Source organism: Bacillus cereus group sp. BceL062 (assembly GCF_051780025.1).
Lineage (GTDB): Bacteria > Bacillota > Bacilli > Bacillales > Bacillaceae_G > Bacillus_A > Bacillus_A toyonensis.
This window is the reverse complement of the sequence record NZ_JBPWGY010000007.1, coordinates 115343-173013: the sequence shown is the minus strand read 5'-3', so window position 1 is coordinate 173013 and position 57671 is coordinate 115343. Positions and strand designations below refer to the sequence as shown.

Here is a 57671-nt window from a genome sequence, read left to right as displayed (position 1 = left end):
AATAAACACTTCTACACGTCTATTTTTTGCTTTTCCTTCCGGTGTATCATTTGGTGCAATCGAACGGTATTCTCCGTAACCAATTGCACTAAATTTTCCTGGTTGCAAATCTTTATTTTGAAGTAATACCTGCATAAAATTAACGGCACGCTGTGTACTTAACTCCCAGTTTGATGCAAACTGAGCATTTGCGATAGGAACAGTATCTGTATGACCAGATACTGTAATCTCACGAGGTGATGCGGAAACAAGCAGGTTAGACATCTCTTTTGCAATCCCTAACGATTCTAATTTCACATCTGCTTTCCCCGAGTCGAATAGTACATTTTCTAATATTGTTACCATTAATCCTTTTTCAGTTAAATCGGTTTTAAAAGAAGACGATAATTGCTTTTCCTCAATATATTTATCAATACCTTTTTGTACCGCTTTTAATTCATTCATTTCTTGCTGCTTTACTTCAGCCTCAGCATTCTTTTTAATCTGCTCAGATTCTAAACTATTTGCTGACAACTCTTTCTCTTCATTCGGCTTCTGATCACTTAAAAACTCTTTATTTCCTGTTCCACCTGCTAGTTCACTCCGAAAAGCTACTGCCATCTGTTTAAACTTCGCAGCATCTATACTACTCATTGCGAATAATACGATGAATAATGCAAATAACAACGTTAACATATCAGAATACGGAATTAACCACGTTTCATCGATATGCTCATCATGTTTTTTCTTTTTACCTCTTCTATTTTTTTTACTCCGCATTTTTTTCTGCTCCTATTTCTAGCTTTTTACGCTCAGTTGCAGAAAGTGCACCTAAAATACGGTTCTTCATAATAAACGGATATGTACCTTCTTGTAACATTAATAAACAATCAATAATTAAACGTTTTTTCTCGATTTCAGCTGCAGATTTTTGCTTTAACTTATTTGCAAATGGATGCCATAGTACATAACCTGAAAAAATACCAAAAATCGTTGCAATAAACGCACCTGAAATAGCATGTCCTAACTTGTCAATATCAGTTAAATTACCAAGCGCAGCTACAAGACCAATAACAGCACCTAAAACCCCTAATGTCGGTGCATACGTACCAGCTTGTGAAAAAATCGCCGCTCCTTTTGCATGCCTTTCTTCAATTGCTTCTAATTCAGCTTCTAAAATCTGCTCTAAATCTTCTGCGGATACGCCATCAATCACAAATTTCATACCACGTAAAAGAAATTCATCTTGAATTTTGTCTAATTGTTGCTCTAAAGACAAAATACCGTATTTTCTACTTTCAGATGTCCAATGAACAAATAATTCTAGCAACTGTTCATAACTTAAATCCTTTTTATTTGAACCAAAAAGAACTTTAAATAATTTTGGAACCCTTTTTAGTTGATTCATCGGAAATGCAATACAAACTGCGGCAAATGTACCGATGAAAATAATTAATGCTGCGGCAGGATTCAATAAGGCTGTTACGTCAGCGCCCTTGACGACCATCCCTACTACTACCGCTACAAATCCTAAAATGAGTCCAATAATTGTTGCAAAATCCATTCCCATTCACTCCTAGTCTATACAAGAAGTTCTTTATTCTCGATAATCGCTACATCTTCTTATGTATATATATTACATAAAAAATTCAATTCATGAAAGATAAGAAATGAATTATATGAAAAAATACTACAATTTCACACATTTTCTGACATTTTCTTTGCATTTTCATTACGTTACGGCTCTTATATTTCTTTTTCAACAAACTAAACTTATAATAAAAACAATACATATTTTATTAAGAAAGGACTGTGATTACAAGGCATCATGAAAAAAATAATAATTATTTCTGCCGCTACTATTGTAATCGGTATCACATCTTTCGCTTATTTCAGTTCTGAATCACCATTACAAAATGGGGCGAAAGCTGTCGAAAGTCAAAAACATAGTAACCATCCAAAAGAAGAGATTCCTGCTTTTCCAAAAGCTGATCATAATGAAAAAAAACTAGATGATAATTTTTCCGTTGTAACAAATCCAGATTCTGCTCTTGTATTAGTCAATAAACATCGTAAATTACCAGATGGGTATATTCCAGAAGATTTAAAGAAACCGAACGTACCATTTACTAGTCCAAAAGATAAAGAGAAAACATTACTTCGTAAAGATGCTGCAGATGCGCTTGAGAAAATGTTCCAAGCAGCGAAAAACGAGGGGATAGAACTTACAGCAGTTTCAGGTTACCGTTCTTACAAACGTCAACAGTCATTACATAATACCTATATTAAGCGCCAAGGAAAAACTGAGGCTAATTCGGTAAGTGCAATTCCAGGAACAAGTGAGCATCAAACTGGTCTAGCAATGGATATTAGCTCAAAATCTGCTAAATTCCAATTAGAACCAATCTTTGGCGAGACAACAGAAGGGAAATGGGTTGCAAAACACGCCCATGAGTTTGGATTTGTCATTCGTTATTTAGAAGATAAAACAGAAACAACAGAGTACGCATACGAACCATGGCACATACGCTACGTTGGTAATCCATATGCCACATACATATATAAACACCATCTAACATTAGAAGAGGCAATGAAGGATAAAAAATAAGAGAGCGATTCGCTCTCTTATTTTTGTATTCTCTTCTATTATTTTAGTAATTTCATCTTCCATTCTTCAGGCCATGGCTCGCCTCTTCCTGTTTTTTTCGATGCTTGTACCATCATACCGCGTCCAACTAAACAAATTTCCCCTTCTGCATTTTTGACCATATAGTGCAAATCTAAAGAAGAATTCCCAACTGTTCCTGCCTTTACATATACTTTCAACTGCTCATCAAAATATATTTGTTTGATGAAATTACATTGTAAATCTGCAACAACGATCATCGTTTCTGATGATTCATTTGTCCATTCTTGCATAAATCCAAGTTCTTTAAACAATGCGATACGTGCTTCTTCAAAATATGTAAAAGCAATGACATTATTTACATGTCCAAACATATCTACTTCACCGAAACGAACTTTTACAGGATTGTAAAACGAAAAACCACTTTCCCATTGCTTAAAGTCTTCAATATAAGAAATTCTCTTCATCGTTTTCTCTCCTTTTCAATTACTAATATACAGAATAAACTGAAAAATAACCTTATAAATATTGCCCCTTCAAATGAAGAGGCATATTTATTAATAGTTATTATCGCTACCAAAGAAATCTTTGAACGATTGAATTGTTGTATCACGGTTTAATGCTGCGATTGAAGTTGTTAATGGAATACCTTTCGGACATGATTGCACACAGTTTTGAGAGTTACCACAGTTTGCAAGCCCTCCATCTCCCATAATTGCACGTAAGCGATCTGCTTTGTGCATTTCACCTGTTGGATGCGAGTTGAATAAACGAGCTTGTGATAACGGTGCTGGTCCAATAAAGTCAGATTTACTGTTTACGTTTGGACATGATTCTAAGCAAACACCACATGTCATACATTTTGAAAGCTCATAAGCCCATTGACGTTTCTTCTCCGGCATTCTTGGTCCTGGACCTAGGTCATACGTACCATCGATTGGAATCCAAGCCTTAACGCGTTTTAATGCGTTAAACATACGACTACGGTCAACTTGTAAATCACGTACAACCGGGAATGTCTTCATCGGTTTTAAGCGAATTGGCTGTTCTAATTGATCAATAAGCGCTGTACATGATTGACGTGGTTTTCCGTTAATAACCATCGAGCAAGCGCCACATACTTCCTCTAAACAGTTCATATCCCATGCAATCGGAGTTGTTTGGTTCCCTTTTGAATCAACAGGATTACGGCGAATTTCCATAAGTGCCGAAATAATATTCATATTTGGACGATATGGAATTTCAAACTCTTGGTCAAACTCTTGTGCATCTGGTCCATCTTGTCTCGTAATGATGAGGCGGATTGTTTTCTCAGACATGTTGCTTATCCCCCTTCTCTTCACCCTTAGCAGCTACATCATGTTTTGAAGAATAGTCACGTTTACGTGGTTTAATTAATGAAACATCCACTTCTTCGTAATGGAATGCTGGTGCATTTCCTTCTCCCTCAAATTTTGCCATTGTAGTTTTTAAGAAGTTTGCATCATCACGATTTGGGAATTCCGGTTTGTAATGCGCTCCGCGGCTTTCATTACGGTTATATGCCCCAATTGTAATAACACGAGCTAGCTCAAACATATTTGCAAGTTGACGTGTAAATGAAGCACCCTGGTTACTCCATCTTGCTGTATCATTAATGTTAATGCGTTTGTAACGCGCCATTAACTCTTCAATTTTTGCATCTGTTTCTAATAACTTTTTATTTTCACGAACTACTGTAACGTTATCTGTCATCCATTCTCCCAACTCTTTGTGAAGAACATATGCATTTTCGTTACCATCAAGCGTTAAAATATTGTTAAATTTCTCTGTTTCGATTAATTCATTTTGCTCATATACACTAGATGAAACAGCATCAGATGATTTAGAAAGACCTTTCATATACTCAATTGCGTTCGGTCCTGCTACCATACCACCGTAAATTGCTGATAATAGTGAATTCGCACCAAGGCGGTTACCACCGTGCATAGAATAATCGCACTCACCTGCTGCAAATAAACCTGGAATGCTTGTCATTTGCTTATAATCAACCCATAGCCCGCCCATTGAATAGTGAACCGCTGGGAAGATTTTCATTGGTAGTTTACGAGGATCATCTCCTGTAAACTTCTCATAGATTTCAATAATTCCACCAAGTTTAATATCTAGTTCTTTCGGATCTTTATGAGAAAGATCTAGGTACACCATGTTTTCACCGTTAATACCTAGTTTTTGCTCTACGCAAACATCAAAGATTTCACGCGTTGCAATATCACGAGGTACAAGGTTTCCGTAAGCAGGATATTTCTCTTCTAAGAAGTACCATGGCTTACCATCTTTATATGTCCAAACACGCCCACCTTCACCACGTGCAGATTCACTCATAAGACGTAACTTATCGTCTCCAGGAATTGCCGTTGGATGGATTTGAATAAACTCACCGTTCGCATAATATGCACCTTGTTGATATACAGCAGACGCTGCTGTACCTGTATTGATAATAGAGTTAGTTGATTTTCCAAAGATGATACCAGGGCCCCCTGTTGCCATAATCACGGCATCAGCTTGGAAACTTTTAATCTCCATAGTTTGTAAGTCTTGTGCAACGATTCCTCGGCACACACCTTCATCATCAACAACAGCTCGTAAGAAATCCCAACCTTCATATTTCGTTACAAGTCCTGCTACTTCGTGACGACGTACTTGCTCATCTAATGCGTATAGTAATTGCTGTCCAGTTGTTGCACCAGCAAATGCTGTACGGTGATGTTGTGTTCCACCAAAACGACGGAAATCAAGAAGTCCTTCTTCCGTACGGTTGAACATAACACCCATACGGTCCATTAAATGAATAATACCAGGTGCTGCTTCACACATTGCTTTAACTGGTGGTTGGTTCGCTAAGAAATCCCCACCATAAATTGTATCGTCAAAGTGGATCCATGGAGAATCCCCTTCACCTTTCGTATTTACGGCACCGTTAATTCCGCCCTGAGCACATACAGAATGTGAACGTTTTACTGGTACTAATGAAAACAGTTCAACATTTACTCCTGCTTCTGCCGCTTTAATCGTTGCCATTAAGCCAGCCAAGCCACCGCCGACTACTATAAGTTTCCCTTTCATGCTCTCCCACTCCTTACTGGTTTGCTAGCTGTGGATCGATGAACGCTAATAATGCACTCACACCTACATAAGATAGACCTAAGAAAATAGCTAATGTTACATAAGTAGAGATTCTTTGTGAACGTGGAGACACTGTAATTCCCCAGCTAATGCAGAATGTCCATAGTCCATTTGCAAAGTGGAAAATTGTTGAAACAACACCAACTAAATAGAATGCAAACATAGCTGGATTGTTTAAAATATCTGCCATCATATCGTAGTTTACCTCTTTACCTAACATTGCTTGAATACGAGTTTCCCAGACATGCCAAGAAATGAAGATCAGCGTAACGATACCTGAAATTCGTTGGAAGACGAACATCCAGTTACGGAAATAACCGTAAGATACCGCATTGTTCTTAGCTGTAAATGCAATATATAAGCCATATATAGCATGGTACAGTATAGGTAAAAAGATGATGAAAATTTCTAGCGCATACCGGAATGGAAGGAGCTCCATAAAGCCTGCAGCTTTGTTAAAAGCCTCTGCTCCTCTTGTTGCAAAGTTGTTTACAATTAGATGTTGCGTCAAAAAGACACCAACCGGGATGACCCCCATTAATGAGTGCCACTTACGAAACGTATACTCGCGGCCTTTCATGTCCCCATTACCCCCTTGAATGTTTGACTGCTGTTTTCAGATTAATTTACAACAATAATGTTTTTTCACTATTGGCATAAGAAAAACTGAAAAAATTATTCGAAATATTTCAGCATAATTTGATACCAAGTTCATTTTACTCCTATTTTTGTCGAAGCGTCAAGAAAACGTATACATAATTTGCATATAATTTGCCAATTCTTTTTTTCTTCTTATATATTCAAATTTTCCTAAAGAAAAATCTGTTTTTATAAATGAGAAATGTTATATAATAAGCCCTATAGAAAGAGGGGAATATTGTGAGCAAAAATACAATCGATATAACATCTTTAGAAGATGTTTCATTGAACGCCTTCGCTTATGAATTGCTACGTGAAGAATTACTACCTGATTTAATTGGTAACGATTTAGATGGTATTTTATACTGGTCCGGTAGAAACCTTGCAAGAAAATATCCGCTAGAAACAATTGAAGAAGTCATTCAGTTCTTTGAAAAAGCTGGTTGGGGCACTTTAAGTATTATTGAACATAAACGTCGTGAAATGCAGTTCCAACTTAAAGGCACTCTCATTGCTGAACGTCAAAAACAAAACAGACATTCTTCTTATCAATTAGAAGCTGGATTCATTGCTGAGCAAATTCAGAAGCAACGAAACGTCGTAGCAGAGTCATACGAAGAAAAGAAAAAACGTTCAGACTCTATTACATTTCTTGTGAAATGGGATATAAAAGATCTCATTGAAGTGTAGCCTTATCTACAGTCAACTAGACATATAAGTTTAGTTGACTTTTTTGTATTTTCATTCAGATGAGTTTATTTTAAATCTTCAGAAATTATACCAAAAAACAGAAGACGTTGTAAACTACAACGTCTTCTTATCTGTTAAGTACGTATAAATTGTTTCCGCGACATTTTTCGGCATACCCGCTTCGACAAATTCTGCTACAGAAGCTTCTTTCATCTTCTTTAATGAACCAAAATGTTTTAACAATACCTTTTTCCGTTTATCACCGATTCCTGGAATATCGTCCAGTGCTGATTGAATGACAGATTTCCCGTGTAATTGACGATGGAATGTAATCGCAAATCGATGCACTTCATCTTGAATGCGCTGCAATAAATAAAATTCTTGGCTATTCCTCTCAAGTATCACCGGTTCAGGTGGATCCCCAATAATTAAATGGGATGTTTTATGTTTGTCATCTTTTACAAGGCCTGCCATCGGAATATATAACCCAAGCTCATTTTCTAGAACATCACTTACAGCTGCCAGATGACCTTTTCCCCCGTCAATAATGATTAAATCTGGTAATGGTAAATTCTCTTTAAGTGCCCTTGTATAACGGCGCCTCACAACTTCTCTCATAGACTCATAATCATCTGGTCCTTGAACCGTTTTAATTTTATATTTCCTGTACTCTTTCTTCGCTGGTTTCCCATCGATAAAAGCAATCATTGCAGAAACGGGATTTGTTCCTTGAATATTTGAGTTATCAAACGCTTCAATACGATACGGTGTTTCAATCCCGAGCTGCTTTCCTAACTGATCTACAGCTTTAATCGTTCGCTCTTCATCACGTTCAATTAAGTAGAATTTCTCTTCAAGTGCAATTTTCGCATTTTTATTTGCTAATTCTACAAGATCTTTTTTCTTACCACGTTTCGGCTGCGTCGCTTCAACTTCTAAAAAGCGCTCTACTAATTCTGAGTCTATACTTCCTGGAACAACAATTTCTTTCGGTTTAAAATGACTGCTGTTTTCATAAAATTGACCGATAAACGTTAAAAATCCCTCTTCTGGTTCATCATAGATTGGAAACATAGAAACATCACGTTCAATTAGCTTTCCTTTTCGAACGAAGAAAACTTGAACGCACATCCATCCTTTATCAACTGCATATCCAAATACATCCCGGTCCACTAAGTCACTCATAATCATCTTTTGTTTTTCCATAATTGCATCTATATGAGCAATTTGATCTCGCAATTCTTTCGCACGTTCAAATTCTAGTTTCTCTGAAGCCTCATACATCTTTGTTTCTAATTCTGAACGAATTTCTTTATGTCCACCATTTAAAAACTTAATAATTTCATCCACAATTTCTTTATTTTGTTCTTCCGTCACTTCTTTCACACAAGGCGCTAAACATTGACCCATATGATAATATAAACACACTTTATCGGGCATGTTTGAGCATTTGCGAAGCGGATACATGCGATCTAATAGTTTTTTCGTTTCATGAGCTGATTGTGCATTCGGATAAGGGCCAAAATACTTTCCTTTATCCTTTTTTACGTTACGCGTAATGAGTAAGCGCGGCTGTTTTTCAGCGGTAATTTTAATAAAAGGATATGTTTTATCATCTTTTAATTGAATATTATATTTTGGATCATACTTTTTTATTAGATTTAACTCTAAAATAAGAGCCTCCAAATTTGAAGAGGTTACGATATATTCAAAATCTACAATTTCTCCTACAAGCCGAAGTGTTTTCCCATCATGCGAACCAGTAAAGTACGAGCGCACACGATTTTTTAACACTTTTGCCTTCCCGACATATATAACCGTTCCTTGCTTATCTTTCATTAAATAACAACCAGGTTGATCTGGTAAAATAGCCAATTTCTCTTTCAAATGTTCGTGCACTCGCCTACCTCCATTTCTACATGCTTATCATTGCAAATTCAAAATAAAAACATACAATGACAAAACACCCAACATACGTTCTTTTATTGTAACGGAAAGGTTTAAAAAAGGAAAATAAAAAAAGCTACCAAATGGTAGCTTCTTTCTTTTAGAAGTGTTTAGAAACTAATTCTACTAACGCTTCTTTCGGTTTGTAACCTAACGCTTGATCAACTACTTTACCGTCTTTTAATACGAAAAGAGCTGGAATGCTCATTACTTCAAATTGACGAGCAGTTTCTTGGTTTTCATCAACGTCTACTTTTACTACTTTTACTTTTTCACCTAGTTCTGAATCGATTTCCTCTAATACAGGAGCGATCATTTTACAAGGTCCACACCAAGGTGCCCAGAAATCTAATAATACAACACCTTCGCTAGTTTCAGCTGCGAAGCTTTGGTCATTTGCGTTTATAATTGCCATTTTATTTCCTCCTTCAAGTATATTCTACCAAGAGTATATCATTAACTTATATACGTGGCGAATAATATGTATCGTTATGTATTGTAACAAAAAAATGTTCCTTTATACTATATAAAAATATGGATGAAATACTAAAAAGATGAGGGACAGGGGATCCCTCACCTTTTTCTATATATTAGGGGTACTTCACTTGGAACTCAAGGGTACTCAAATCATGAATGTACTTTTAACTTTTTAAACTCTTCTGTTAAAAGAGGTAAAACTTCGAATAAGTCACCAACAATACCATAGTCAGCTACTTTGAAAATACTTGCTTCTGGATCTTTATTAATTGCAACGATTATTTTTGAGTTAGACATACCAGCTAAATGCTGAATCGCACCAGAAATACCGCATGCAATGTATAGATCTGGCGTAACGACTTTACCCGTTTGACCAATTTGTAATGAGTAATCGCAATACTCAGCGTCACAAGCACCACGAGATGCTCCAACAGCGCCGCCTAGTACATCAGCTAACTCTTTTAATGGCTTAAATCCATCTTCACTCTTCACACCACGTCCGCCAGCAATAATAACTTTCGCTTCTGAAAGATCAACGCCTTCTGCAGTTTTACGGACAACATCTTGAATAATTGTACGTAAATCTTTCACATCTACTGTAATAGAAGACACGTCACCTGTGCGAGACTCGTCTTTTTCAAGAGTTGCAATGTTATTTGGACGCACTGTCGCAAATAAGATACCATCTGTTACAATCTTCTTCTCAAACGCTTTACCAGAGTAAATCGGGCGAGTGAAGATAACATTTCCACCTTCAACTTCTAAAGCAGTTACGTCAGAAATTAGACCAGCTTCAAGCTTCGCTGCTAATTTTGGTGATAAATCTTTACCAAGTGCTGTATGTCCAAATACGATACCTTCTGGCTTTTCTTCAGCATATACAGCTAAAAACGCTTGTGCGTAACCATCAGATGTATATGATTTTAATTTATCATTTTCAACTGTCACAACGCGATCTGCACCGTAATGAATCAATTCATTTGCAAAAGAGGCAACGCTGTCTCCAACTAGAAGACCTACCACTTCACCGCCTTCTGCAATTGTTTTTGCTGCTGCTACCGCTTCAAACGAAACGTTACGTAGCGATCCGTCACGAACTTCACCCATTACTAATACTTTACGAGCCATAGATTTTCCCTCCTGCATATATAATTTCGTATTTTATTAGATTACTTTCGCTTCTGTATGGAGCAACGATACAAGTTCTTTTACTTGATCTTGCAGCTCGCCTTGTAACACTTTTCCTGCATCTTTCTTAGGAGGCAAATAGATTTCAATTGTTTTTGTCTTTGCTTCCACATCATCTTCTTCTAAATCTAAATCATCTAATTCTACTTCTTCCAGTGGCTTTTTCTTCGCTTTCATAATACCTGGAAGCGATGGATAACGCGGTTCGTTTAAACCTTGTTGTGCTGTTACTAAAACTGGTAATGACGTTTCAATAACTTCTGTATCACCTTCAACGTCACGCTCAATCTTCACGTTTGTACCATCAATCTCAAGTTTTGTAATTGTCGTTACGTACGGAATATTTAGCGCTTCAGCTACGCGTGGACCAACTTGTCCAGATGCACCGTCAATCGCAACGTTTCCGCCTAAAATTAAATCTGCATCTTTATCTTTTAAATATTCAGCAAGTACTTTTGCTGTTGTAAACTGATCGCCATTTTCAACATCATCTTCAATATTAATTAATACCGCTTTATCACAGCCCATCGCTAATGCTGTACGAAGTTCTTTCTCACTATCTTCGCCACCAACTGTTACGACAGTAACTTCTCCACCTTGTGCGTCTCTTACTTGAATTGCTTCTTCAATCGCATATTCATCGTAAGGGTTGATGATGAATTCCGCTTCGCCATCGTAAATTGCACCGTTTTTAATTACGATTTTTTCTTCTGTATCAAATGTTCGTTTCATGAGTACGTAGATGTTCATTCCATTTACCCCCTTATTTTTTCAGAAAGATTCTATCAATTTTAAAATTCTGTTAATTTATATTAAAAAAATAATTGAACTACCTACCACTAAACGAAGGCTTACGTTTTTCTAAAAACGCTGCTACACCTTCTCTTCCATCTTCACTCGTAAATACTTCACCGAAGATTTGAGCTTCGCGCTGTACACCTTCGTAATAATGAGACGATTTTGTCGTTTGCAATAACTCTAACACAGCACGAGTTGTTGCTAGACTTTTTCCAGCAATTTGTTTTGCAACTTTAAGTGTATCGTCTAAAAGTGTTTCTTCAGAGAACACTCCGTTAACAAGTCCCCATTTTAATGCTTCTGCACCAGTAATTGGTGTACTCGTTAACATCATTTCACAAGCTTTCGCTTTCCCAACATAACGTGGTAAGCGCTGTGTACCTGCAAAACCAGGAATTAATCCAAGTGTTAATTCAGGTAAACCAAGTTTTGCACTTTCAGTTACAAAGCGCATGTGGCAAGACATAGCAAACTCAAGGCCGCCGCCAAGTGCCGCTCCATGAATTGCCGCGATAACTGGTTTTGAACATTTTTCAACACGCTCAAATGTAACTTGTCCAAGCTGTGCTAATTCTGTCGCTTGCTTCGCTTCAGTAACAGATGTAAATTCTTTAATATCTGCTCCAGCTGAGAAGAAGCGCCCTTCACCGTGAATAACAACAACACGAATGTTATCATCCTTCTCCACTTGATCAATTAACTCAGTAACGTCATGCATAACTTGTGAAGACATCGCATTCGCTGGCCCGTGATTTAACGTCGCCACCGCAATATGGTCTTCAACTCTTACAGATAGGAATTTCAACATGATCCCTCCCATTATTGACGATAACCACAAGCCGCAATAAGTAGCCCATGTACCGTTTTTGAAAGTGCGACCAGATCATACTTATGATCGCTCATTACCCAATTGGTCACAACTTCATCTACTGTTCCAAAGATCATTTGTCTTGCCACACGAACATTTAAGTCCGCCTGAAACTCACCTTGCTTTATACCTGTCTCTAAAATTTCATCCATAACTTGTAAGTAGCCTTTTAATACTTCATTTATTTTAAGGCGCAAGTCTTGATTGGACTGTCTTAGCTCTAATTGCGTAACGATAGCAAGAGGATCATTTTGTGATAACAGCAAGAAGTGCGTTTCTACCAACATGAATAACTTCGCTACAGCGCTTTCAATTCCTGCTGTTTTTTGACGAATTGTTTCAACAAATTCTCCCATCTTCTCTTGGAATAAGGATATTAATATATCTTCTTTATTTTTAAAATATAAATAAATCGTGCCATCAGCTACCCCAGCTTGCTTTGCAATTTTAGAAACTTGCGCTTGATGGTATCCATTCTCTGCAATCACAATGACTGCCGCATCAATAATTTGATTGTATTTCGGTCTATTTTTCTTCACTTTACTGTCCCCTTCAAGAAGATGACTGAATGAATAGTCATTCATATTCTTATAATACTGACTATTTAGAAAAGTGTCAATCCTATTTTTTCAAAAAGAAAGGGCCTTAGCCCGTTTGCTCATCCTCATTCTTTCTCTTCTCTTCATCTATTAGGACGCGGCGCAAAATTTTCCCTACTGTCGTTTTCGGCAATTCATCTCTAAACTCGTATACTTTCGGTACTTTATAAGCCGCTAAATATTTACGTGCAAACTGATCTAATTCCTCTTCAGAACATTCAGCGCCTTCTTTCAAAACAACAAATGCTTTTACAGTTTCCCCTCTGTACGGATCAGGAACACCGATCGTCACTACTTCTTGCACCTTTTCGTGTTCATATAACACTTCTTCTACCTCACGAGGATATACGTTAAAACCGCTAGCAACAATCATATCTTTCTTACGATCTTTCACATAGAAAAAGCCATCCTCATCCATGTATCCTACATCACCTGTATGAAGCCAGCCATCTTGCAATACAGCCGCCGTTTCTTCTGGCTTATTCCAATACCCTTTCATAATTTGCGGGCCTTTAACAACTATTTCACCGATTTCACCTGGAGGTAATGCCTCTCCTGTTTCAAGTGACATGATGATTGACTCCGTATCTGGCCACGGTACCCCAATACTTCCTGGCACACGTTTTTCCCACAAGAAATTCCCATGTGTAACGGGTGATGACTCCGTTAATCCATAACCTTCTACCAGTTTACCACCTGTAACGCTCTCAAACTCCTCCTGTACTTCTACAGGAAGCGGTGCAGAGCCACTAATACAAGCCTGAATAGAAGAAATATCATATTCTTTTAAAAGAGGGCTATTTAATAGAGCAATATAAATGGTCGGCGCTCCTGGAAATAGTGTAACTTTATGTTTTTTAATTGCTTCAAAAACCATTTTCATATCAAACTTCGGAATAAGCACCATTTTATACCCTTGCATAATACTTAAATTCATTACAGCTGTCATTCCGTATACATGAAAAAACGGAAGGACACCAAGGATCACTTCTTCTCCCTCTTTACAATTATATAACCAATGTGCTCCCATTAAAGTGTTCGAAACGAGGTTTTTATGCGTCAGCATAACCCCTTTTGGAAATCCTGTCGTTCCCCCCGTATACTGCAAAAGAGCTAGATCATTTTCAGGATCACAGGGAACCTCAACATCAGCAGTACTTTCCCTTTCTACTGATTTCCATAGATGAATCGTTTCGCTTTCCGACACATTCACAACAAGATTCGCCTGCTTTTTTTGTACAAATGGATAAAGTAAATTTTTAGGGAATGGTAAGAAATCTGCAATACGAGTTACGATAATGTGCTCCAGCTTTGTGGCATTTTGAACATTAGTAACTCTCGGAAACACTAAATCAAGGCAAAGAATGACTTTTGCCCCAGAGTCATGAAGTTGGTACTCAAGCTCTCTTTCTGTATAAAGAGGATTCGTTTGTACGACAATCCCCCCGGCAAGCAAAGTACCATAATAACCGATTACAGATTGCGGACAATTCGGCAACATAATTGCAACTCTATCTCCCTTTTCAACACCAAGAATTTGCAGATAATTCGCAAACTTCTTTACCTTGTCATGGAAATCTGAAAATGTAACATCTTTACCTAAAAAATGAAGCGCTTTCTTTTCTGGATAACGAGAAGCTATTTTCTCTAAATATCCATGAAGTGGCTGAATATCATAAGAAATAGTACTAGGAATTTCCTCTGGATAACTTTTTAACCAAGGTTTTTCCACCTTCATTCCCCCTTCAAATATATAAAAAATAAATGAATGTTCATTCATGATAGTTGTTTTCATTATATTATAGTCATAACAACGTTACAATCATAATATTCTGACTTTTATATAACTATGCCTTACCTCATTAACTTCTTATTATATGTACAAACTCTCTTACTCTTAAAAGAGTAAGAGAGTTATTATTTAACTTAGTCTTATAATTGTTAATACCGCTCCTGGAGTAGTCGTTGATAACGTCGCAACAGCTAACAAGCCAAATAATTGCAAACTAATTGCACTCCCCGCCGCAAGAGTCGTAATAATTGTTGCACTAAACGATGTGGTTGCTACTGCAGGGGAATTGATCGTCCCAGCAAGCGGTGCACCATTAATTGTAATTCGCGAACTGACTAATAATGAAGCCGTTATATTAATCGAATATGAAATATAATAATTCCCTGCATTTGCAGCCGTAAATACTGTGTTCCCCCCAGACACTGTAATACCTGGACCGATATTCTGATTGTTTGGAAGCGGGACATTTGTTCCACCAAGTAGTACCGATATTGCTGTACCCGACGTATTATTTGCAAATGCGTATGTTGCCGTTATACTTGTGCCGGTTGCTCCTGTTGGGCCTGTATCACCGGTTGCCCCCGTTGGACCTGTTATTCCTGTCGCTCCTGTTGGACCTGTTGCTCCCGTTGCTCCTGTTGGACCTGTTGCTCCCGTTGCTCCTGTTGAACCTGTCGCTCCTGTTGGACCTGTTGCTCCTGTTGAACCTGTCGCTCCTGTTGGACCCGTTGCTCCTGTTATTCCTGTCGCTCCTGTTATTCCTGTCGCTCCTGTTGAACCGGTTGCCCCCGTTGGACCTGTTGCTCCTGTTATTCCTGTCGCTCCTGTTGCTCCCGTTGCTCCTGTTGAACCTGTTACTCCCGTCGGACCCGTTGCTCCTGTTGGGCCTGTATCACCGGTTGCTCCCGTCGGACCCGTTGCTCCTGTTGAACCTGTCGCTCCTGTTGGACCTGTTGCTCCTGTTATTCCTGTCGCTCCTGTTATTCCTGTCGCTCCTGTTGGACCTGTTGCTCCCGTCGAACCCGTTGCTCCTGTTGAACCTGTTGCTCCTGTTGAACCTGTTGGACCTGTTGGACCTGTTGGACCAAGCTTAGGTACTGTCCCATCGCAACTAAAACAACATGAATCAACATGTACACCATTTTGATTATTACACCCACAATATCCATTTGTATTATTGAGCCATGAAGACATGTTGATCCCTTCCTTCAAATTCAATCTTTTCAGTACAAACAACGAATTATAAAACAACTATCCAATAATAAAGAAATACTTTATTCCGTACATTCTAATAATTATTACATGCGACACCCTTCCCTTTTGCTTGTACATTCGCCTTCCTGCTTAAACGAAATTCCTTTTCTGCATTTTCATATACATATAGATTTCAACCTCACATATTGAAATCTGTATAATTCGTTATTTTTCGTCAAAATTTTAAAAATATATTGACACTTAAAATATCATCATAGTATGATTTGGATGTTGTAATTGATAACGATTTTCAATATCGTACATTGCAAATTAAATAATTTATTTGGGGGCAGAAGATGAAGAAAATTCTCAGTATTTTCATAGTAATTCTTCTATTCGCTGTTGGATGCGGACAGCAAAAAGAGGAGAAAAAGGAAACAAAAGCGGACAATAAAAATCAAGCTATAACAATTAAACACGCTGAAGGGGAAACGAAGTTAAATAAACCAGCGAAAAAAGTTGTTGTACTTGAGTGGGTATATTCAGAAGACTTATTAGCACTTGGTGTTCAGCCAGTAGGGATGGCAGACATTAAGAATTATAATAAATGGGTAAATACAAAAACAAAACCGAGTAAAGATGTTGTAGATGTAGGGACACGTCAACAACCAAACTTAGAAGAAATTAGCCGTCTAAAACCAGATTTAATTATCACAGCATCATTCCGTGGTAAAGCAATTAAAAACGAATTAGAGCAAATTGCTCCTACAGTTATGTTCGATCCATCAACTAGCAACAACGATCACTTTGCTGAAATGACAGAAACATTTAAACAAATTGCAAAAGCTGTTGGAAAAGAAGAAGAAGGTAAAAAAGTATTAGCTGATATGGATAAAACATTTGCTGATGCAAAAGCAAAAATTGACAAAGCAGGCTTAAAAGATAAAAACATCGCAATGGCACAAGCATTTACTGCTAAAAACGTGCCAACATTCCGCATCTTAACTGACAATTCTACAGCTTTACAAGTTACAAAAAAATTAGGTTTAACAAACACTTTTGAAGCGGGTAAATCAGAGGCAGATGGTTTCAAACAAACAACTGTAGAATCATTACAAAGTGTACAAGATTCAAACTTCATTTACATTGTAGCGGATGAAGATAACATTTTTGACACTCAACTAAAAGGCAATCCTGCTTGGGAAGAATTAAAGTTCAAAAAAGAAAACAAAATGTATAAATTAAAAGGCGACACTTGGATTTTCGGTGGTCCTGAGTCTGCAAAATCTTTAGCAACACAAGTAGCAGATGTAATGACAGCGAAGAAGTGATTACACGATGAATAGCTTACAACATACACTTCGAGCAAGTCTTGTATTCGGAGGAGGAGCAGCTCTCTTGCTCCTCCTTTTCTTTATTCATATCGGACAAGGTCAAGCAAATATTTCCTATAGTATGATTATCGATGCTCTTATCTCACCGAACCAATCACTAGAGCACCAAACTTTAATCATGCTTCGATTACCTAGAGCCGTAATTGCTATTTTAGCTGGAGGTGCTCTTGCTGCATCTGGGGTCATTTTGCAAACATTAACAAAAAACCCACTTGCTGAATCAAGTACAATGGGAATTCACTCTGGCGCATATTTCTTTCTAGTAGCGGCTACAATTTTCTTACCGAAAGGTCTGCAAATTAACTCACTTCTTTTCACATTTATCGGTGGTGCTATTACTGCTTTATTTGTATACCGTATTTCTGGTGGGAAAAAGGGAACCCCACTTAGAATGGCACTAGCTGGGATGGTCGTTACATTAATGCTTTCTGCTTTTACTGGAACGATGCAGCTTTTCTATGAAAATGAAACGGCTGGTTTATTTTTATGGGGAGCTGGCTCTCTTATCCAAAATAACTGGGATGGCGTTCAATTTGCTTTTCCATTTATCATTATTTCTTTCCTAGTTTTACTATTTATGTCTCGTAAACTCAACATCCTCTTACTTGGTGACGATGTTGCTGTTTCTCTTGGTGAAAAAACAGCAGTAACACGTCTTATCGCCTTCATTGCTGCAATCTTTTTAACAGCAGTAATTGTCACTGTCGTTGGACCGATTGGGTTTGTTGGCTTAGTTGCACCACACTTAATGCGCCTTATTGGTTACCGGCAACACTTTACTCTTCTTCTTTCCTCATTCTTATGGGGAGCAGTATTATTACTGGGGGCAGATGTCGTCGGTAGATTAATAGATCCAACTGGTGCAGAACTTCCTGTTGGAGCAGTCACAGCAATGATTGGGTCACCTTGGCTTATTTATTTAGTGTATCGTATGATGAAGTCGAAACAATATATGAATGATAACGGTGCGAATGCAGCTGGAGCTAGTTCCCGCTATTACTCTTATAAAAAGGTAATCATCATATCTATCACGCTTTGTATTGTGACGATTGCTCTTGGTGTTACAATCGGTAGTAATGCTTATATCGAAAGCATTACAAATGTTATAACAGGGCAATTAACGCAATTTGATAAAAATATGATGATGAACCTTCGTTTACCAAGAATGCTCGTTGCCGCTATTGCTGGCGCATGCCTTGCAATAAGTGGGCTTGTCTTCCAAGGAATATTACGAAACCCACTTGCCGACCCTTCGATTATTGGTATTTCGTCTGGAGCAGGTGTCGGTGCTTTAACTATTATGTATGTTTTCCCTGCACTTCCAGGTTTCTTCCTACCAATTGGTGCATTTATCGGCGGACTACTTGCAGTTGGAATTGTCCTCTTCTTCTCATGGAAAGCAGGATTTAGTCCAACAGCTCTTGCTTTAATAGGGATTGGTATTTCGGCTCTCGGCTCAGCAGTTATTCAAATCTTTATCGTTAGAGCGAATTTGAATGTTGCTGCTGCTTTAACATGGCTATCAGGCAGTACGTATGCAAGAGGATGGAATCACTTAGAAAATATCATTCTATATCCATCACTTATTCTTATACCAATTATCTTTTTCTTAATGAAACAACTTGATGTCCTTGTACTTGGAGACGATTTAGCAACTGGACTCGGACAGCCTGTAAATAAAACGCGTCTTGCTCTAATTGTACTAGCGACACTTCTTGCATCTATAAATATCGCGGCTGTCGGTACAATCGCCTTTTTAGGCCTTGTCGCTCCTCACTTAGCAAGAATTGTTGTTGGTATGAATCATCAAAGATTATTCGTTTGTTCCGCTCTGTTTGGAGCAATCCTTCTTTCTGTTGCTGACTTACTTGGACGTACAATCGCATATCCGAAAGAAATTCCCTCTGGCCTTGTCGTTGCTGTACTTGGGGCACCTTATTTCTTATGGTTGATGAGGAAGAGTGGGGAGAATGTTAATTAAAAGACGGCTTCATATATATGAAGCCGTCTTTTCCTATTATGGCATAAAATTAATATAAGCTTTGTACAGAATATATATAACAAGTGCATACAGGATTATATTGAATACACTTCGTTTTAAAGTTAACTTTCTCTTTAATTTCTTATCCTGTAATTTTAGTTCTATTCCATTTGCTACTTTCAGTCTACCTACTATTTGAAATAACTCTCTGTAATCATCAGCATTTCCCAATAATACGTACTCCTTATCATTTTTATACTTTATATGTAGAAATTCACTCCCACCTTTACGGTCTAATATTGTTCTCATAGAAGCTATTTCATTTAATACACATACTTTTATATCAACTTCATTATAATAACGATCCACAAAAAATACATACAACCGTTTATTTGTAACGATTAGCACATTATTAATACCGAAGTTCATCGCAAGAACGCCTACCCCTAATGTCATGGCTGTGCCTGTCTGCCAATTTTTCACACGAGAATTTTCGACAAGCATACTATATAAAATCTCTTCGCTTCCCTGTAACTCTTCTTGTACAACCTCATAACAACGTTTCATTAAAATTGTTTTTGTTACAACTTCTTTTGTACGATTTATTTTCTTTTTATCTATTTTCTCATCATTTCTATAATCATCTACAAAATTATCGCTATACTGCAAGTTATTTAATTCCTGAAGTAACTTTTCTTTATTCATTTCTTTCCCCCCCCAACAGCTTCTTCAATTTCTTTCTCCCTCTTGAAAGCCTGCTATATACCGTATCTCGTGTCATACCGAATTCAAGCGCTATTTCTTGTACGCTATATTCATCTAAATACCTTTTTATAAAAATTTCCTTATCTTCTTCATTCAATTCTTTAATTAAAACGTAAAAATTATAATCTCGCTCTTCTTTTGTTAAATTGACATTTTTTCTATCTTCATATATTTCTTGCTGAAGCTCTTGTAATTGATAAGCCTTATTACTTTTTCGTTTATAATCAATAGCTTTAAACTTAGCGACAGATATAAGCCAGTTTCTAAACTTCCCACGATTTTCATCATAACTACTAATGTTGTACCAAACGATTAATAAAATATCGTCAACACATTCGTCCACTAATACCTTGCTCTGTGCCGTATCTAAAACACTATGAACCACCTTATAAATTAAATCCCCATATCGATCAATTGCTGTATGTAATGCTAACATGTCTTGTTTTCGAAGACCTTCTACTATTTCTATATCCTTCACCCTTATCACCACTCTTTATCCCATTCTTTATTCATTATATATACGAATGAACACATTCGTTTCCTGACACTTTTACAAATATTTTCTAATTATTTTCATATTGTAGCAAATACTTAATTAATTATTTCTTGTGGAACAGGGATTATATTATCTCTCACGAATTTAATCTATGAACAAAAATAGGAGGGATAACAATGTACCAAACAATTGAAGGCTTCTTTCAATCATGGACATACGAAGCAGAGTCTACTCAGAAAATGCTTAATTCATTAACCGATGCATCTTTATCACAAGAAATTGCGCCTGGGCATTGGACATTAGGAAGAGTTGCTTGGCATATCGTAACGGCAATTCCTGTTATACTATCTGGCACAGGCCTAAAGTTTGAAGGAGAAACGAAAGATTATCCTGTTCCAACTTCTGCAAAAAAAATTGCAAATGAATACCATAAAGTGAATGCAGCTTTCGTTGAAGCACTTCAAAGCGAATGGAATGATAAAGATTTAGCAACTATTAATGATTTCTTTGGTCGTCCTATGCCGAATTCTATATTTTTAATGACACTTATTAATCATCAAAATCACCACCGCGGACAAATGACGGTTTTAATGAGGCAAGCTGGCTTAACAGTTCCTGGCGTATATGGTCCTGCAAAAGAAGAATGGGCTGCCGCTGGAATGGAAGTTCCTAAAATGTAAAAACAAAAAAAGACAAGGTGTTTACACATCTTGTCTTTTTCTGTAACTTGTTTCATGTGAAACTATTTTTTCTAAATGGTTGTTTTATGGAAAAGATAGATTAAAATGAATACATATTACGAAGAGGAGTAACCAAATTGAATACAAAAAATAAAAAAATAGCTATGGGAACTATTTTACTAACTTCTATTATTGGAGTGATTAGTGTATCTCTTTATTTCACCTATTATGGTACCCCTTGGGGAAAACAAGCAGCAATTACGGAATCAAAAGAATATATTACAAAATATTTTAATCTAGATGCAGAAGTCAAAAACACTTCTTACGATGCTAAAATGAATAGCTATGCAATCGCCTTTGAAACAAGTCGAGACGGAGAGTTTACTATCGAATATAAAAGTCCTAATAACTTTAACATTTCTCCAGGAGTTCAAGCGTATTTAAGCAAACACTCCAAATTTACAGAGTAGTAACGATGCATACATATACAAAAAAGAGTTGGTTTAACACCAACTCTTTTTTTATTTATTCTTGTCAGACTGTTATATCTTCCTTCTCTATATTTTTAATTCCGTAATATGCAATTGCAACTCCAATTGTTGCCAATGCTAGTTGAAGGGGAAGAAAAGTCGCTACAGAAAACGTAGTGCTATTCATTGCAATTGATACAACGATAAGGGATGAAACAATTGTAGTTGGCACTGAACGTTTACGCATTCCGAAATATAGTGGGATTAAACTTATTCCCGCAGTTGCAACGGCTAAAGGAACAAGGTTTATCCCTTCTTGCTTCAATTGATCTATTGTGAATGAATTAGGAAGAATTGAAAAATAGCTATCTATCCCAAAGAAAACTCCTACTACTAAAATGTTAGATACAATAACTGTTATAAATGTTAATATTGCTGTAATAACCAACTTACTAATCATCATTTTCTTCCGATTAATAGGATAAGAAAACATAAGTAGTATTGTTTTGTTTTTATATTCACCAATTATTAACCTTGCGATTAACACACTACCAAAAATAATAAATGTTGCTCTTACTAATGTACTAGCCATTAACAAAACCATCTGTGGATCTCTCATTTCTGGATCTCCTTCTATTTGAGAAACGATGCTCGTAAAAATCAGTAATGCCAGTATAGCGATATTTGCAATAATCGCTCTCCTTACATACCATCCAAGCTTAAACTTCTTCATTTCTAGCTTCATAAGACGTAGCATAATAGTCCTCCTTTCATTTATATTTTAATCGATATAAATTACCCCTGTCTTACTTAAAATCTCCACTTTGTTTTTTGCATCACCAATGGTTCCTACTTTTATTTTTTCTGTACTTTTATCTTTCTTAAATCCTTTTAAATCCACTATTACGTCAGCCGAATTACTTTTAGCCATAAGCTTCAATGATGCCGGGACACCTTTATACCGTACGCCAATATCCCCTGATTTTGTTTCTACAAATAATGATTTTCCTTCTGTCATATCTTTCAGTAATACTTCCCCAGATGTTGAAGTAATGTTCATATTTTCGTTTTTTACATTTTTTACATAATTATCACCAGTAGTGGAAGTTATATTTACTTCTTGTAATGAACTATCTTTTAACATTAAATCCCCGCTTTCGGATGTAAATTCACCCTTCTCTGCCGATAGTCCTGTAATCATTCCATCTCCAGATTTGCCTCTTGTCACGATGCTTTTTACTACTATATCGTTTATTTTCACATCACCCGATTTATTATTTAATACAATTTTATCTATTTCTTTCTTCGGAATAGCTATAGATATACTATTTTTCTTCCGAAACGTAAAACCATAAAAAAATCTGTTCACCTTTTGTTTTTGCTTAATCACAAGTTTATTTTCATCATTTTCTATTTTGACGGGATCTATCTCTTTATCTGCTTGTTCACCTTGAGCGGAAATTACTATTTTATTAGCGTCTGTACTTTTAAATTCAAGATTCCAGTTTTCAATGTCTACTTCTATTGCTTTTATATTATTTATCTCAAAAGACTTTTCTTTCTTAAAATCTTTCCCCTGAAATACCTTAATACCAAAAACTACACTAGCAATTGTAATGAATAATATTGCAATTACTATTATTTTTTTCACCATTCATACCCCAGTTCGTTTTTTGTTTTAAGCTTGCTTCACGCCACATCGATCTTGTCGATTTTACGAAACGATAGATAACTAATGAAAATCCCTAATAAACAGAGCACGATTGGGATAGCTATAAAATCAAACATACTTACTTGACCGTTTCCAGGACCAAAGTTACCACTAATCAGCATACCAATTATTACTGCCGAAGTAATCGTTGTCGGTGTCGATTTCTTTCTCATTCCAAAAAACAAAGGAATTAAACTTATACCAGATATCATAAATGCACTTATAATAGTACCTGGAACGATAGCTATTATTTCACCTATCGTAGCAGGTGTTTCAATCAGTCCCATCATTGGACTCACAAAATATACGAGCAAACTAATAATGAAAGTCGCGATAATGGTACTCACAAAACAAAAACAAAAAACAATTGTTAATTTCGCACTCATTAGCATTTTCCTTTGAAGCGGATACATAAATGATAGTTGTATCGTTTTATTCTTATACTCATCAATTACTAAACGTGATAAAATGACCGAACTAAAAATAATGAATGTTATCCTAATAAAAATATTTACTAAAGCCATATTCTGTGTGAAGTCAGAGAAGAGCATGTCTTCCTCGGCTTTCATTCCCAATGCCATAAGGCTTACTGCAGCGAAAATTGCTATAATACAAATTGCTACACTTTTAAAGTAACTAGATAATTTATGTTTCTTCCATTCGAGCTTCATTAATTTAAACATATAAATTACGCCTCCATTCTTTATATACCTGTCTCTACGCTGCTAACATTCTAATTCCAGCAGTAACGAAGCTTAACATTCCTATCACTAGTACAATGAACAACCATTTCCGCTCTGGTTTTCTATAATATAAAATTCCACTTATTAGCATTATGATAAATCCACTTACCAGGTTCAGCCACAGTCCATTAAGCATGAATACCCTCTCCATCCATTACATTTAAGAAATATTCTTCTAAGGAACTATGTTTCTTATTAATACTTTCAATTTCCACATCGTTCATAATAAGTGCTTTTGAAATGGCCTGCTGAGACGCTGACGTATCATACACACGAATCATGGTTCCACTCATTATTTTGTAGTTTTTTATACCAAGTTTATCTTCTAAAATATAAGCTGCACGTTTCACATCAGGAACAGTGATTTCAATGTACTCTGTTTGTTTTCCGTTAATACTCTTCATTGAAACTTCTTTTATTAGTTTTCCATTTTGAATCACACCAATTGTATCCGCCATTAGTTCCATCTCACCTAAAATATGACTAGAAACTAATAATGTAATACCGTATTCTTTGCAGAGCATTTTAAATAAGTCTCGTAACTCTTTAATACCAATTGGATCTAAACCGTTAATTGGTTCATCTAAAATGAGCAATTCTGGCTTTGTCACGATTGCCCTTGCAATACCGAGTCGTTGTTTCATCCCTAATGAAAAATCTTTTATTTTTTTATTGTCTATGCCGTGTAGTTTCACTAAATGTAAAGCATGATCAATGCCGTTTTTATCGTAATAGCCCATATATTCACAATGTAATTCTAGGTTTTCCTTCGCCGTTAATTTATCATAAAAGATTGGATATTCGATAATTGTTCCCATTCTTTTTAATACTTCATAAGATGTGTCTGTTAACTTCTCACCGAAAATTTCAATATCGCCGCTCGTCGGTTTTATTAAATTTGCAATCATTTTCATAATTGTTGTTTTACCAGCACCATTCGGTCCTAAGAAACCGTATATCTCTCCTTTTTTCACATGCATGTTAACGCTAGAAATAACTTCTTTTCCTTTAAACACTTTCGTTAACTGGTTCGTTTTTAATATATATGTCATGTCATTTTCCCCTTTCGCGCTGCTCTATATTTCTATAATAGACAACGGAAATCTCTTTTTTCTTACTCGTTCCTTACAAATTCCTTACGCTGAAAAAAAAGCTTGTAGAATTTACTTCTCTACAAGCTAAAACTTCATCTTTGTTAATACAACTGTAAAAATCGTTTTTTCATATGGCTTACTAGAAAGATGAATCTTTCCATCCATCGCTTCCACAAGCCTTTTCGTAATCGTTAATCCCAGGCCGCTTCCTTGGTACAATTTATTTCTTGAGTCTTCAAGTGTATACATACGCTCAAACACTTTATCAATATGAGATTCATCAATTCCTTTTCCTTTATCCCATACGTCTATATACACACTCGTTTCATCATCTCTTAACGTCATACCGAGTGTCTTTCCAGCCTCTCCATATGTAATTGCATTTGATATTAAATTATTTAACACTCTGCCTAATACTTCTGTATTTCCAAGTGCATATATATTTCTTTCAGGTATATCAATATGAACATGAAATCCTTTCGTCGTCACTAAATCATAAAAAGATAAAATCTTCTCGCGGCAAACTTCATTCATATTTACTTTTGTTATCTCTATTGCCTTGTCACCAGATTCTAATTTTGCTAAATCAAAGAACTTATGAATTAGTTCCATCACTTCCAGCGTTTTTATATGAACCTTTTCAAGTAATATTTTCTGTTCTTCTTCATTTATCGTTTTATCCTCATTTAACATTTCTGTATATCCAAGAATAACTGTTAGTGGTGTTTTCAAGTCATGCGAAATATTTGAAAGCATTTTTCTCATCGAAATTTCTACTTTTGCATGATCTGCATTCGTTTTCTGTTTTGCATCTAATAATTGATTAATTGCCACTAATAATTTTTGCAATTCTAGATCATCTGTCATAACGAGTAACGTCTCGCCTGTTTTTTCATTTACAATACTTTCTAATTTTTCATATGTGTATCGTAAGTTTTTGCTACTATTTTTTCTCATCTTATATTGTATGTAAATGATACATAACAATATAAAAATAATGCCCATTAACAGATTGGTCATATTACATCACTTCCAACTTATAGCCGATGCCCCATAACGTTTTAATATATTCTGGATTAGATGGATCACTTTCAATTTTCTCACGCAATCTTCTCATATGAACATTAATAACGTTATCATCACCGTAATACTCTTCATTCCAAACTAACGTATAGATTTGTGCTTTTGTAAATACACGATTTTGATTCTTTACGAACAGTTTTAAAATCTCAAATTCTTTTAAAGTAAGTTTGAGAGGGTTCCCGTTTTTTTCTACAGTAAAATTAATTGGATCGATTGTTAAATCACCAATCTGAATCATCTTTTCTGTTGTTTCCGTAGTCGAATATTTTGTAGACCTCCGAATACCCGCTTTTACACGTGCAGCTAATTCAATCATAGAAAATGGCTTACAAATGTAATCATCTGCCCCAAGTCCTAATCCAACAGCTTTATCAACATCTGTATCTTTTGCTGACATCATTAAAATTGGAACGGCACTTTTTTCTCGAATGATTCGTAAAACCTCTAAGCCATCTAGCTTTGGCATCATAATGTCGAGGATAATCAAATCAAATGAACCTTTTAAATATGTATTTACTCCCTCTTCTCCATCAGACGCGATTGTAACTTGAAAGCCCTCTTTTATTAAATACTTTTCCACCATCTCTTGAATTGAGATATCATCTTCAACTAATAAAATATGATGTGACATATGTCTATCCCCTTTTTACAAACGTTAACAATTCAATTGTATCGTAACTACTACAGACTGGAAACAATTATATGAATTTTCAAACCAACTTCCCTTCCTTCCTTAACAATGATATGATGAAATTCACTACGATTGTTCATAATTAACTTTATATAAAGGAGACTTATCATGTCAGAGAATAAAAAAGTAAGCTTAGCTGATTTAATGCGCGAACAACTTGCTAAGAAAAAGCAAGGAAATGGAAATGGCCAAAATGCAAAAAGTCAAAGCCAAGAAACGAAAAAATTACAAAACCAACAAACGAAAAAAACAAACAACCAACGTAGACGTACAGGTGTATAAATGAACGGACAAAAACGTTCTAATATCGCACCCGGTCTTGAAGTTGATATTGTATTAAAACAAGATCAACGAACAGGCAAATTAACACGTGGAATTGTAAAAGATATTTTAACAAACTCCCCTTCCCATCCGCATGGCATTAAAGTGCGATTGCAGGACGGGCAAGTCGGTAGAGTACAAAATATCGTTCAATAAGAAAAGGAGCTCAAGTAAACCCGAGCTCCTTTTTCTTTATTAGCCTTTAATTTTTTCGATGAAAACTACTTTTAAGTAGTCTCCCTCTTTAAATTGATCAATTGTACGAAAATCTTCTGGTAAAGAATGTTCTTCTAATATTTTGTATTTACCGTTCATTTCTTTAAATGCAGTATCGATAAAGCCTTTAAACTTTTTCATATCAAATGCGCTACAATTTGTAGAAGCAACGATAATACCGTTATTTTCTGTAATCGCGATCGTTTCTTTTAATAAGTTTTTATAATCTTTCGCTGCGCTAAATGTATACTTTTTAGAACGTGCAAAGCTTGGAGGATCTAATACAACCATATCGAACTTCATTTTTTTCTTCGCAGCATATTTAAAGTAAAGGAATACATCTTCTACAATAATATCTTGTGCTTCGTAATCAATTTCGTTGACACTAAATTGTTCAATCGTTTTACTTAAACTACGATTTGCAAGGTCCACACTCGTTGTTTTAGTCGCTCCACCAAGTGCTGCAAATACAGAGAAAGCACCTGTATAAGAGAACATATTTAACACAGTTCTTCCTTGTGCATATGTATCACGAATTTGTTTTCGAACGTTACGCTGATCTAAAAATACACCAACCATTGCTCCGTCATTTAAATAAACCGCAAAGTTCACACCATTCTCTTTTACGATAAGTGGGAACTCACCGCGCTCTCCTGCTACGAAATCATCGCCTTCAATGTATTTCCCTTTCGTATCAAAACGCTTTTTCTCATAAATACCTTTAAAGTTTGCTACTTTTTGAAGCGCCGCTATGATTTCATCTCTAAAAGTATAAATTCCTTCACTATACCAGCTCACTACGTAATAACCGTCATAATAATCGATGATTAAGCCGCCAAGACCATCACCTTCACCATTTAGGACACGGAATGCTGTCGTATCATTTGATTTGTAAAACTGTTTTCGTTTATGTAAGGCAGATTTGATTTTACTTTCAAAGAAAGATTGATTAATTTGTTCACTCTCTTTTCTCGTTAAAATCCAGCCGTATCCTTTATTTTGTTTTCCATAATAGCCTTTTCCGATAAATTGGTTCTTCTCATCTACTACTTTGATGATTGTCCCTTCTTCACGAATATCGTTTAAATTTTGAATTGCATCTTTTAAAATAAGCGGATATCCACTTTTAATTTCTTTTATAAATTTCGGTTTTATTTTTATAGTTACTTCAGATCGCATGTAATGTCTTCCTTTCCATTTGAATGCTTTCTATTAGTAGGAAGCATGTAAAAAACGAGGCCGAAAAACAGCCTCGTTTCACTATACCATATTATCGCTTTGCTAGTACAACCCGCTCAGCCTTACACCTAATCGCAATATATTTACTAACTTATGAAATAAACATCATACTTTCAAAAAAAATTTATATATTTCATTATTGCCATTGACAATGATAATGATTTTCATTATCATTTAATATACATGAGTTCTTGAAAATATAGCTACATTTATAGGAGGAATACACATGATTATTGTTACAAATACAGCTAAAATTACAAAGGGAAATGGACATAAATTAATTGAGCGTTTTAATAAAGTAGGTAAAGTTGAAACGATGCCAGGATTTTTAGGATTAGAAGTTCTTTTAACGCAAAATACAGTTGATTATGATGAAGTAACAATTAGCACTCGCTGGAATGCAAAAGAAGATTTCCAAGGTTGGACAAAGAGCTCAGCATTTAAAGATGCTCACTCACATCAAGGCGGAATGCCAGAATATATTCTTGATAATAAAATTGCTTACTATGATGTAAAAGTTGTACGTATGCCAATGGCTGCAGCACAGTAAAAACAGTTATTTTTTAAGTATAGAATATGAGGAGCGCTATCACTTCTCATATTCTATACTTTTTCTTTAATTTCTTTTCACTAATTTTGCATGTACAACTAGCCTTCCAGCCTCTGGATCAAGCGCATAGTCACATGTAGAAAGTGTTACAATTTCATCATTAGCCGTCAATTCCGTATCCGTTTTGTACAGTGATTTTTCTTGAATTTCCTTTAAGAACGATGTATATGCTGCATCATTTTCAAAATCCGTTTCAATGTAATAAAAGTCCGTTGTTGTCGTATATACTGAAAAAACTTCAACATCGTATCCTTCAAATAATGTATCGTAATATAATTTACGATGGGACATGAAGAATTCTTCATCCAACATTTTTTTTAAACTACCAAACATAGAACCGTCTTTCATACGATGGCCATATAAAATCGTATTTCGATTTTGAGATTTCACATCATTACGATGGTCCATAAAAATGCTTCCTGCTCTCATATCTTCACCTTTGTAATTACGAAATAAATAGTAATCATTATCCTTCGCTTGAACGATTGGATAATTAATTTGTGTATCATCCATCGTAATCCATCCAACTATCTCCGGATTAATTTTTTGGAGAGCTTGAAACTGCTTACGTACTTCCCCATCCTCTGATTTTTCTTCCATTGGACTTCTCTTATAAATATGTTGCGCTTCAGCCATTACTTTACGATTTTCATAATAATCCATGAAAATCCCACCCAATTCATACATTGAATAGAAAAAGATTCCTAAAAACACAATGGTAAGTATGCGTTGAAAAAATGAATTCTTTTTCCGTTCTTTCTTACTATTCAAATTATCACCTCAAAACGGATTATGCTCAGCCTTTAGATTCCCATTGGTACCATGTATAGTCCTGTATCTTCATCCTGCTTTACAACGACATCTACACCATATATTGCTTTAACCATTTCTTCTGTTATTACATCATTAGGATTACCTTTCGTAACAATCTCTCCATCTTTCATAACGATAATATGATCACTGTAACGAATGGCTTGATTAATATCATGTAGTACCATTACAATCGTTAGTCCATACACTTCATTTAACTCTTTCACTAACTCTAATATTTCTATCTGATAATAAATATCTAAATATGTTGTCGGCTCATCTAAGAAAAGCATTGGTGTATTTTGAGCTAATGTCATTGCAATCCAAACTCGCTGTCTCTCTCCGCCTGATAAAGCATAAATTGGCTTATCACGCTTACTTTGTAAATTCGTACATACTAGTGCACGCTCAATCGCTTCTCTATCTTCATCTGTTTGCGGAGAGAAAATATTTTTATATGGCATACGCCCAAAGCTTATTAGCTTTTCCACTGTAATATCTGCTGGAGCCTCATTTTGTTGATGGACAACCGCTAGCTTTCTAGCAAACTCTTTCGGTTTATATTCACTAATCGCTTTCCCATCAAGTATTACTTCTCCACTGCTAGGAGCGTGATTTCTAGACATGACACTAAGTAATGTTGATTTCCCACATCCATTTGGGCCAATAATTGTTGTAATTTTCCCAATTTCTATTTCACTACTAACAGACTTTAAACGATTTGTTACGTTATCGTATGAAAAGGTTACATTTTTAATTTCCATGAACTTTATCACTCTTTCTAAGCAAGAATATTAAGAATGGACCACCAATAACTGCCATAATTGTTGCTGCTGGAATTTCATTAGGTGGCACAATTAACCTTCCAATTGTATCTGCCGTCAAAATTAATAACGCCCCTGCAAGAGCAGAAAATGGAATTAATACTTTATGGTCTGAACCGACTAATTGTCTTGAAATATGAGGAACGAGTAATCCAACGAAAGCAATGACTCCTGCAATCGCTGTTGATACTGCCGCTAAAAGTACTGCAATGGCAGAAATAATAAGACGAACTCTCGTCACGTGCAAGCCTAAGTTTTTCGCAGTCTTATCTTGTAGCGATAATAAGTTACACCAAGCTCCTACGAACAGAGCAAGAATAAGACCAATCGTTCCATAAGTCACCATTATTTCTACATCGCCCCACGTCTTCATTGTTATGTTAGAAGTCGTCGTTTGCTTAATACTCTTAATAAAATATCCACAAATCGTAACGAATGATTCATTTAATCCAGTAAACATTGCATTAATAGCAATACCAATTAAAATAATGCGGAATGGACTTAATCCAGACTTCCATGAAAAAGAGTAAACGAGATAACACGCAAGCGCACCGCCTAAAAATGCGAATACTGGTGTCCAGAAAAAGAATTGCGGAAACAACGTAATAATAACGAGTGTCATAAAACTTGCTCCAGAAGATATCCCGATTACACCAGCATCAGCAAGTGGATTTTTCATAACAGCTTGAAAAAGCACACCTGAAACAGCCAGAGCTGCTCCAGTAAATAGTGCAATAATAATACGTGGGAAACGTAAATCTTTAATCACTTCAACATCTTCATTTCCCCCTGTAAATATCCCTTGTACAAGCTCAACAATACCTACTTCTAAACTCCCTTTCATCGCTGACAATGATGTCATAACAATAAGCAATGCAGTAACAATGAGGAAACTCCAAGTTTTTTTATTCATTCCACTCTTCCTTTATATTAAAATGCATCACGGATACATCATTTTTTTCAATTCATCTAACGCTTCAATTGCTGCTAAATTGCCTGTCGTTCCAAATAAACGCTCCTCTAAATCGTAAACACGGTTATTTTTAACTGCAGCGAAGTGCTTCCAAATGTCATTCGTTTTAAATTCTTTATCGAACATTTTTACAACTTCATCAGGCATACCATGAGCTGCTCGTAAAATAATATCTGGATCAGCTTTCTTTAAGTACTCTGTATTAGAAGCTAAATACTCTACTCGTTCATCTTGTACAATGTTTTTACCACCTAGTTGTTTCACTAAATCTCCAATATAAGAATGCTCTGTTGCTACTAAATAACTTCCTGGCACACCTAACAAAATAAGTACTGTCGGTTCTTTCTTTCCTTTTACTTTTTTTTGAATGCTAGCAACCTTTTTATCTAACTTAGTTACAACTTCTTCAGCCTGCTTTTCACGTCCATATTTCTTACCTAAATCGCTAATAGAATTTTGCATATTTTTCAAGCTTGTTAAATCTAAAAAGTTTGCTTTCATACCCACACCATCAAAAACTGGCTTTAATTCATATTCAAGTGTTGTCACAGATAATACTTCTGACGGCTTAAATGATTTTACCTTTTCCATATCTGGACTCATTGGATTCCCAACTTCAGGTAAACCTTTATATCGCTTTGGTAAAGTTTTAGAACTTGTTGGAACGCCGACTAAATCTACTTCTAACGCATCCATAATTTCAGTAACAGCCACTGTTGTTGCAACAATGCGCTCTTTACTCTCACTCTTTACCTGCTTTGCTGTTTCTTTTTTGGGTGATGAGCACCCGGCTATACTCATTAACAAAATGATAGCCATTAGTACACTTGCAATTTTCTTCACTCTCAATCACCACTCCTTTCCATACAATATGAAACAAGTCTTGATGCACGCGAACATGCATCAAGACTCCAAAAATTACAATCTACCCGCTCTATATTTACGAACTAGTAAAGCAAGTGAACCTAGCAGTAACACCATGTATAAACCAAGTTGTGCAGTATCTGCAGTTTTTGAGTTTTTCTCTTTTTTTGTATCATTATCTGTAGCATTGTTTTTCTTCTTATCATCTGCATTTCGATTAAAATCAGGATTACCTACTGTTTTTACATTATCTACTTTCGGTGTAGTCACTGGATTTTTTGGTTCATTTTTTGGATCCTCTTTAATAGTTCCTAACGCACCAATATTATTTGTATCAAATTGAATTTGTACATCGTAGAAATGATGGTAGTTCATCTCATCGATGTCTACCTTTACTTTTGCGTTTAATTTTTTAAATAGATCTTCTACTTCAAACTGTACTACTCGCGTATTTGCATTTTTATCTTCGCTTATTACTTTCGCATCAGCGAATAGCTCATTGTTTTCCGTTTGGAATTTCGTAATCCACACGCTATTTTTCAGCGTCATCTCAATGTATTTTTTACCATCTTTTACGATTAATTTCGCTGGATTTACAACATAGTCATGCATCTTTGAAATCTCATCTGTTTTATCTTTTAATACTTTAAATGTAATATCATATTGACCGTCTACTAAATTTTTCGGATCAACTATTACTTTCGGTTTATTATTTCCACCTTGGTTATCATTTCCGCCTTGCTTGTCGTTTCCACCTTGGTTGTTGTTTCCGCCTTGCTTGTCGCTTCCACCTTGATTCCCTAAAGCTTTAATACTATCTTGATCAAATACAAATTGAACATCGTAGACATGGTGATAATTCATTGAATCAATATCTACTTTTACTTTTGCATTTAATTTTTTAGACAAATCGTTTACTTCTACTTCTACTACTCTTGTATTTTGTTCTTTATTTTCACTTAACACTTTTGTATTAACGAAAGAACCATTCTTCTCAAATTCAAATTTCGTAATCCATGTACTATTTGTTAATGTAAACGATACATATTTCTTACCATCTTTTACTTTTAATACACCTGGACTTTTTGTGTATGTGTTCATCATTGAGATTTCATCTGTTTGATTTTTTAACACTTTAAAGCCAATGCTGTATTCACCATCTTTAAGAGCTTTTGGATCAATTGTTGTGTTATTATCTTGCTTGTCGTTTCCACCTTGGTTGTCGTTTCCGCCTTGGTTGTCGTTTCCACCTTGGTTGTCGTTTCCACCTTGGTTGTTGTTTCCGCCTTGGTTGTCGTTTCCGCCTTGGTTGTCGTTTCCGCCTTGGTTGTCGTTTCCACCTTGGTTGTCGTTTCCGCCTTGGTTGTCGTTTCCACCTTGGTTGTCGTTTCCGCCTTGGTTGTCGTTTCCGCCTTGGTTGTCGTTTCCGCCTTGGTTATTTAACGGCTTAATGCTACCTTTATCAAATGCAAATTGAATATCGTAAAAATGGTGATAATTCATTGAATCGATATCTACTTTTACTTTTGCATTTAACTTTTTCGATAAATCCGGTACTTCTACTTCCACTACGCGTGTATCAGCTTTTTTATCTTCACTTATTACATTTGCATCAACAAACGAACTATTTTTCTCAAATTCAAACTTTGTAATCCAAGCACTATTCGTTAACGTAAAGGATACATACTTCTTACCATCTTTTACTTTTAACACACCTGGACTTTTTGTATATGTGTTCATCATTGAAATTTCTTCTGTTTGATCTTTTAATGTTTTAAAATTGATGCTGTATTCACCATCTTTAATTGTTTCAGCATCTGGTTTTTTATTTTCATCTGGTTTTTCTGCTTCTGGTTTTTCTACTTCTGGTTTTTTCTCTTCATTTTTAATTTTTTCAAGTTTATCTTGTTCAAATAAAAGTTGTACATCATGCGTTTGCTTATAATTTCTTGATGCCATTTCGATAAATACTTTTGTATTTAGTTTTTTAGATAAATCGTTTACTTCAAACTCTACTACTCTTGTATCTTTTTCCTTATCCTCACTCACTACTTTTGCATCAACAAATGCACCATCTTTTTCCGTTTGGAAATTTTTAATTAATGAGCTACTTTTTAGTGTTATAACGGCTTTTTTCTTACCATTTTCTACTTTTAATACTCCTGGATTTACCATGTAACTATTCATCTTGGATTCTTCATCTGTTTGATCTTTGAACACTTTAAATGGAATGCTGTACTCACCATCTGTAATTGTGTTAGAATTTGGTTGTTGATCTGGGTCAGGCTTTTGGTCGGGCTTCTGACTCGGATCAGGTTTTTCATTTGGATCTGGCTTATTAGCTGGGTCCTCTTTTTCATTTGGCTTTTCTACATGAACGGGTTTAATACTATTTTGATCAAAGACAATGCGCACATCATAGTCATGATGATAATTTAAAAAATCAATATCTACTTTTACTTTTGCATTTAATACCTTCTCTACATCTTCCACATCAAATTCTACTACTCTTGTATCTTTTTCTTTATCTTCACTAATTACATTTGTCTCAACAAGTTGGCCTGCTTTTTCTGTTTCAAACTTCGTAATCCATGAACTATTCGTTAATGTAAAGGATACTTTCTTTTTCCCATCCTTCACTTTTAAAGTTCCCGGGCTTACTGAATATTGATTCATCATCGATTCTTCATCTGATGTATCTTTTAAAACTTTGAAGCCAATTGAATATTCACCGTCAGCTAACTTGGTAGCTGCTTGAACTGCAAGTGGTTGTAATGTTGATACAAATGTAAATATCATTAGACACATTGCAACAACAATCTTAAGATACTTGTTCAATGAAATAACGCTCCTTTATAAAAAATTAATTATTTAACACTGTTCCCATCAAATACAAAGCGAATATCATATGAAGCATTGTAATTAATAATTGGGATATTAATTTTCACCTTGCCGTTTAGTTTTTTTGACAAGTCAGCAACTTCAAATTCTACAACTCTAGTATTATCTGTTTTGTTTTCACTTAACACGGTTGTTTCTATAAATTGACCATCTTTTTCTACTTGGAAACTTTTAATAGAAGAACTATCTTTCACTTTAAATGAAACATATTGTTTTCCATTTTTAACTGTTAATGTTGCTGGGCTTTCAAAATAACTATTCATTCTAGATGATTCATCTTTATCGCCTTTCCATACAGTAAAAGCAATATTATATTTCCCATCAGCTAGTTTTGTAGCAGCCTTTGCATCTTGTGAACCTAGTGTTGCGATAAACGTAAATAAAACAGCAAATACGGCAATAATCATTTTAAATTGTTTAAACATATATTCATCACCCTTCGAAATATTTATTTGTTTAGCTTCGCTTTACGAATTAAGAAAACACCTGAAACAAGAAGTAACGCTGCAAAGAATCCGATACGTGCTTCGTCTCCCGTTTTTGGATTATCTGTTTTTTCAGCTTTTCCACTCTCATTTGTTTCTTTATTCGCTTCTTTATTCTCTACTTTCGTTTTTTCTTCTTTTACTTGTGTATCTGTTTTCGCTTGGTCATTATTTTTTGTTGCAGCAACTACACCGTTATCGCCACCTACAGCTTTTACATTTGCATCAAATGCAAAACGAATTGTATAGTGGTGGTCATAGTTTGCACTTGGTACAACAACATGAATTTTTACTCCCAACGGCTTTGATAGATCATCAACTTTAAATTCAACCGTTCTTTTATCAGCCGCTTCGTCCTTACTCACTACTTTTGCATCAACAAAATTTCCATTCTCCGGTGCTTTAAATTCTGTAATCCAAGCACTATGGTTCATTGGAACTTGAACTTTCATCTCACCATTTTTTACAACTAACTTAGCTGGCTTTTCAAAATAATCATTTGCCATTGAAGCTGACTCGTTTTCCGCTTTTTGTATTACGTAGTTAATATCATACGTACCGTCAGCTAATTTTGCTGAAGCTTGTCCGAACGGCACTACAAGAAAAGCTAGCATACATACAAATGTCATAATAAAAGCGGGTAATACAGAAAACTTTTTCATTTTTCTTGTTTCCTCCTTGTTTATCTTGCATTTCACTTTTTGAAAATGATAATTATTCTCAATTTATAAGAAAAAAATAACCTTTTCCACCTATATTTAATTAGCATTCTTTTATGTAACATAAGTATTATTGATTATCATTCTCATTGAATATTAAAAATAATATCTCACCCTATTCCTTATACGAAGGCATAGAAACTGAGAAAAAATTATAAAACTTATTCATTGATTATCATTCTCAATATAAATCAAAAAAAATAAACTATCCCTTTTCCTCTTCTTTCACCTCTTCCCATAACAACACTATAGTTATAGAAACCCCTTTCCTTCACTTCCCTTCCAATATTTCCACAACTAAGTCAATCTTAGCCTACTCATAAATTTTTTGTCAACTATATTACGTATAAAATTTTTAATATCTGAATTTCTCTATATGTGGCTTTTTCTACAAAAAAAAGAGACTTTCTATTATAGAAAGCCTCTTTTCTCTATTTTTCTACAGCAATTTCCTGCTTTTGAAACTTAGAAACTATATAACCAAATCCTATACCGATTATGCCTGGAACTAACCAACCAATTCCTACACTATATAATGGAATTTTATCTAAAATAGGTGCTAGCGCTGCAATTTGAAGGTTTGCATTGTGTAATCCATCAAAGAAACTAATTGCGAACGCTCCTACAATACCACCCACATACATCGCTAATGGAAGACGAACGTAGTTTTCAACAAGTGATAATACGATAAGAACGATTCCAATTGGATAAATGGCGATTAAGATTGGTAATGCTAATGCGTTTAACTGCGTTAAACCAAGATTGGCTACCATAAATGCTAGTACACAGAAAATGAAAACGACTTTTTGATATGAAAGCTTTGGTAATAAGGAAGAGAAATATTCTCCACAAGCTGCAACAATACCTACAGAAGTTGTTAAACATGCTGCTGTAATTGCGATACCTAGTAATAATGTTCCGTAACTACCAAATAAATGATTTACAACGTTTGTTAAAATAATGCCTCCGTTTGCGCCCATTCCAAGCGATACACTAGAAGCTCCAAGATACGCAAGCGCTAAATACACAAGTAGTAAACCAAGTGCTGCAATAAATCCTGCAAAGATTGTTACTTTCGCAATGCTATTCTTATTTGTAACACCTTTTGCTTTTAAAGCATTAATGACAACATTTCCGAAAACAAGTGCTGCCAGTCCATCTAAAGTTAAATATCCGTCAATAAAACCTTTGAAAAGAGGAGCACTATACGCTTCTGTCGGTGAACCAAATTCTCCAATTGGTGTAATAAGTGCTTTACCTACAATAATTGCAATAACAGCTAATAAAATTGGAGTTAACACTTTACCGATGCGTCCCACTAATTTTGAAGGATTTAAAGCTAAATAGAAAGTTACCGCAAAGAAAATAAATGTAAAGATAACAAGTGGATAGGATTGGCTAGCTATCTCACTTGGTAAAAATGGTGCAACACTCATTTCATAAGCAACTGTCCCTGTACGCGGAACGCTTACGAATACGCCTAAGCATAAATAAATTGCAGTGATAAAAACAAGTGCGAAGATAGGATGCACACGTCCTGCTAGCTCATTAATATCTCCCTTTAGAGCTATAACGATTACCCCTAATAAAGGCAATCCAACACCTGTTACGATAAAACCAAATAATGCGATCCATACATCTGTTCCAGCACCTTGTCCTAACGCTGGTGGAAAAATCATATTACCTGCACCGAAAAATAGTGCAAATAACATTAAACTTATTGCAAACATCTCAGAAAATTTTAAAGATGATTTCATTTCTACTAACCTCCTAAATAATTAATTGACAAAATATTCTGAATTAAAATCCGTCACATCTCCTCTTTCAAGCATACTTCCCCGTAAAAGAACGCAAAAAACACCCGTCCCTAACAAAGGGACGAGTGTTGAAATCGTGGTTCCACCCTTATTCTAATAAAATGAATTTATAACGAAATAAGCTCATTTTATAGCTCGTGTAAATTGATAACGGTTTTATCCGCCAAGAATTACAATGCATCATGCATGCAGTTCACTCTTGAAGTTTAGAGGTGGTAAGATTGTCTTTTCGTATTAGGAAGCTCACAGCCTAAGGCTTCCCTCTCTGAGAATCGTAGAAAACAACTCATGTCCTCATCATTACTTTTATAAAATATCTTGTCGAAACTTGTTGTTTTTTATTATATGGGCTATTTTTTAAAAAATCAATAGTTTTATTTTTTCTGACAAAAAAATATAGTGAGAAAATTTTTCCTCCCTATAACTGCCCTATTAAAATTTCTAACTCTTCAGCCGTAACGCTCCGCCACTTTCCCACTTCAAGCTCATGTAATTCTATATTCATAATGCGCACTCGCTTTAGCTTTGTTACAGTAAACCCGAAAGCACGGCTCATTCTACGAATTTGCCTGTTCATTCCTTGTGTTAAAACGATGCGAAATGTAGATTGGCCGACTCTCGTCACTTTGCATGGCTTCGTCATTCCATCTTTAATCTTTACACCGTTGGACATCTCATCAATAAACCAATCTGTAAAAGGTTTATCTACCGTCACAACGTATTCTTTCTCATGCTCGTGATCTCCGTGTAAAATTTGATTCGCAATCGCGCCATCATTCGTTAATAAAATAAGTCCTTCCGATGCTTTATCTAATCGTCCAACGGGAAAGATTCGCTCTGGGTAATTGATATAATCAATAATATTATCTTCAATATGATCGGCTGCTGTACAAGTAATTCCAACTGGTTTATGAAAAGCGATATACACCTTTTCTTTCTCTTCTTTTGCAATAACCTGCCCATCAATCGTTACAACATCATCATCGCTCACGAGAGCACCGTGCGTACAAATTTCGCCGTTAATAGCCACGCGTCCAGCTTTAATAAGACGATCTGTTTCGCGTCTTGAGCAGGATTTTGCTTCGCTTATGTATTGGTTGATTTTCATATTTTGTTCCTTTTCGTATATTAAAAGCGTCAATCTATGGCAATATCATTATGCCACGATTGACGCTCCTTCACTTCGCAAAAACAACTAAATAAATAACCCCAATCACCAAAAATATTCCACAACAAGCTAACAATGCTTTTGCAAGTTTGTCCATAAACATATAATGGTTTCCCCTTTGTTTCGTTGTTTGCTATTTTAATTCGACAACTGTTACGCCTAGGCCTCCCTCGCCCATGTCACCGTAACGGTAGTTTTTCACGCCGCGATGTTTTTTCAAGTAATCTTGTACACCTTGGCGAAGCGCTCCTGTTCCTTTACCGTGAATGATTGATACACGAGGATAGCTTGCAAGCTGTGCATCGTCTAAATATTTTTCAACGCGCATCATTGCATCTTCATAACGCTCACCGCGAAGGTCAAGCTCTAACGACACATGATAATCTCTACCCTTCACACTTGCGACTGCTTTTTTCTCTGTTTGCTTCGGTGTATTAATGTATTCCATATTGGATTCTTTCACTTTCATCTTCAGAATACCAATTTGTACGCTCCACTCTGTATCACTTACTTTTTCAAGTAATTGACCTTTTTGACCGAACGTTAATACTTTTACTTCATCGCCTGCACGTAATTGTTGTTTTGGCGCTGTGTTTTTCACATTCACTTTTTGTTTCTTCACAAGCTCTGGCGCTGCACCTTCTAGACGGCTCTTCGCTTCAATAAGCTCGTGATCTTTCACGTTTACAAGCTGTGCTTTGCGCAATTGACGAAGTTCGTGAATAATGCCCTCTGCTTCTTTCTTCGCAGCTTCGACTTTTTCTTCCCCTTCTTTTTGCGCTTTTAACAATTTTTCATCACGCTCTTCGTTAAATTCAATAATTTGACGCTGTAATTCGCGATGAAGTTTTTCAGATTGCTTACGAAGCGCTTCTGCTTCGTTCCAGTCACGCTCTGCGTTCTTTTGACTTTCTTCTAACTTCGCAATCATATTTTCAATTTTATTTGTATCCGTACTAATATGGTTACGCGCTTGATCAATAACGCGATCAGATAATCCGAGGCGCTTCGAAATTTCAAAGGCGTTACTACGTCCTGGTACACCGATTAATAATTTATACGTTGGGCTTAATGTGTTCACATCGAACTCAACACTCGCATTAATAACTTGCTCACGGTTATATCCGTATGCTTTTAATTCCGGGTAATGCGTCGTTGCAACAACGCGAGCACCACGATTACATACTTCATCTAAAATTGAAATTGCTAGTGCAGCCCCTTCTTGCGGGTCTGTTCCAGCACCTAATTCATCGAATAAAACTAAGCTTTCAAAATCAGCTTTTTCTAAAATATCTACAATGTTCACCATATGTGAGGAGAACGTACTTAAACTTTGTTCAATCGATTGCTCATCACCGATATCAGCGAAAATATTTTTAAATACACAAATCTCTGACTCATCCATTACTGGAATATGAAGACCAGATTGCGCCATTAATACACAAATACCAACCGTTTTCAGCGTAACTGTTTTACCACCTGTATTCGGTCCTGTAATTACAATTGTTGTGAAATCTTTACCGAGCATAATGTTATTTGGCACAATAATTTCCGGATCAATAAGCGGATGACGCGCTTGTCTTAAATCCATGTAGCGCTCGTTATTTACGATTGGCTTCGTTGCTTTAATTCGCTTCGCATAAAAAGCTTTTGCAAAAATGAAGTCAAGATTTGCAACTACTTCTACGTTAGACAAAACAATGTCAGCTTCTACTGCCACTTCTTCTGTTAACATTAATAAGATGCGTTCGATTTCTTGTTTTTCTTTCACACGTGCTTCTTGAAGTGCGTTATTTAATTCTACAATTACTTGTGGTTCAATAAATAACGTTTGTCCAGAAGCAGATTGATCGTGAACAATACCACCATATACACCGCGGTATTCTTGTTTTACCGGGATTACGTAACGTTCGTTACGGATCGTTACAATCGCATCAGATAACATCTTTTGTGCGTTTGAAGAACGCGTCATATTCTCTAACTTTTCACGAATACGGCTTTCCGCAGTACGAATTTGGTTACGAATACCACGTAGTTTATCACTTGCGCTATCGACTACTTCACCGCCATCACCAATACAATTTGTAATTTTCTTTTCTAAGTCATATAAAGATACAATTTGAGCGACGTGAGTTTCTAAAATCGGAAGCTCGACACCATTATCAACCATATCTTCGATAAAACGTTTCATATTGCGACTACCATACATCGTATTTGCAATATCAAGTAGTTCATTTGGGCTTAACATACTTCCGATTTTTGCACGCTTCACATTTGAGCGAACATCAGTAATACCACCTAATGGCGCACTCCCTTTTAAACGAATTACTTTCGCCGCTTCATCCGTCGTATCTTGTAGTTCTACAATTTCTTCAAAATCAGTGCTCGGTACTAAATTCTTCACTTTGTCACGACCAAGTGAAGAGGCTGTATGTTCAAGTAATTGTTCTTTTACTTTATTGTATTCTAATACACGCAACGTTCTTTCTAACATGTTGCAGGTCCCCCTTGTGTTACTTATTACGTTTAATATAGTCTAATAAACGTTCAATATCCCACGTGTTAATCACGTTATCTTTTTGAACCCAACCTTTACGTGCTGCTGCTACACCTGTTTCCATGTCTTCTAACATTTCAAGTGTATGAGCATCCGTATTAATCGCTACTTTTACACCAGCATCTTGTGCTTGTTTTAATAATTTCGCGCTTAAATCTAGACGGTTCGGATTTGCATTTAATTCTAAAACTGTATTTGTTTCTTTTGCGAGTTCAATTAATAAATCTGTGTCTACATCGTAACCCTCGCGACGTCCAAGAAGGCGTCCTGTCGGGTGAGCAATCATTGTAACATGTTTATTCTCAAGTGCAGCGCGAAGACGCTTCATAATCGTTTCACGGTCTTGTGAGAAGCTAGAGTGGATAGCTCCAATAACATAATCTAATTCTGCTAATACTTCATCATCAAAATCAAGTGATGCATCCGGTAAAATGTCCATTTCAATTCCGCGTAAAATTGTAATGTCTGGATACTTTTCATTCATGCGTTCAATTTCTTTCGCTTGTTCACGAAGACGCTCTTTCGTTAAACCGTTCGCTACTTTCAAGTATTGTGAGTGATCAGTAATCGCCATAAACTTATATCCACGGGCACGACATGCCTGTACCATTTCTTCAATAGAAAAAGCACCGTCACTCCACGTTGTATGCATATGTAAATCACCTTGTATATCAGAAAACTGAATTAAGTTTGGATACTCTTTAATTAATTCAATTTCTTTTCCATCTTCACGCACTTCTGGTGGGATAAATGGAAGACCGAAATGAGCAAAAAATTCTTCCTCAGTCTCGAATGTTTTTACTTCACCTGTTTCCAAGTTCTCTACACCGTACTCACTAATTTTTTCGCCTTTATCTTTTGCAATTTGGCGCATTTTTACGTTATGGTCTTTTGATCCTGTGAAATGGTGAAGCGTTGTAATAAACTCTTCTGGTTTTACTAAACGGAAATCGATTGAAATATCATATTCGTATTGAAGACGAACAGAAACTTTCGTATCTCCACTTGCAATTACTTCAATCATATTATCGAATTGCAATAAATGTTCACGTACTGCTGCTGGTTCTGTCGTTGCAATAATGAAATCTAAATCCTTCACTGTCTCACGAACACGGCGTAAGCTACCAGCGCGAGAAAAACGAATTACTTCGGTAATATTCGACAACTTCTCCTCTATTTCCCCGGCAATAGGTAATACCATCGCAATCGGTAAACGTTCTGGACGAGATCCTACTTGATCAATTGCTTCTAATATCTTCTCTTCTGTTTTCTTACCGAAACCTGCTAAAGCTTGTACTTTATTTTCCTCACAAACAGCTTTTAACGATTCCATATCCACAACACCAAGTTCTTTGTATAACTTAGCTACCTTTTTACCACCAAGGCCCGGAAGTTTTAATAAAGGTAACAAACTGCTTGGCACTTCTTTTTCAAGTTCTTGTAATACTTCAGATGTTCCCGATTCTATATATTCTTGAATAACTGCTGCCGTTCCTTTTCCGATACCTGGAATCTTTGTGAAATCTTCAATTTCAGAAAGACTACGATCATCACTTTCTAGTGCTGCTGCTGCTTTACGAAATGCAGATATTTTAAATGGATTCGCACCCTTTAATTCCATAAAAAGCCCGATTGTCTCTAGTAATTTAATAACTTGTTTTTTATTTACTTTCATCATTGCCCCGCCTTTCTTTCATAGAAAAAAACTTCTCTTTCCGAAAAAAGAGAAGTTATACTCTGCTACCTGTCTGCCATAGCTCCTTCACCTTTTCAGAGAGAATAGGTGTATCGTCTACAATTATTTTGCTAATTGATGATTTTTGTAATGGTGTTTGTATTTGTTCAATCGGAAGAATATTTCCAACAATAATTAAAACAAACAAAATAATATATACTTCTAAAAATCCGAGGATTGCCCCCGCAAACGCATTTACTTGCTTTAACACCGGTATTTCTGCAAACATATTTAACAAATTACCAAGTAATGAAAGTGCGATTTTTGTAATAATAAATAATACGATAAACGCAATTGCTTGATAAAATACTGTCTCAATATTATTTGCATCAATCCATTCTGGAACAGATACATTTTTATCAAATGGATACGGAATAAATTTCGCAAGTGCTGGCGCTAAATCTTTACAGTACCAGTATGCAACAAGGTATGCGATAATAAAGCTTGTTAACTTTACAAGTTGTAAGATAAAACCTCTGCGTAATCCGAGGAAAAATCCCATAACAAGCAGTAAAATGATAATAATATCAATCATGTTTATTCCATTCCTTTTTTTGTCATACTTTCTTTCAACTTCTCATGTTCTTCTTTTAATTTTATGTAATCGTGTATGACGTTTACCGCCGTCAATACCGCTAGTCTACTCGTATCAAGCGAAGGATTCTTGGCATTGAGTTCGCGCATTTTATCATCCACAATCGCTGCTACCATGCGGATATGACTTGTACTTTCATCGCCAACAACTGAATACTGTTGGCCATATATTTCTACATTAATTCGACTTTTATTTCCCTTTTGTTGTGACAACTCACCGGCCTCCAATCACGTACAGAATCCTAAAGTTTATCATACCATGAACCATCATAATATGGAAACAGAAAGAACAATCCGATATGATAAAAATAACAATATAAAAAAGGAGCGACCATTTTGTCAAATTCTATCGTAATACAAACAAGTTCTACAGTAATTGAAGACATGAAACAACAATATAAACAAGCACTTAGCTCAAAAATTCCGCAAGGCGGTATCTTTATGGCAAAGGTGCCATCTTGCACGATTACAGCATATAAATCTGGAAAAGTAATGTTCCAAGGTGGACGTGCTGAAGCAGAAGCTTCTCGTTGGCAAACTGTCTCTCAAACACCGAAAACAACTGTAAAAAAATCGGTCGATTCTCATCGTTTTGCACCGCCTGCTTCCATCGGTACAATGTCTATAGCAGGATCAGATGAAGTAGGTACTGGTGATTACTTCGGACCGATGACAGTAGTTGCTGTATATGTGGACGCAAAACAAATTCCACTTTTAAAAGAACTTGGTGTAAAAGACTCCAAAAACTTAAACGATGCTCAAATTACCGCTATTGCAAAACAACTACTTCACGTTGTTCCTTACAGCTCTCTCGTTCTTCATAATGAAAAATATAACGAGCTATTTGATAAAGGAAATAATCAAGGTAAGCTAAAAGCTTTACTACACAATAAAGCCATTACAAACTTATTAGCGAAAATTGCTCCTACAACACCAGAAGGTATCTTAATCGACCAATTTACGCAACCTGATACATACTATAAGTATTTAGCAAAACAAAAACAGGTACAGCGTGAAAATGTTTACTTCGCTACGAAAGGTGAAAGTGTTCATTTAGCTGTTGCCGCCGCTTCCATTTTAGCTCGTTACTCATTCGTAAAACAATTTGACGAACTAAGTAAAAAAGCTGGTATGCCACTTCCAAAAGGTGCTGGTAAACAAGTTGATATCGCCGCTGCTAAATTAATTCAAAAAGTAGGTAAAGAAAGATTACCTGAGTTTGTAAAACTGCATTTTGCTAATACAGAGAAAGCGTTTCGCTTATTGAAAAAATAACTATTTTTTAGTATCGACAGGATATAAATAAACTAAACAAGGCGAAAAGAATTAGATTCTTTTCGCCTTTTATGTTTACTTTTATTCACTTTACTATCTAGCAACACTTGAATCCCAAGCACCGTTACTTCCGAAATAGTACCATACGCCTCCTACCTGTTGCCAGCCTGTTTGCATTGCTCCACTTCCGTTAAAGTAGTACCATACACCTCCTACTTGTTGCCAGTCTTTTTGCATTGCTCCACTTCCGTTAAAGTAATACCATACACCGCCTACTTGTTGCCAGCCTGTTTGCATTGCTCCACTTCCGTTGAAGTAGTACCATACGCCTCCTACTTGTTGCCAGTCTTTTTGCATTGCTCCACTTCCGTTGAAGTAGTACCATACGCCTCCTACTTGTTGCCAGCCTGTTTGCATTGCTCCACTTCCGTTGAAGTAGTACCATACGCCTCCTACTTGTTGCCAACCTGTTTGCATTGCTCCACTTCCGTTGAAGTAGTACCATACGCCTCCTATTTGTTGCCAGCCTGTTTGCTTCACGCCATTTGCATTGTAGTAATTCCATACAGCTCCATTTTGTTTCCATCCTGTTTGCACTGTGTTACCTTGTTGCATCGCACCGTTTGCACCAAGTCTGTAACCTTCAACCGTTGTATTTGCTGCCATTTGGCCATTATTATAAAAATAGTACCATGTACCATTAATTTGCTTCCAACCCTTCGCTTTCGTTCCACTTTGATCATAGAAATACCACTTTCCGTTATCTTGTTTCCAATTGTTATGATAATGGTATTCTCCTGTTTCTAGTCCAAATTTCCCACAGTTTGTCCAACAATGATGCCCACCATTTTTGTCCAATCCACCCGGGCTCGCATAAGCCGCTGTCGTTGAACCCATGATTGTTAGACCAATCGTCATCGCTACAATCTTCATATTCTTTTTCATAAAATTACATTCCCCTTCTTTATATCTATTTATCTATCAAACATTATTATATAATAAACGCATAACTTTAATAAACCATTGTATTTTTCACATATAAAATAAATTTAAATATATGAAAAATAGTAGTAATTGCATACTCTAACTGGATAATATGAGAATAACTAAAACAAAAAGTAGTTAGAAAAATACCTTATTAAAATCGCTTCTTTTTTCATAATTCATTGATTAACAGCATTCTTTCTAATCAAAAAAAGCGAGAGCAGTTGCTCTCGCTTTTTTATATCTTAAAACTCAGAAGAACCTGGAGTTCTTGGGAATGGAATTACGTCACGGATGTTAGCCATACCAGTAATGTACATTAGGAAGCGCTCGAAACCTAGACCGAATCCAGCGTGTTTTGTACCGCCGTATTTTCTAAGTTCTAAGTACCACCAGTAGTCCTCTTCGTTCATACCTAGTTCTTTAATTCTGTCTACTAAAACGTCCATTCTTTCTTCACGTTGGCTTCCGCCGATTAATTCGCCGATGCCAGGAACTAGAAGGTCAGTAGCAGCTACTGTTTTACCGTCTTCATTCATACGCATATAGAACGCTTTAATGTCTTTTGGATAGTCTGTTACGAATACAGGGCGTTTGAAGATTTCTTCTGATAAGTATCTTTCATGCTCTGTTTGTAAGTCAATACCCCATTCTACTGGGTATTTAAAGTCAGCACCTGATTCTTGAAGTACTTTAATTGCTTCTGTATAAGTGATACGACCGAAGTCAGAGTTAATCACATTGTTCATGCGCTCTAGAACTGTTTTATCAACGAAGCTGTTGAAGAAGTCCATTTCTTCTGGTGCATGTTCTAATACATATTTCATTGCATATTTCAGCATATCTTCTGTAAGATCCATTACATCGCCTAATTCAGCAAATGCAATCTCAGGCTCAACCATCCAGAACTCAGCTGCATGGCGAGTTGTGTTTGAGTTCTCCGCACGGAATGTAGGTCCGAATGTGTATACATCACGGAATGCTAATGCATAAGCTTCAGCGTTCAGCTGTCCACTTACTGTTAAGTTTGTTTCTTTACCGAAGAAGTCTTTTGATTCATCAACTTGTCCGTCTTCACCTTTTGATACGTTGTTTAAATCTTGCGTTGTTACGCGGAACATTTCGCCAGCACCTTCTGTATCACTACCAGTGATGATTGGTGTGTGAACATGTACGAATCCACGCTCTTGGAAGAATTGGTGAATCGCAAATGCTGCGATAGAACGTACGCGGAACGTTGCAGAGAATGCATTTGTTCTTGGGCGTAAGTGAGCGATTGTACGTAAGTATTCAAACGTATGACGCTTCTTTTGAAGTGGGTAATCAGAATCTGATAAGCCCTCGATATCAATTTTTTCTGCTTTAATTTCAAATGGTTGCTTTGCTCCAGGCGTTGCAATTACTTTACCTTCTACTTTAACTGAAGAGCTAAGTGGAAGTTTTGCAATTTCTTTGAAGTTCTCTAATTCAGTATCGAATACGATTTGAACGCTTTTGAAGAAGCTACCGTCGTTTAATTCGATGAAACCAAATGCTTTTGAATCACGTAAGTTACGAATCCACCCTGATACTTGTACTGTTTGATCTGCATACTTTTCTGTATCTCTATACAGACTTTTTACTAATGTGTTTTCCATAGTGAAATTCTCCTTTGCTGATATATTTAAATACAAAAAAACCTTTCATCCATAAAGGGACGAAAGGTTAAACTTCGCGGTACCACCCAATTTGTCATAAAGACCAACTTTAACTCGTATGTAATACATACTTCCCGGTTTGTAACAGGCCGGATTCCCGTCTAAGTCTACTCTTGAATACAAGTTTCAATTTCGGTTAGCAACTCCAAGGTGTTCTTCACATATACCGCCTCATCAGGCTCTCACCGTCCCTGACTCGCTATGGATTATAGTATATACTACTTTTCCTTATCATCGTCTTTCATTTTGTTAAACTAAAATTAATGTACTACATTCGAGGGAAAGATGCAAGACACCAGAAAATATATCAGCGATTTTCGCAATATATCGACCGTAACTTCAAATATATCGGCGATTTTTATAATATATCGACAATCGCATCATAAAAAAAATTGCCGGAATAGATCCGGCAATTTCTTATTACTTACGTAACTCCGCACCAAATTTCTCTTCTACGGTTGTTAATACACGGTTATGTGCTTCTGTTACCTCTTCGTCTGTTAACGTACGTTCTGCATCGAAGTAAATCATAGAGAATGCAAGTGATTTCTTGCCTTCTTCCATTTTTTCACCTTCGTATAAATCAAATAGCGTTACGTCTTTCAGAAGTTCTCCGCCAGCTTCAGCAATGACTTGCTTCATTTCACCAGCTTTTGTTTCTGTTGTTACAACAACAGCCATATCACGTGTCATCGATGGGAAACGTGGGATTGGTGAGTAGTAAGTTTCTTCCACGTCTGCACCGAATACTTTTACAAGAGATAGTTCGAATACGAATGTATCTTTCACATCTAATTGTTTTTGCGATTCTGGATGCAATTGACCGATGAATCCAATTACTTCGCCATCTAATACGATGTCAGCTGTACGGCCTGGGTGCATACCTTCACGTTTTGCTGGTGCATATGCGATTTGGTTTGCAACGCCAAGTACGTCGAATAATCCTTCTAGCACACCTTTCATAACGAAGAAGTCTACTACTTTTTTCTCACCTTGCCATGCATGGTGAAGAGCAAGACCTGTCATAACACCTGCAAGATGTTGTTCTTCTTTCGGAAGTTCTCCTGCTTCTGTCGGTAAGAAGATAGAACCTACTTCGTATAGAGCAACACTGTCGTTTTTACGTGCAACATTGTATGAAACTGCTTCTAACAATTGTGGCACTAAGCTTAAACGAAGTTGACTACGCTCTTCACTCATTGGAAGCGCAAGATTTACAGGAGCTTTTTCGTTCGGCTCAACCATATATTGTTTCGCTTTGTCAGCGCTTGTTAATGAATATGTGATTGCTTCATATAAACCAGCACCTTCTAAGAAGCGACGTACTTTACGACGTTTCGTTTGTGCTGATGTTAATTTACCACGTGTCATCGTTCCAGAAGGTAATGTAACTGGAATGTGATCATACCCATACAGACGACCCACTTCTTCTACTAGGTCTTCTGAAATTGTAATATCAGGACGACGTGCTGGTACATTTACATGGAATGTTCCTTCTACTTCTGTGAATGGGAATTTCAAGTTTGTGAACATTGTACCCATTTCACTTGCAGAAATATCTGTACCTAATACACGGTTTACTTTTTCAGCCGTAACAGATACTGTACGCTCTTGTACTTGTAAGTTATCAGCTTCTACTACACCTTCAAGTGCTTCTCCGCCAGCATATTTCGCCATTAAAGCAGCTGCGTGTTGAATTGCTTCAAACGTACGTGTTGGATCGATTCCTTTTTCAAAACGTGCACTTGATTCACTGCGAAGACCTAAGTCTTTTGATGTACGGCGCACTGTTTGACCTGCAAAGTATGCAGACTCGATTAAAACGTTTACCGTCTCATTTGTAACTTCAGAATCAGCTCCGCCCATTACACCAGCAACAGCTAAAGCTTTTGTGCCATTTGTAATTACAAGATGATGTTCTTGTAACGTACGCTCTTGATCATCTAACGTTTCAATTTTTTCGCCTTCTTTTGCAAGACGAACAACGATTTCTTTTGAACCTAATTTATCGTAATCGAATGCATGTAACGGTTGACCGTATTCCATTAAAATGTAGTTTGTAATATCAACTACATTGCTAATTGGACGAATGCCAGCTGCCATAAGGCGCGTTTGCATCCACATTGGTGATGGACCAATCTTTACGTTCTTCACCATTTTTGCAATGTATAATGGATTTTCTTCTTTCGCTTCTACACTTACAGAAATGTAATCAGCAGTTTTTTCTGCTGTTTCTTGTAAGTCGATAGCTGGAAGTTTTACTTCACGGCCGTAAATAGCAGCTACTTCATATGCAACACCTAACATGTTTAAGCAATCTGCACGGTTTGGTGTTAAACCAAGCTCAAGTACTTCATCATGTAAGTTTAAAATTTCAAGTGCATCTGCACCAACTTCAGCGTCACTTGGGAAGATGAAGATACCATCTGCGTATTCTTTTGAAACTAACTTTCCATCAATGCCAAGCTCTTGAAGAGCACAAACCATACCGTGAGAAGCTTCACCGCGTAGTTTTGCTTTTTTAATTTTGAAGTTACCAGGAAGTACAGCGCCAACTTTTGCAACTGGTACTTTTAAACCTTTTGCAATGTTAGCAGCACCACAAATAATTTGAACTGGTTCTTCTTCACCGATATCGATTAAGCATTTGCTTAACTTATCAGCTTCTGGGTGTTTTTCACACTCTAATACGTGACCAACTACAACACCTTTTACACCTTTATTTAATACTTCAACACCTTCTACTTCAATACCACTTTTCGTGATTTTGTCTGCTAGTTCCTGTGCTGTTACATCTTTAATATCTACATACTCTTGTAACCAACGATATGATACGAACATACTTATCCTCTCCTTCCCTTACGCTCGTTTGAATTGTTGTAAGAAACGTACATCATTTGTATAGAAATGACGAATGTCATCTACGCCGTATTTCAACATTGCGATACGCTCTGCGCCCATACCGAATGCGAAACCTTGATATTCTTTTGAATCATAACCAGCCATTTCAAGTACGTTCGGGTGAACCATACCTGCGCCTAGAATTTCAATCCAGCCAGTTCCTTTACAAGTGCCACAACCTTTACCGTGACACATCATACACGAAATATCCATCTCTACAGATGGCTCTGTGAATGGGAAGAAACTTGGACGAAGACGGATTTCACGGTCTTCACCGAACATCTTTTTCACGAATACTTGCAGTGTACCTTTTAAGTCACTCATGCGAATGTTTTTATCAATTACAAGACCTTCAATTTGCATGAATTGGTGTGAATGCGTCGCATCATCGTCATCGCGGCGATACACTTTACCAGGACAAATAATTTTGATTGGGCCTTTTTCTTTGTTATTTTCCATCGTGCGTGCTTGCACAGAAGATGTATGCGTACGTAGTAACGTTTCTTCTGTAATGTAGAATGTATCTTGCATATCACGTGCTGGATGATCTTTCGGTAAGTTTAATGCTTCGAAGTTGTAGTAGTCTTTTTCTACTTCTGTTCCTTCAGCTACTTCATAACCCATACCGATGAATACATCTTCAATTTGTTCAACAACAGCTGTTAACGGATGGTGACAACCTGTTTCAACAGGACGACCTGGCAAGGTAACATCAATTGTTTCAGTAGCTAATTTCGCTTCAATTACTGCTTTTTCTAAGTTACCAATTTTGTCATCTAGACGCGTTTGAATCGCTTCACGTACTTCGTTTACTAATGCTCCCATACGTGGACGCTCTTCCGCTGATAATTTTCCCATGCCGCGTAATACTTCTGTAATTGGGCCTTTTTTCCCTAAATACGCTACGCGTACGTCATTTAAGCCCTTTAGCTCTTTCGCTTCTTCAATAAGCTCTAACGCTTTTTGCTTTAGCTCTTTTAAACGTGCTTCCATTTGGAACCCTCCTAATTTTAAAAATAAAAAAACCTCGCTCCCAAAAAGGGACGAGGTAAATTCGCGGTACCACCCTAAATTGACAGAACAAGTCTGCCCACTCATTAGTTATAACGATCAATTCTGACCGGAACGCCTTTACATATACATGGTCCTGGCGTCAACTCCAGAGGTGAATTCACTTCCGTCTACCATAAGAATGCTTTCAGTCTACGGCATTCTCTCCCTATATGGCGATTTTGTCAGCTACTCTTCTCTATCAACGTTTTTCGTTATTTAACTTTTATTATATGTTCATTACGAACATGTACTTCAACTTATTATAAGAAGTTTTTTATTTGTTCGCAACCGGGCTTTGTAAATAATACGTTAAAATCCCTGCTGCAACCGCAACATTTAATGATTCTGCCCCGCCATAAATCGGAATATACAAGTTTTGATCCGTTTTCGCAAGAATTTCTTGGCGTACGCCGCTTCCTTCATTCCCTACAATTAATGCAAAACTTCCGGCTGGTGTTACTTCACCGTAAGGAGCTCCATTTTCAAGAGCTGTTCCATATACAGGAACACTATTTTCTTTTAACTTGTCTACCCATTCTTCTAAATTCCCTTTTACAATCGGTAAGTGGAAAATAGAACCTTGTGTAGAGCGCAGTACTTTACTATTGTAAACATCAACACAACCTTCTCCAAGCACAACGGCATGAATACCAGCTGCATCAGCTGTACGAATAATCGTTCCTAAATTACCTGGGTCTTGAAGGCCGTCTAATAAAAGAAATTTCCCATCAGTAAGAGCTACTTCTTTCTCATGCTTTTCACAGACAGCAAATACACCTTGTGTCGTTTCTGTTTCACGAAGTATTTTTACAATCGCTTCAGGCACGATATACATTTCAACATCATTCACTGTCCAATCTTTCGGAAGGTCTGTTTGATCTGAAACGATAAGTTCTGTTACAACTCCTGCCTTTAAAGCTTCCTCCACTAAGTGGAATCCTTCAACAAAGAACAACCCTTTTTTATCGCGTTCTTTTTTCGTTTGCAGCTTTTTCCACTGCTTCACACGCGGATTTTGTACTGAATCAATGTTTTTCATAATATGTATTTCCCTCTCTTCTTGTCTTATCATTATAGCCTATTTTTCATACATATTTACATAAAAAAGAACAAAAACTAACGTCAGTTTCAATTCTGAAGAAGAGGTGAAAGCAATGAGTTTTAATTTACGTGGTGCTGTATTAGCGAATGTATCTGGAAATTCACAAGATCAATTACAAGAAACGATTGTCGATGCAATTCAAAGCGGTGAAGAAAAAATGCTTCCAGGTCTTGGTGTTTTATTCGAAGTCATTTGGAAAAACGCTGATGAAAATGAAAAGCACGAAATGTTAGAAACGCTAGAGCAAGGATTAAAAAAATAAGCAATTTGAAAATCACCTTCGCATAAGCCAAGGTGATTTTTTTGCGAAAATTTTTTTCTTCTCCTAAACATTTCTACTTTACTAACGCTACCCGGATGGAGTACAATGTTCAAAATACATTTAAACCGATCGATTTTCTTCACAGACACCATTAGATAAAAGGAGTGAATGTTTTATGCATCGTATTACGCTTGAACAAATTTTTAAACACCACATTACCCAAAAATACATAAATCGTTCTGGAATGGTCCACGCGATTGCTGTCGCTTACCATGCGTTTCACTTAGCCAAAAAGCATCACGCCTCAGTCGATGCTGCGACAAAAGCCGGTTTCCTTCACGATATCGGACATCATACATGGTACACAGGCGGCGAATGGGACTATGACCTATATAAAAAGAATGATATACATGCAATTAAAGGAGCGGAAAGAGCTCATAAGTTATTAATCCGATTAGGCGAACATCCGAAGCAAGCCAAAGAAATTTCTGTTGCAATTCTATTGCATACTGATTCTTTCCTAGTAGAACAATCACTTGAAAGAACACCTCTACAAAACATTATTAAGTGGGCAGATGAAGCAGACGAAGAACCAGGCGGCGCACACCACTATCGAACTATCTCTTATGAAAAAGCACTAAAAGCAATTCAGCAGTTAGATCGATTGGTAGAGCGTGAATTGCAAATAGAGCAATCAAAATCAAATAACAAGGCAGAACATAGTTATCAATGAGAAAGAGGCATCACTATAGGGTGATACCTCTTTTATTATTTTATGGAAAATACACCTTTACCCCGCATTAACGGGCAGTAAGACCCCCACCTCAAAATTCAGCGGAAATAAAGAAATTAGGTAGGGGAATCAACTGCCCGTAAAAGCCCGATTGGTTCAACTAATAATCAGTGTGGGATAAACCTCCCCACTGATTAAAGTTTCACTTTATATGTAATATTTAAATGTTACATATAAAAATAAAACACTTTATAATTAAATATATAAATATAAAGAGGTGGTTTCACAAATGCAACCTGCTATACAACTTTCTAATGAACAGAAATACTCTATGTCATGGGGACAATTTATTAGCTCCATTTTATTCGCTTTTTTCGGAACTGGACTCATTACTGTGTTCCTCGCAATGCCCTTAACAATTTATACAGCTGGTCTTACAGATAAAAAACAAATCGCCCTGTATGAATCTATCGCAAATACTGCAAGTATCGTATTACAACTAGCCGTGTTGTTATTCTTCATTTTTAAATTCGAACCCGCAAAAAAATTACTACTACAATCATTTAACTTTAAAGCACTTAAAGAATGGCGTACATACGTATACTTACTTCTTTTCTTCGCTATAAACATTTTAATCAATTACATCTTGTTAAATTATATGTTCCAAGACGCAACAAAGCAGCAATCTTCCGCATTAAACTTAGACGTTTTTAAGCAATATCAAATATTATTACTTCTCGGTTTCGCTATACTTACACCAATTTTTGAAGAGCTTATTTTCCGTGGCTTTATACTTCGCTTCTTCTCAGAGCGCTTTCCATTTTGGATTGCAGCCATCATAACAAGCTTCTTCTTCGGTATCGCTCATACATACTCACTTGGGGTAATGGTAATTACTTTCTTCATGGGATTATTAATGGCTATTTTATGCAAAAAAACAAAATCCATTATTCCAGCTATGTTATTTCATATTATGAATAATATGTTAGCATTCTTAAGTTAAAAAGAGGTATCATCACGATACCTCTTTCACTCTTTTATAACAACTTCAAACTCCTCTTCTGTTAGCACTTTTCGATAATTCGTTTTCTTTTCCCCCTCTTCACCAGAAGTTAGGACAGGCGTCAGTATAATTTTCGTTATACTATCCTCTAGCTTTTCAAATCGCCAATAACTATTTTTCGATTTTATTAATAAAATCCAAAATAAACCTCATGTAGTAAAATATAACTTAATTCACATAAAAGAGTTTACATATGTTCAGTATTATTTGGATGCTTTTTACGCCACTTCTCTTACTATGCGGGATTGCTGGTGGTATTTTTTAATGGTAACAGAAATTAAACATCGGAAATTACTTGTTACCTTAATGGGAATTATTTGCTTTTCATTCGTTATAATGCCTTTTACTTTTTTTTAACAAAGGTATCAATGGAGAGAACGTTCTTCACATTCCACCTGTACTATATTGGATGCTTTTCTCTCTAGCTGGTTTATTAGCAGGATTGAATGGGGTACATTCAAAAATTAAGAGTATACGCAACATGGGACTCATTATTTTCTCAATAGGACTGTTTGCAGCTATTGTCCATGCCTGATTCATATTTTATTCATTAAGGAGTTATTACATATGGAATCTACCGGTTTATTTATTTGGCTTATCTTAGCCCCTATTTTGTTATTATGTGAATGCATCGTTGGCATTTATTTAATTGCTGCCGGAATTAAATATTGAAAATCACTTATCGTTGTTCCTATCATTTGTATAGGTTATGGAATAGATTTAGAGGGAATGGTTCCAATTTCGGGAACTTTATATTGGTGCTTCTTCTCATTAGCTGGACTAGTAGCTATTATAAGTGGCAGACAAATATCAAGTATTCCTTCTATGGGGACGATTTTGGTTATAACAGGATTATGCTCTGTAACTAGTTATCATCTTTTATATCTAACTACATAAAAAACACAAAAAAGCAGGGAAATTAATTCCCTGCTTTTCTATTTGGTTTATTGCCTGATGGCAAGAAGAACGATAACACCCAAGCAATACCTGCGAGTATTGTTGCAATTAAGAAGGCGTCGTTAATACCGTTAATTGCAGATAGCTTTGAGATTTGTCCGAATAATAGTTGCGTGCTCATCGCATCTCCCGCTTGAGCTGATCCAGCTAAAGCCGCTAAGCTTTGACCCATACCATGTACTTTATCAACTAAAATTGGATTTGACGTTGTTAACATGTTGCCATAATCCGCTACGTGAGCAGTCGTTTGTTGCGTCATAAGTGTGATTAAGATCGCTGTTCCAATTGAACCAGCTACTTGTCTTGACGTATTTTGCGTTGCTGTACCGTGAGAAATTAATTTCATCGGCAGCGCGTTCATACCAGCTGTCATAATTGGCATCATAATGAATGACATACCAATTGAACGTATAATATAATCCGTCATAATAACGCTATACGGTGTATCCATCGATAATTTTGTAAATTCATATGTCGCATAAGTTGTAATTGCCAATCCAATTATCGCTAATGGACGAATGCCATATTTATCGAATAATTTACCTGCTACTGGTCCCATGATCCCCATAATTAATGATCCTGGAAGAAGTAGTAAACCAGATTCAATTGGCGTAAAGCCACGAATATTTTGTAGATATACTGGAAGTAATAGCATACCTCCGAATAATGCCATCGTTACGATTGCGTTAATTACTAAAGTAAAAGTAAATACTGGATATTTAAACACTTGTAAATCAAGCA

Annotated in this window: 56 protein-coding genes, 3 pseudogenes and 3 other annotated features (2 of these 62 running past the window's edge); of the genes and pseudogenes, 15 read left to right on the top strand and 44 right to left on the bottom strand. The window is 36.2% G+C overall.

Translation table 11 applies throughout. From position 1 onward, the window contains the following. Window positions 1–759, bottom strand: the 5' portion of a protein-coding gene (motB, locus tag ACS2MN_RS17770) for a flagellar motor protein MotB (protein ID WP_001256738.1). It extends 27 nt beyond the left edge of the window; the window shows 759 of its 786 coding nt (coding positions 1–759); it begins with the start codon at window positions 757–759; the stop codon falls past the left edge of the window. Then, on the bottom strand, window positions 749–1543 hold the full coding sequence (gene motA / locus ACS2MN_RS17765; RefSeq protein WP_000344856.1) for a flagellar motor stator protein MotA: 795 nt from the start codon (window positions 1541–1543) through the stop codon (window positions 749–751). The genes motB and motA overlap by 11 nt, the downstream gene beginning before the upstream one ends. A 264-nt stretch (window positions 1544–1807) precedes the next feature. Between motA and ACS2MN_RS17760 the strand changes: the two genes are divergently transcribed. Then, window positions 1808–2587, top strand: coding sequence for a M15 family metallopeptidase (locus ACS2MN_RS17760; RefSeq protein ID WP_000720188.1), 780 nt, complete (start codon window positions 1808–1810; stop codon window positions 2585–2587). 38 nt (window positions 2588–2625) lie between these two features. Here ACS2MN_RS17760 and ACS2MN_RS17755 read toward each other — a convergent pair whose 3' ends face one another. The 4 genes from ACS2MN_RS17755 to sdhC all read right to left on the bottom strand — a co-directional run bounded on the left by ACS2MN_RS17755 (window position 2626) and on the right by sdhC (window position 6350). Continuing rightward, window positions 2626–3072 carry an acyl-CoA thioesterase gene (locus ACS2MN_RS17755; RefSeq protein WP_088055307.1) on the bottom strand — a complete coding sequence of 149 codons (447 nt, stop codon included), beginning with the start codon at window positions 3070–3072 and terminating at the stop codon, window positions 2626–2628. 90 nt (window positions 3073–3162) lie between these two features. After that, window positions 3163–3924, bottom strand: coding sequence for a succinate dehydrogenase iron-sulfur subunit (sdhB, locus tag ACS2MN_RS17750; protein ID WP_001291830.1), 762 nt, complete (start codon window positions 3922–3924; stop codon window positions 3163–3165). After that, window positions 3917–5710: a succinate dehydrogenase flavoprotein subunit gene (sdhA, locus tag ACS2MN_RS17745; RefSeq protein ID WP_000676745.1), complete on the bottom strand. Its 1794-nt coding sequence runs from the start codon at window positions 5708–5710 to the stop codon at window positions 3917–3919. The genes sdhB and sdhA overlap by 8 nt, the downstream gene beginning before the upstream one ends. A 13-nt stretch (window positions 5711–5723) precedes the next feature. Beyond that, complete coding sequence (sdhC, locus tag ACS2MN_RS17740; protein WP_000678354.1) at window positions 5724–6350, bottom strand: succinate dehydrogenase cytochrome B558; 627 nt, start codon at window positions 6348–6350, stop codon at window positions 5724–5726. Between the two features lie 299 nt (window positions 6351–6649). Between sdhC and ACS2MN_RS17735 the strand changes: the two genes are divergently transcribed. Next, window positions 6650–7099: a YslB family protein gene (locus ACS2MN_RS17735; RefSeq protein WP_000042215.1), complete on the top strand. Its 450-nt coding sequence runs from the start codon at window positions 6650–6652 to the stop codon at window positions 7097–7099. Window positions 7100–7213: 114 nt separating this feature from the next. Here ACS2MN_RS17735 and uvrC read toward each other — a convergent pair whose 3' ends face one another. The 8 genes from uvrC to ACS2MN_RS17695 form a co-directional block, all read right to left on the bottom strand. Next, window positions 7214–8998 (bottom strand): excinuclease ABC subunit C, encoded by a 1785-nt coding sequence (uvrC, locus tag ACS2MN_RS17730; RefSeq protein ID WP_000544286.1) that lies wholly within the window; start codon window positions 8996–8998, stop codon window positions 7214–7216. A 148-nt stretch (window positions 8999–9146) separates the two neighbouring features. Then, window positions 9147–9461 carry a thioredoxin gene (gene trxA / locus ACS2MN_RS17725; protein WP_000974757.1) on the bottom strand — a complete coding sequence of 105 codons (315 nt, stop codon included), beginning with the start codon at window positions 9459–9461 and terminating at the stop codon, window positions 9147–9149. A gap of 212 nt (window positions 9462–9673) precedes the next feature. Next, the gene (gene etfA, locus ACS2MN_RS17720; protein WP_000101960.1) at window positions 9674–10651 is read right to left on the bottom strand and encodes an electron transfer flavoprotein subunit alpha; all 978 of its coding nucleotides are present in this window, start codon (window positions 10649–10651) and stop codon (window positions 9674–9676) included. 36 nt (window positions 10652–10687) lie between these two features. Then, a complete protein-coding gene (gene etfB, locus ACS2MN_RS17715) occupies window positions 10688–11461 on the bottom strand; it encodes an electron transfer flavoprotein subunit beta (protein WP_001029031.1) in 774 nt (257 codons plus the stop codon). Window positions 11462–11540: 79 nt separating this feature from the next. Next, window positions 11541–12317, bottom strand: a complete 777-nt coding sequence (locus ACS2MN_RS17710) for an enoyl-CoA hydratase (protein WP_000911298.1) — start codon at window positions 12315–12317, stop codon at window positions 11541–11543. 11 nt (window positions 12318–12328) lie between these two features. Beyond that, complete coding sequence (locus ACS2MN_RS17705; protein WP_000742218.1) at window positions 12329–12916, bottom strand: TetR/AcrR family transcriptional regulator; 588 nt, start codon at window positions 12914–12916, stop codon at window positions 12329–12331. Between the two features lie 106 nt (window positions 12917–13022). Beyond that, window positions 13023–14708: a long-chain-fatty-acid--CoA ligase gene (locus tag ACS2MN_RS17700; RefSeq protein ID WP_142285937.1), complete on the bottom strand. Its 1686-nt coding sequence runs from the start codon at window positions 14706–14708 to the stop codon at window positions 13023–13025. A 189-nt stretch (window positions 14709–14897) separates the two neighbouring features. Further along, a complete protein-coding gene (locus ACS2MN_RS17695; protein WP_438894733.1) occupies window positions 14898–15962 on the bottom strand; it encodes a BclA C-terminal domain-containing protein in 1065 nt (354 codons plus the stop codon). A gap of 356 nt (window positions 15963–16318) precedes the next feature. Between ACS2MN_RS17695 and ACS2MN_RS17690 the strand changes: the two genes are divergently transcribed. Continuing rightward, complete coding sequence (locus tag ACS2MN_RS17690; protein ID WP_000722816.1) at window positions 16319–17293, top strand: ABC transporter substrate-binding protein; 975 nt, start codon at window positions 16319–16321, stop codon at window positions 17291–17293. Window positions 17294–17300: 7 nt separating this feature from the next. Further along, window positions 17301–19337: a Fe(3+)-hydroxamate ABC transporter permease FhuB gene (fhuB, locus tag ACS2MN_RS17685; protein ID WP_001087101.1), complete on the top strand. Its 2037-nt coding sequence runs from the start codon at window positions 17301–17303 to the stop codon at window positions 19335–19337. Between the two features lie 36 nt (window positions 19338–19373). On the opposite strand, the gene ACS2MN_RS17680 is transcribed toward fhuB, so the two are convergent. Together ACS2MN_RS17680 and ACS2MN_RS17675 are read right to left on the bottom strand one after the other, a co-directional pair. Then, window positions 19374–20042, bottom strand: coding sequence for a septation ring formation regulator EzrA (locus ACS2MN_RS17680; protein ID WP_087951200.1), 669 nt, complete (start codon window positions 20040–20042; stop codon window positions 19374–19376). Continuing rightward, complete coding sequence (locus ACS2MN_RS17675; protein WP_033658427.1) at window positions 20035–20589, bottom strand: sigma-70 family RNA polymerase sigma factor; 555 nt, start codon at window positions 20587–20589, stop codon at window positions 20035–20037. Before ACS2MN_RS17675 ends, ACS2MN_RS17680 begins: the two co-directional genes overlap by 8 nt. A gap of 185 nt (window positions 20590–20774) precedes the next feature. Here ACS2MN_RS17675 and ACS2MN_RS17670 point away from each other — a divergent pair, with 185 nt between their 5' ends. Together ACS2MN_RS17670 and ACS2MN_RS17665 are read left to right on the top strand one after the other, a co-directional pair. After that, the gene (locus tag ACS2MN_RS17670; RefSeq protein ID WP_000284958.1) at window positions 20775–21278 is read left to right on the top strand and encodes a DinB family protein; all 504 of its coding nucleotides are present in this window, start codon (window positions 20775–20777) and stop codon (window positions 21276–21278) included. 137 nt (window positions 21279–21415) lie between these two features. After that, on the top strand, window positions 21416–21748 hold the full coding sequence (locus ACS2MN_RS17665) for a YfjL-like protein (RefSeq protein WP_001093294.1): 333 nt from the start codon (window positions 21416–21418) through the stop codon (window positions 21746–21748). Between the two features lie 64 nt (window positions 21749–21812). On the opposite strand, the gene ACS2MN_RS17660 is transcribed toward ACS2MN_RS17665, so the two are convergent. The 7 genes from ACS2MN_RS17660 to ACS2MN_RS17630 form a co-directional block, all read right to left on the bottom strand. Continuing rightward, window positions 21813–22505, bottom strand: a complete 693-nt coding sequence (locus tag ACS2MN_RS17660) for an ABC transporter permease (protein WP_000945205.1) — start codon at window positions 22503–22505, stop codon at window positions 21813–21815. A 24-nt stretch (window positions 22506–22529) separates the two neighbouring features. Next, window positions 22530–23402, bottom strand: a complete 873-nt coding sequence (locus ACS2MN_RS17655) for a DUF4097 family beta strand repeat-containing protein (protein ID WP_000239296.1) — start codon at window positions 23400–23402, stop codon at window positions 22530–22532. A gap of 35 nt (window positions 23403–23437) precedes the next feature. Next, on the bottom strand, window positions 23438–24142 hold the full coding sequence (locus tag ACS2MN_RS17650) for an ABC transporter permease (protein ID WP_000475542.1): 705 nt from the start codon (window positions 24140–24142) through the stop codon (window positions 23438–23440). A gap of 34 nt (window positions 24143–24176) precedes the next feature. Next, window positions 24177–24338 carry a hypothetical protein gene (locus ACS2MN_RS17645; RefSeq protein WP_346994398.1) on the bottom strand — a complete coding sequence of 54 codons (162 nt, stop codon included), beginning with the start codon at window positions 24336–24338 and terminating at the stop codon, window positions 24177–24179. After that, window positions 24331–25254, bottom strand: coding sequence for an ABC transporter ATP-binding protein (locus ACS2MN_RS17640; protein WP_000221075.1), 924 nt, complete (start codon window positions 25252–25254; stop codon window positions 24331–24333). Before ACS2MN_RS17640 ends, ACS2MN_RS17645 begins: the two co-directional genes overlap by 8 nt. A 126-nt stretch (window positions 25255–25380) precedes the next feature. Further along, window positions 25381–26316, bottom strand: coding sequence for a HAMP domain-containing histidine kinase (locus ACS2MN_RS17635; protein ID WP_000183219.1), 936 nt, complete (start codon window positions 26314–26316; stop codon window positions 25381–25383). Between the two features lies 1 nt (window position 26317). Beyond that, window positions 26318–27010 carry a response regulator transcription factor gene (locus tag ACS2MN_RS17630; protein WP_098954061.1) on the bottom strand — a complete coding sequence of 231 codons (693 nt, stop codon included), beginning with the start codon at window positions 27008–27010 and terminating at the stop codon, window positions 26318–26320. A gap of 168 nt (window positions 27011–27178) precedes the next feature. Between ACS2MN_RS17630 and ACS2MN_RS17625 the strand changes: the two genes are divergently transcribed. Together ACS2MN_RS17625 and ACS2MN_RS17620 are read left to right on the top strand one after the other, a co-directional pair. After that, on the top strand, window positions 27179–27352 hold the full coding sequence (locus ACS2MN_RS17625) for a hypothetical protein (RefSeq protein ID WP_001293579.1): 174 nt from the start codon (window positions 27179–27181) through the stop codon (window positions 27350–27352). Continuing rightward, the gene (locus ACS2MN_RS17620; RefSeq protein WP_001014310.1) at window positions 27353–27547 is read left to right on the top strand and encodes a YwbE family protein; all 195 of its coding nucleotides are present in this window, start codon (window positions 27353–27355) and stop codon (window positions 27545–27547) included. It begins immediately after the preceding gene. A 39-nt stretch (window positions 27548–27586) separates the two neighbouring features. Here the strand turns inward: ACS2MN_RS17620 and ACS2MN_RS17615 are convergent, their stop codons facing one another. Further along, window positions 27587–28786, bottom strand: a complete 1200-nt coding sequence (locus ACS2MN_RS17615; protein ID WP_001255942.1) for a class I SAM-dependent rRNA methyltransferase — start codon at window positions 28784–28786, stop codon at window positions 27587–27589. 286 nt (window positions 28787–29072) lie between these two features. Between ACS2MN_RS17615 and isdG the strand changes: the two genes are divergently transcribed. Further along, the gene (gene isdG, locus ACS2MN_RS17610; protein WP_000587821.1) at window positions 29073–29396 is read left to right on the top strand and encodes a heme oxygenase; all 324 of its coding nucleotides are present in this window, start codon (window positions 29073–29075) and stop codon (window positions 29394–29396) included. Window positions 29397–29462: 66 nt separating this feature from the next. On the opposite strand, the gene srtB is transcribed toward isdG, so the two are convergent. The 13 genes from srtB to zapA form a co-directional block, all read right to left on the bottom strand. Then, window positions 29463–30227, bottom strand: coding sequence for a class B sortase (srtB, locus tag ACS2MN_RS17605; protein WP_002106599.1), 765 nt, complete (start codon window positions 30225–30227; stop codon window positions 29463–29465). 32 nt (window positions 30228–30259) lie between these two features. Further along, the gene (locus tag ACS2MN_RS17600; protein WP_000403759.1) at window positions 30260–31030 is read right to left on the bottom strand and encodes an ABC transporter ATP-binding protein; all 771 of its coding nucleotides are present in this window, start codon (window positions 31028–31030) and stop codon (window positions 30260–30262) included. Further along, window positions 31020–32003 carry a FecCD family ABC transporter permease gene (locus ACS2MN_RS17595; RefSeq protein ID WP_088055315.1) on the bottom strand — a complete coding sequence of 328 codons (984 nt, stop codon included), beginning with the start codon at window positions 32001–32003 and terminating at the stop codon, window positions 31020–31022. The genes ACS2MN_RS17600 and ACS2MN_RS17595 overlap by 11 nt, the downstream gene beginning before the upstream one ends. Before the next feature lie 27 nt (window positions 32004–32030). Beyond that, window positions 32031–32912, bottom strand: a complete 882-nt coding sequence (gene isdE / locus ACS2MN_RS17590) for a heme ABC transporter substrate-binding protein IsdE (RefSeq protein ID WP_346994401.1) — start codon at window positions 32910–32912, stop codon at window positions 32031–32033. A 69-nt stretch (window positions 32913–32981) separates the two neighbouring features. Continuing rightward, a complete protein-coding gene (locus ACS2MN_RS17585) occupies window positions 32982–35765 on the bottom strand; it encodes an NEAT domain-containing protein (protein WP_438894731.1) in 2784 nt (927 codons plus the stop codon). A 29-nt stretch (window positions 35766–35794) separates the two neighbouring features. Then, window positions 35795–36253: an NEAT domain-containing protein gene (locus ACS2MN_RS17580; protein WP_000476174.1), complete on the bottom strand. Its 459-nt coding sequence runs from the start codon at window positions 36251–36253 to the stop codon at window positions 35795–35797. A 23-nt stretch (window positions 36254–36276) separates the two neighbouring features. After that, window positions 36277–36975 carry a heme uptake protein IsdC gene (isdC, locus tag ACS2MN_RS17575; protein WP_000714739.1) on the bottom strand — a complete coding sequence of 233 codons (699 nt, stop codon included), beginning with the start codon at window positions 36973–36975 and terminating at the stop codon, window positions 36277–36279. A gap of 488 nt (window positions 36976–37463) precedes the next feature. Next, the gene (gene brnQ6, locus ACS2MN_RS17570) at window positions 37464–38789 is read right to left on the bottom strand and encodes a branched-chain amino acid transport system II carrier protein BrnQ6 (protein WP_000842656.1); all 1326 of its coding nucleotides are present in this window, start codon (window positions 38787–38789) and stop codon (window positions 37464–37466) included. 114 nt (window positions 38790–38903) lie between these two features. After that, window positions 38904–39159 (bottom strand) — a binding site (T-box leader). A 108-nt stretch (window positions 39160–39267) separates the two neighbouring features. Further along, window positions 39268–39957: a 23S rRNA pseudouridine(2604) synthase RluF gene (locus ACS2MN_RS17565; RefSeq protein WP_000700726.1), complete on the bottom strand. Its 690-nt coding sequence runs from the start codon at window positions 39955–39957 to the stop codon at window positions 39268–39270. A 193-nt stretch (window positions 39958–40150) separates the two neighbouring features. Next, window positions 40151–42511, bottom strand: a complete 2361-nt coding sequence (locus ACS2MN_RS17560) for an endonuclease MutS2 (RefSeq protein ID WP_000893740.1) — start codon at window positions 42509–42511, stop codon at window positions 40151–40153. Window positions 42512–42530: 19 nt separating this feature from the next. Then, the gene (polX, locus tag ACS2MN_RS17555; RefSeq protein WP_346994403.1) at window positions 42531–44249 is read right to left on the bottom strand and encodes a DNA polymerase/3'-5' exonuclease PolX; all 1719 of its coding nucleotides are present in this window, start codon (window positions 44247–44249) and stop codon (window positions 42531–42533) included. A 55-nt stretch (window positions 44250–44304) separates the two neighbouring features. After that, window positions 44305–44844 (bottom strand): CvpA family protein, encoded by a 540-nt coding sequence (locus ACS2MN_RS17550; protein WP_000565405.1) that lies wholly within the window; start codon window positions 44842–44844, stop codon window positions 44305–44307. Between the two features lie 2 nt (window positions 44845–44846). Further along, the gene (zapA, locus tag ACS2MN_RS17545) at window positions 44847–45116 is read right to left on the bottom strand and encodes a cell division protein ZapA (RefSeq protein WP_000082703.1); all 270 of its coding nucleotides are present in this window, start codon (window positions 45114–45116) and stop codon (window positions 44847–44849) included. Window positions 45117–45239: 123 nt separating this feature from the next. Between zapA and rnhC the strand changes: the two genes are divergently transcribed. Further along, the gene (gene rnhC / locus ACS2MN_RS17540) at window positions 45240–46178 is read left to right on the top strand and encodes a ribonuclease HIII (RefSeq protein WP_087951191.1); all 939 of its coding nucleotides are present in this window, start codon (window positions 45240–45242) and stop codon (window positions 46176–46178) included. 93 nt (window positions 46179–46271) lie between these two features. Here the strand turns inward: rnhC and ACS2MN_RS17535 are convergent, their stop codons facing one another. The 5 genes from ACS2MN_RS17535 to ACS2MN_RS17515 all read right to left on the bottom strand — a co-directional run bounded on the left by ACS2MN_RS17535 (window position 46272) and on the right by ACS2MN_RS17515 (window position 53885). Beyond that, a complete protein-coding gene (locus tag ACS2MN_RS17535) occupies window positions 46272–47123 on the bottom strand; it encodes a YHYH domain-containing protein (protein ID WP_087951190.1) in 852 nt (283 codons plus the stop codon). Window positions 47124–47407: 284 nt separating this feature from the next. After that, window positions 47408–48799 (bottom strand): asparagine--tRNA ligase, encoded by a 1392-nt coding sequence (asnS, locus tag ACS2MN_RS17530; RefSeq protein WP_000432185.1) that lies wholly within the window; start codon window positions 48797–48799, stop codon window positions 47408–47410. Window positions 48800–48851: 52 nt separating this feature from the next. Continuing rightward, window positions 48852–49103: a binding site (T-box leader), on the bottom strand. 176 nt (window positions 49104–49279) lie between these two features. Beyond that, on the bottom strand, window positions 49280–51700 hold the full coding sequence (pheT, locus tag ACS2MN_RS17525) for a phenylalanine--tRNA ligase subunit beta (protein ID WP_088055319.1): 2421 nt from the start codon (window positions 51698–51700) through the stop codon (window positions 49280–49282). Between the two features lie 18 nt (window positions 51701–51718). After that, window positions 51719–52753: a phenylalanine--tRNA ligase subunit alpha gene (pheS, locus tag ACS2MN_RS17520; RefSeq protein WP_000388217.1), complete on the bottom strand. Its 1035-nt coding sequence runs from the start codon at window positions 52751–52753 to the stop codon at window positions 51719–51721. A gap of 43 nt (window positions 52754–52796) precedes the next feature. Then, window positions 52797–53025: a binding site (T-box leader), on the bottom strand. A 62-nt stretch (window positions 53026–53087) separates the two neighbouring features. Then, window positions 53088–53885, bottom strand: a complete 798-nt coding sequence (locus ACS2MN_RS17515; protein WP_002039772.1) for a TrmH family RNA methyltransferase — start codon at window positions 53883–53885, stop codon at window positions 53088–53090. An 82-nt stretch (window positions 53886–53967) separates the two neighbouring features. Between ACS2MN_RS17515 and sspI the strand changes: the two genes are divergently transcribed. The 3 genes from sspI (at window position 53968) to ACS2MN_RS17500 (ending at window position 55913) form a co-directional block, all read left to right on the top strand. Beyond that, window positions 53968–54177 carry a small acid-soluble spore protein SspI gene (sspI, locus tag ACS2MN_RS17510; protein WP_000009509.1) on the top strand — a complete coding sequence of 70 codons (210 nt, stop codon included), beginning with the start codon at window positions 53968–53970 and terminating at the stop codon, window positions 54175–54177. A gap of 175 nt (window positions 54178–54352) precedes the next feature. After that, window positions 54353–54910: an HD domain-containing protein gene (locus ACS2MN_RS17505; protein WP_346994404.1), complete on the top strand. Its 558-nt coding sequence runs from the start codon at window positions 54353–54355 to the stop codon at window positions 54908–54910. A 289-nt stretch (window positions 54911–55199) separates the two neighbouring features. Further along, the gene (locus ACS2MN_RS17500; RefSeq protein ID WP_098165049.1) at window positions 55200–55913 is read left to right on the top strand and encodes a CPBP family intramembrane glutamic endopeptidase; all 714 of its coding nucleotides are present in this window, start codon (window positions 55200–55202) and stop codon (window positions 55911–55913) included. A 26-nt stretch (window positions 55914–55939) separates the two neighbouring features. Here ACS2MN_RS17500 and ACS2MN_RS17495 read toward each other — a convergent pair. After that, a pseudogene (locus ACS2MN_RS17495) lies at window positions 55940–56104 on the bottom strand (DUF4179 domain-containing protein); the annotation flags it as partial. A gap of 62 nt (window positions 56105–56166) precedes the next feature. Between ACS2MN_RS17495 and ACS2MN_RS17490 the strand changes: the two are divergent. Together ACS2MN_RS17490 and ACS2MN_RS17485 are read left to right on the top strand one after the other, a co-directional pair. Beyond that, a pseudogene (locus ACS2MN_RS17490) lies at window positions 56167–56508 on the top strand (ammonia permease). A 32-nt stretch (window positions 56509–56540) separates the two neighbouring features. After that, window positions 56541–56870 (top strand): annotated as a pseudogene (locus ACS2MN_RS17485) (ammonia permease). Window positions 56871–56892: 22 nt separating this feature from the next. Here ACS2MN_RS17485 and ACS2MN_RS17480 read toward each other — a convergent pair. Next, a protein-coding gene (locus ACS2MN_RS17480) for a DHA2 family efflux MFS transporter permease subunit (RefSeq protein ID WP_000094770.1) crosses the window boundary here: on the bottom strand, window positions 56893–57671 show its 3' end. 1021 nt of this gene lie beyond the right edge of the window; only the last 779 of its 1800 coding nucleotides appear in the window; the start codon falls outside the window, past its right edge; the stop codon is at window positions 56893–56895.

What these genes read in the sequence shown, in the direction of transcription:
- motA (WP_000344856.1), bottom strand. Translation starts at nt 1,543, where the DNA reads ATGGATTTTGCAACAATTATTGGACTCATTTTAGGATTTGTAGCGGTA.
- ACS2MN_RS17760 (WP_000720188.1), top strand. Translation starts at nt 1,808, where the DNA reads ATGAAAAAAATAATAATTATTTCTGCCGCTACTATTGTAATCGGTATC.
- ACS2MN_RS17755 (WP_088055307.1), bottom strand. Translation starts at nt 3,072, where the DNA reads ATGAAGAGAATTTCTTATATTGAAGACTTTAAGCAATGGGAAAGTGGT.
- sdhB (WP_001291830.1), bottom strand. Translation starts at nt 3,924, where the DNA reads ATGTCTGAGAAAACAATCCGCCTCATCATTACGAGACAAGATGGACCA.
- sdhA (WP_000676745.1), bottom strand. Translation starts at nt 5,710, where the DNA reads ATGAAAGGGAAACTTATAGTAGTCGGCGGTGGCTTGGCTGGCTTAATG.
- sdhC (WP_000678354.1), bottom strand. Translation starts at nt 6,350, where the DNA reads ATGAAAGGCCGCGAGTATACGTTTCGTAAGTGGCACTCATTAATGGGG.
- trxA (WP_000974757.1), bottom strand. Translation starts at nt 9,461, where the DNA reads ATGGCAATTATAAACGCAAATGACCAAAGCTTCGCAGCTGAAACTAGC.
- etfA (WP_000101960.1), bottom strand. Translation starts at nt 10,651, where the DNA reads ATGGCTCGTAAAGTATTAGTAATGGGTGAAGTTCGTGACGGATCGCTA.
- etfB (WP_001029031.1), bottom strand. Translation starts at nt 11,461, where the DNA reads ATGAACATCTACGTACTCATGAAACGAACATTTGATACAGAAGAAAAA.
- ACS2MN_RS17710 (WP_000911298.1), bottom strand. Translation starts at nt 12,317, where the DNA reads ATGTTGAAATTCCTATCTGTAAGAGTTGAAGACCATATTGCGGTGGCG.
- ACS2MN_RS17695 (WP_438894733.1), bottom strand. Translation starts at nt 15,962, where the DNA reads ATGTCTTCATGGCTCAATAATACAAATGGATATTGTGGGTGTAATAAT.
- ACS2MN_RS17690 (WP_000722816.1), top strand. Translation starts at nt 16,319, where the DNA reads ATGAAGAAAATTCTCAGTATTTTCATAGTAATTCTTCTATTCGCTGTT.
- fhuB (WP_001087101.1), top strand. Translation starts at nt 17,301, where the DNA reads ATGAATAGCTTACAACATACACTTCGAGCAAGTCTTGTATTCGGAGGA.
- ACS2MN_RS17680 (WP_087951200.1), bottom strand. Translation starts at nt 20,042, where the DNA reads ATGAATAAAGAAAAGTTACTTCAGGAATTAAATAACTTGCAGTATAGC.
- ACS2MN_RS17670 (WP_000284958.1), top strand. Translation starts at nt 20,775, where the DNA reads ATGTACCAAACAATTGAAGGCTTCTTTCAATCATGGACATACGAAGCA.
- ACS2MN_RS17660 (WP_000945205.1), bottom strand. Translation starts at nt 22,505, where the DNA reads ATGCTACGTCTTATGAAGCTAGAAATGAAGAAGTTTAAGCTTGGATGG.
- ACS2MN_RS17655 (WP_000239296.1), bottom strand. Translation starts at nt 23,402, where the DNA reads ATGGTGAAAAAAATAATAGTAATTGCAATATTATTCATTACAATTGCT.
- ACS2MN_RS17650 (WP_000475542.1), bottom strand. Translation starts at nt 24,142, where the DNA reads ATGTTTAAATTAATGAAGCTCGAATGGAAGAAACATAAATTATCTAGT.
- ACS2MN_RS17645 (WP_346994398.1), bottom strand. Translation starts at nt 24,338, where the DNA reads ATGCTTAATGGACTGTGGCTGAACCTGGTAAGTGGATTTATCATAATG.
- ACS2MN_RS17640 (WP_000221075.1), bottom strand. Translation starts at nt 25,254, where the DNA reads ATGACATATATATTAAAAACGAACCAGTTAACGAAAGTGTTTAAAGGA.
- ACS2MN_RS17635 (WP_000183219.1), bottom strand. Translation starts at nt 26,316, where the DNA reads ATGACCAATCTGTTAATGGGCATTATTTTTATATTGTTATGTATCATT.
- ACS2MN_RS17630 (WP_098954061.1), bottom strand. Translation starts at nt 27,010, where the DNA reads ATGTCACATCATATTTTATTAGTTGAAGATGATATCTCAATTCAAGAG.
- ACS2MN_RS17625 (WP_001293579.1), top strand. Translation starts at nt 27,179, where the DNA reads ATGTCAGAGAATAAAAAAGTAAGCTTAGCTGATTTAATGCGCGAACAA.
- ACS2MN_RS17620 (WP_001014310.1), top strand. Translation starts at nt 27,353, where the DNA reads ATGAACGGACAAAAACGTTCTAATATCGCACCCGGTCTTGAAGTTGAT.
- ACS2MN_RS17615 (WP_001255942.1), bottom strand. Translation starts at nt 28,786, where the DNA reads ATGCGATCTGAAGTAACTATAAAAATAAAACCGAAATTTATAAAAGAA.
- isdG (WP_000587821.1), top strand. Translation starts at nt 29,073, where the DNA reads ATGATTATTGTTACAAATACAGCTAAAATTACAAAGGGAAATGGACAT.
- ACS2MN_RS17600 (WP_000403759.1), bottom strand. Translation starts at nt 31,030, where the DNA reads ATGGAAATTAAAAATGTAACCTTTTCATACGATAACGTAACAAATCGT.
- ACS2MN_RS17595 (WP_088055315.1), bottom strand. Translation starts at nt 32,003, where the DNA reads ATGAATAAAAAAACTTGGAGTTTCCTCATTGTTACTGCATTGCTTATT.
- ACS2MN_RS17580 (WP_000476174.1), bottom strand. Translation starts at nt 36,253, where the DNA reads ATGTTTAAACAATTTAAAATGATTATTGCCGTATTTGCTGTTTTATTT.
- isdC (WP_000714739.1), bottom strand. Translation starts at nt 36,975, where the DNA reads ATGAAAAAGTTTTCTGTATTACCCGCTTTTATTATGACATTTGTATGT.
- brnQ6 (WP_000842656.1), bottom strand. Translation starts at nt 38,789, where the DNA reads ATGAAATCATCTTTAAAATTTTCTGAGATGTTTGCAATAAGTTTAATG.
- ACS2MN_RS17565 (WP_000700726.1), bottom strand. Translation starts at nt 39,957, where the DNA reads ATGAAAATCAACCAATACATAAGCGAAGCAAAATCCTGCTCAAGACGC.
- ACS2MN_RS17560 (WP_000893740.1), bottom strand. Translation starts at nt 42,511, where the DNA reads ATGTTAGAAAGAACGTTGCGTGTATTAGAATACAATAAAGTAAAAGAA.
- polX (WP_346994403.1), bottom strand. Translation starts at nt 44,249, where the DNA reads ATGAAAGTAAATAAAAAACAAGTTATTAAATTACTAGAGACAATCGGG.
- ACS2MN_RS17550 (WP_000565405.1), bottom strand. Translation starts at nt 44,844, where the DNA reads ATGATTGATATTATTATCATTTTACTGCTTGTTATGGGATTTTTCCTC.
- ACS2MN_RS17535 (WP_087951190.1), bottom strand. Translation starts at nt 47,123, where the DNA reads ATGAAAAAGAATATGAAGATTGTAGCGATGACGATTGGTCTAACAATC.
- asnS (WP_000432185.1), bottom strand. Translation starts at nt 48,799, where the DNA reads ATGGAAAACACATTAGTAAAAAGTCTGTATAGAGATACAGAAAAGTAT.
- pheT (WP_088055319.1), bottom strand. Translation starts at nt 51,700, where the DNA reads ATGTTCGTATCATATCGTTGGTTACAAGAGTATGTAGATATTAAAGAT.
- pheS (WP_000388217.1), bottom strand. Translation starts at nt 52,753, where the DNA reads ATGGAAGCACGTTTAAAAGAGCTAAAGCAAAAAGCGTTAGAGCTTATT.
- ACS2MN_RS17515 (WP_002039772.1), bottom strand. Translation starts at nt 53,885, where the DNA reads ATGATAAGACAAGAAGAGAGGGAAATACATATTATGAAAAACATTGAT.
- sspI (WP_000009509.1), top strand. Translation starts at nt 53,968, where the DNA reads ATGAGTTTTAATTTACGTGGTGCTGTATTAGCGAATGTATCTGGAAAT.
- ACS2MN_RS17505 (WP_346994404.1), top strand. Translation starts at nt 54,353, where the DNA reads ATGCATCGTATTACGCTTGAACAAATTTTTAAACACCACATTACCCAA.
- ACS2MN_RS17500 (WP_098165049.1), top strand. Translation starts at nt 55,200, where the DNA reads ATGCAACCTGCTATACAACTTTCTAATGAACAGAAATACTCTATGTCA.